We start from the raw sequence: 57671 nt of genomic DNA, 5'->3' as shown, positions 1-57671 counted from the left end.
GTTCTTATGGCTCTGTGGAAAATTCTTTACAGGACTACGTAGACTTCCTTGAGGGCAGCTACTATGTAGGGGTACACCGTTCCAAGACTAAGAATTATAAGGATGCCACAGCTGCCCTAACAGGGGTCTACGCTACGGATACAACTTATGGAGAAAAATTAAACAGCATCATTGAACAATACCAGTTAACCATTTATGACACTTATTAGAGCTAAAGGAGAGTAAAATGAATCAGAACCAAGTGAAACTCATTGCAATAGATATGGACGGGACGCTCTTAAATAGCCAAAAAGAGATTCCTGAAGAGAATATTAAGGCTATTCAAGAAGCAGCTGCGGCAGGCATTAAAATCGTACTTTGTACAGGACGCCCACGTTCAGGCATTCTTCCACATTTTGAGAAATTAGGATTGAGTGAAGAAGAGTATATTATCATGAACAATGGTTGTTCAACTTATGAGACAAAAAATTGGACCTTGCTGCAATCTGAAAGTTTATCTCGCCCTGAAATGGAAGAACTCTTGCAGGCTTGCGAAGACTTTCCAGAGGTGGCTCTAACCTTGACTGGAGAAAAGACTTATTATGTTGTGGGCGATGAGGTGCCTGAGTTAGTAGCTTATGATGCTGGCACTGTCTTCACAGAAGCGAAAGCTAGGAGTTTGGAAGAAATCTTTGCGGAAGGTCAAGTGATTTTCCAAGCCATGTATATGGCTGATTCTGAACCTTTGGACGCCTTCCAAAACGCCGTGCAAGATGGACTTAGTCAGAGCTATAGTACAGTTCGTAGTCAAGACTATATCTTTGAAATCATGCCACAAGGGGCAACAAAGGCTAGCGGGCTTAAACATTTAGCAGAAAAGCTTGACATTAACCCAGATCAAATCATGGCTCTAGGCGATGCTGCCAATGACCTTGAAATGCTTCAATTCGTCGGTCAAAGCGTTGCCATGGGTAATGCGAGTGACGACATTAAGGCTTTGTGTAAGTATGTGACTTTGACAAATGACGAGGCAGGTGTGGCACACGCCATTCGTACTTGGGCTCTATAAGAAAAAGACCTTTAGCTTTATTGTTTGCTAAAGGTTTTTCGATTTCTGATAATGGCAATGAGAGTAGTAAGTGTGATAGTGACATCAGTGATGGCAGCTGGGTAAGCCTGAATGGTCAAATCGTAAATTAGCCAAAGTAACATATTTTCAATAATGACCCAGCGAAGCCATTGAAGGTTTGGTGTGGTAGCAATAGCTAGGCTATAGGAAACTGAAGAGATGATAGGTAAATAACCAACAATCCCAAGTTGATTGAGATAGGTTCCGACGATGATTTGAATAATGATGAGGATGGTCAAGATAGTCTTGGTCATCTTCTTTTTGACCATCAGGCTATTACGTATGATGGAAATACTAATGGTTAAAGCACCGGTATAGCCTCCGAGAAGCAGGTTGGCAATAGCAGTAAAAATATAGTCGGTAATTTGCCAGACGAGCATGTTATTTTTTGATTTTGCAAAAGAGGATATAGCGACACATAGGGCACCTATGGCTGAGAATACTTGTGCTAGAAGATAGAATGTCATGGTATAACTTTCAATTTTTTGTCTCTATTATATCACAAGGATTCAAGATATTTTCATCTCTATTTTAGGATTTACAAGGCTAATATCTTAGCGTTTACATTAGAAAATGATATAATAAAAGTGTAGATAAGATTGTTCCCTTAAAAGTAGAGAGAACCCTGTGTTTCCTTGTGACATAGGTCCTATCTTTACTTTATGTGATAGACTAGAAATGAGGAAATGATTATGAAAAACAAATTTTCCCAAGCAATCGTGCTTTCAATGGTTACCCTTTCCTCAATGGCTTTGCTGACGGCCTGTTCCAGCCATAAGGAATCCAGTTCAGCAGATAAGACGCCTAATAGCAGCCAGGTGACCTCATCAAGTAAGGCTAAATCATCTAGTAAAGATAGCGGTAAGACTAGCAAGTCTAGTGCTAAGGTCAAGGAATCTTCGGGTTCAAAGACGGAATCTTCAAGCGCGCAAAGTAGTCAAAAGGCTTCTGTCCCAAGTTCGAGTAGTAGTCAGGCTCAGTCATCATCTTCAAAGAGTTCATCAGTTCCCTCAAGTAGCCAGTCCCAAGCACCTAAATCATCAAACGAGAGCCAATCTTCAGCCAGTCAATCTCAAGCGCCAAAGAGCTCAAGTGATAGCCAAGCTTCAAGTAGCCAATCTAGCAGTCAAGCTCAAGCTAAAACGGATACGCAAGTAACCACCGTGGATATGGATGTGAGTGCTGTAGCGCGTGGTCAGTTTGATAGTATTGCTGGAACTTGGAAGTCCAGTGATGGTAGTCGTCTGGTCTTTAACAATACTAGTCTAGTAGGAGATATCACTGCCCAAGGTCAAGCGACAGTTCACAATTATGTGCATCCGAAAGATAATTATCAAGAGGGCTCAGGTAAGTATGATGCTACCCTTTCAAGAGATAGGGGTGACACCTCTGGTATTGTTGGCGATATTAGTTTTGTTTCTAAAAAGGCAGCTATTTCTGGTCCTAGCTATGAACAAGATACCATTCAAGTAACCAGTACTGGTGGAACAAAGGTCTACTTTAAAGAATCAGACAATGTGACGCTACCTAAAGATGTGACAGTTACTGACAATCAACTTCCAATTGATGGTGGTATAGCAGAATCTGGCAGTTACACGCTTACCAAACGCACAGTTGTCAAAAATACTCCTAGTGATACAGCTCCAGTTGAATTTTACTTAGAAGCAGGCGATAAGATTAACTTTGATATGAAGGTTACTCAAGACGATCATAGTTGGATTTCTTACATCAGCTATAGTGGTGTTCGCCGTTATGTTCAAGTGGATTAAATAAGATATCTAGAAAGGTCAGAATTTCTTCTGATCTTTCTATTATTTTGTGGAAAAAGCCTTGTCTATTCCCTAATAAATCGATACAATAGAAAGGTCGGTTTAACCGAAAATTTTTAAATAATGAGGACAAAAATGTGTCAGTAAATTGGCAAGATATTGCGTTTTCTTTCCTCGGTGGTTTGGGGCTTTTCCTCTTTAGTATCAAGTATATGGGAGATGGTCTTCAACAAGCAGCCGGAGATAAGTTGCGCTTTTACATCGATAAGTATACCAGCAACCCGTTTTTAGGGGTTTTGATTGGTATTGTCATGACGGCCTTGATTCAATCGAGTTCAGGGGTTACCGTTATTGTCGTCGGTCTGGTTTCGGCAGGGCTTTTGAGTCTTCGTCAGGCTATTGGTATTGTCATGGGGGCAAACATCGGTACAACCGTAACTTCCTTCATGATTGGTTTCAAGCTTGGTGACTATGCCCTTCCAGTGATTTTCCTGGGGGCTGCGCTTCTCTTCTTTACAAGCAATAAGAAGCTCAATAATCTAGGACGTATCTTGTTTGGTGTTGGGGGGATTTTCTTTGCCCTTAACCTTATGGGAGATGCGGTAGAACCTTTGAAGTCAGTTACAGCCTTTAAGGACTACTTGGCAACCTTGGGTGATCGCCCAGTCATGGGGGTTATCATCGGTGCTGGCTTGACCATGTTGATTCAATCGTCAGCAGCGACCATCGGTATTCTTCAGAGCCTCTACTCAGGTGGTTTGCTTGATCTGCAAGGTGCCCTTCCAATCCTCTTTGGAGATAATATCGGGACGACTATCACAGCGGTTCTAGCTGCTCTTGGTTCAAACATTGCAGCTAAACGTGTGGCGGGGGCTCACGTCCTGTTCAACGTCATCGGGACGGTCTTGTGTTTGATTCTCTTGGTACCATTCACAGCCTTGATTCAATGGTTTAAGTCTGTGCTTGGTTTGACACCTGAGATGACTATCGCCTTTGCTCACGGTACTTTTAACATCGCAAATACTATTGTTCAATTCCCATTCATCGGACTCTTGGCTTACCTTGTGACTAAGATTATTCCTGGTGAAGATGAGATTAACAAGTACGAAGCACTCTACTTGGACCGTTTGCTTATCACACAAGCACCAGCTATCGCCCTTGGTAATGCTAAGAAAGAATTGGTGCACTTGGCATCGTACGCCATCCAGTCTTTGGAAGCTTCCTATGCTTTCTTTGCTAAGGGAGATGAAAAATACTTCGATAAGGTTGAGAAGTATGAAACAGCAGTTAATAGTATTGACGAAGAGTTGACAACTTATTTGATTGACATCTCTAACGAATCTCTAAGCGTTTCTGAAAATGAAGTGTTGGCAAGTGTGCTTGACTCTGTTCGTGACTTGGAGCGTATTGGTGACCTTGCAGTTGCAAGTGCAAACCTTTCACAACACATTCATAATAAGGGAATTGAATTTTCTGATACTGCCAAGGCTGAGCTTGCGGATGTTTACAACCGTACTCACCGTATCGCCCTTGATAGTATTCGTGTTGTTGTAGATGACGATAAGGTACTTGCAGGTCAAGTCATCCTTCGCCATGAAGAGTTGGAAAAACTTGAAAAACAATTGCGTAAAATACATACCAAACGTCTTAACAATGGTGAGTGTACTGCGCAAGCAGGTATCAACTATGTTGATTACCTCTCACATTACACACGTATCGCAGACCATGCGATTAACCTTGTTGAAAAGGTTACAGAAGGTGTGATTTAATAGAGAAAGTCGAGAAAATTTCTCGGCTTTTTTGTTATAATGAAAGCGTATTAAAAACATAGAAAAATGATGAGAGGTGGTCCTATGACCTATTATATTTCAGCCAAACGTTTTTATTTTGAACATAAAATCAAGGAAGGTGGCTACCTAGCGGTTGAGGATAGCCGTTTTGGTGACTGGACGGAAAATGTACCAGAAGGTGCAGAGGTGCTAGATTACAGTGATTATCAGATTTCTCCGGGTCTTGTAGATACTCACATTCATGGATTTGCGGGTTATGATGTCATGGATAATTCTGAGGAAAGTCTTATAGGCATGAGTCAAGCCTTGCTTTCAGCAGGTGTGACCTCCTTCTTACCGACAGCTTTAACAGCGCCATTTGAAGAGTTGAAGGCTATTTGCCAAACAACAGCTAATACGGTTGGTAAGGAGACTGGTGCCAAAATTCAAGGGCTCTTCTTTGAAGGACCTTATTTCACTGAGACCTACAAGGGAGCTCAAAATCCTAAGTATATGGGCAATCCAAGTGTGGAACAATTGAAGGAATGGCAGGAGGCGGCTCAAGGAAAACTGATTAAATTGGCTCTTGCCCCTGAACGTGAGGGAGTAGCTGAATTTATCCAAGAAGCAACCAAGCAAGGTGTGACAATCGCTCTAGGTCATTCCAATGCCACATATGAAGAAGCCATGGCAGCAGTGGAAGCCGGGGCGTCCGTTTGGGTTCACGTCTACAACGGGATGCGTGGCTTTACCCACCGTGAGCCAGGTATGGTTGGGGCAGCCTTCGATAGTCCAGAAACTATTGGTGAGCTGATTGCAGATGGTCATCACGTGGTCCCTGCAGCTTGTAAGGTTCTTATCAAGCAAAAGACACCTCAAGGAGTTGCCCTAATTACAGACTGTATGTCAGCGGGAGGCTGTCCGGACGGCGACTATATGTTAGGCGAACTTCCTGTTATTGTTGAAAATGGTACCGCCCGCCTCAAAGAAGGTGGTAATCTAGCTGGATCTATCTTACAACTTAAAGACGGTGTCAAACATGTGGTTGATTGGGGACTTGTGACAGTTGCTCAAGCCTTACAAATGGCAACTAGTGTTCCAGCTAAATCGGTTGGACTTGAAAATACTTGCGGAAGCCTAAAAGCAGGTTTACCAGCTGATTTTATTGTATTAGATGACTCCTTGGAATTACAAGCAACCTTTGTTGATGGACGAAAAGGTTGGGAAAAATAAGAGTATGAGTAGCACTTTCTTATGAAGGTGCTGTTTTTTATTGATTTTTACAAAGGTGTTAGTGTAAAATAGAAATACTTTGTATTTTACAGGAGGGAATATGTCAAAACGTATTTGGAGCATTGCCCTGGCCTATGTCGGTGTAATGATTGGTGCAGGGGTATCTTCAGGACAGGACCTCTTACAGTATTTTGTTAGTTTTGGAGCCTGGGGACTGATAGGTGTCATAGTTCTAGGAGTTTTGCATGACTCATGATTGCTCTGGGAAGTTATTACCGCTCAGACGATCACTCAGTAGTCCTGGCAGAAATCAGTCACCCTGTTATCTACCGTATTTTGGATATCGCTTTGATTATCACTTGTTTCCTGTTTGGCTTTGTTATGACAGCGGGGGCAGGGGCTAACCTAAACCAACAGTTCGGCTTTCCGATTTGGGTAGGTGCCTTCCTGTGTACAGCTCTGACAATCTTTGTGAGTTTCCTAGATTTCAAAAAAATCATTGGTGTTATTGGAGTTTTTACCCCTATGATTTTGGTTATGATTGCCATGATATTCGTGACCAATGTTTTAGGGCGTCACTGGGATTTTGCTGAGATGGATAAGGTGTCGCAAACCATTCAATCTCCCTTCCCAAGTATTTGGCTGTCTGTGGTTAATTATTTTGCCGTTTGTGTCATGTCAGCCATAGCCATGGCCTTTGTCATGGGTGGCTCTATTCTCAAAATCAATGAAGCTGAAAAGAGCGGAGCCTGGGGAGGATTTATGGTTGGTGTGATTTTCTTTGTCACAACCTTAATCCTCTTTGCTAACAGTGATGAAATTGCTAGCTCGGATGTTCCTATGTTGGCTATCGCTAAGGAAGTGAATCCTATCTTTGCAACGCTTTACGCTTTAGTAATTTTTGGCTTGATTTTTAATACCGTCTTTAGTCTCTACTATGCCCTTGGTAAACGCTTTTCAGCAGGTAGTGAGAAACGCTTCAAGTTCTTCGTGGCTGCATTTGCTCTTGCTGGTTTTGCTATTTCCTTCATAGGCTTCCGTCAACTGGTAGCGGTTATGTATCCTATTATCGGTTATTTGGGAATGCTGATGTTGGTAGTGCTAGTTGTGGCTAGCTACCGCAAAAAAGCTAAGATTCGTAAGGAAAAGGAAATTCGAAATCATCTCTTGTCTATCGTTGAGAAGGCTTATGATCCCAATCAAGACTTGACCCATCGGGACAAGAAAAAGGCTGAAGAACTTCGAGAAGCCTCAATTCTTGATAATGATATTCTCCATGAAGACTCCCATGTACATGTTCGTCAGGAAATGGGGATTAGTAAGAAGGATTAGAATTTTATTTTACAAGTTTCTCTATTTCTGCTATAATACTGACAAGAAAGAAGGGCTTATGGCGTTTTTCTAGCGAGCTTGGGACAGTGGAAGCCAAGTAGAGCAAAGTAGGCAAGTGGCGCTTTCTCTCAGCAAATAGCTGAAGACAAACAGATAAAATGAAGTAATAAATTAGGGTGGAACCGCGTTTCTGACGCCCCTAGGTCGTTTGACTTAGGAGCAGAGACACGGTTCTTTTTGTATTCTAAGTCACGGATTTAATATTAAATTAAGGAGTATCAATGCCTAAGAAATTAACCTTTCACTGCGTCAGTGGCAGATACCTCCTTATAGTCGGACTGCCCCACGCTCAGCACTAGGGTGCCTGAGCTAGACGCAGTACTAACTCGTCTTGCCTCGTACGATCGACGAGGTAGACTCGTGTCGCAAGAAATTATAGAAAAAGGAGTAAAACATGTCCAAAAAATTGACTTTCCAGGAAATTATCCTTACTTTGCAACAATACTGGAATGACCAGGGTTGTATGCTCATGCAGGCTTATGATAATGAAAAAGGTGCGGGAACAATGAGTCCATATACCTTCCTTCGTGCCATTGGTCCTGAGCCATGGAATGCGGCTTATGTAGAGCCATCACGTCGTCCGGCAGACGGTCGTTACGGGGAAAACCCAAACCGTCTTTACCAACACCACCAGTTCCAAGTGGTTATGAAACCATCACCATCAAACATCCAAGAACTCTACCTTGAGTCATTGGAAAAATTGGGGATCAATCCTTTGGAGCACGATATCCGCTTCGTTGAAGACAACTGGGAAAACCCATCAACTGGTTCAGCTGGTCTTGGTTGGGAAGTTTGGCTTGACGGTATGGAAATCACTCAGTTCACCTACTTCCAACAAGTTGGTGGATTGGCAACTGGCCCGGTAACTTCTGAGGTCACTTACGGATTGGAACGTTTGGCTTCTTATATCCAAGAAGTAGATTCAGTTTACGATATTGAGTGGGCTCCAGGCGTTAAATACGGAGAAATCTTCCTTCAACCAGAATATGAACACTCAAAATACAGTTTTGAAGTTTCTGATCAAGATATGCTTCTTGAAAACTTCGAAAAATTTGAAAAAGAAGCAGGACGTGCTTTGGAATTGGGCCTTGTTCACCCAGCCTATGACTACGTTTTGAAATGTTCACACACCTTCAACTTGCTTGACGCTCGTGGTGCTGTTTCTGTTACAGAACGTGCTGGCTACATTGCCCGTATCCGTAACTTGGCCCGTGTCGTAGCCAAAACCTTCGTCGCAGAACGTAAAAAACTTGGTTACCCACTTCTTGACGAAGCCACACGCGCAAAACTCCTAGCAGAAGAGGAAGAATAAAAAGAGTTACAAGAATGGAAAATGGGCAAACAAAGTGAGCCCACATGACTACCCAGAGGCAAGTCGAAGACTTGCTAAAGGGATAGGCACTGCCGTAATGGTATATGGGGATTTTTGAAACGTTAGGTTCAAAAATCAGTTGGCTAAATCCACTTTGATGAGACTGTTGGAAATCGATGTCAAGGAGACAGAAGATTTCCCTACAGCCTCACAAAGTTAGTTAGCGACGTCCCCAGTACCTAAGATGCCTATCAAAAAGAAGAATTTTGTAAAGGAAAAAACATGACAAAAAACTTATTAGTAGAACTAGGACTTGAAGAGTTGCCAGCCTACGTTGTCACACCAAGTGAAAAACAACTCGGTGAGAAAATGGCAGCCTTCTTGGATGACAACCGTCTTTCATACGAAAGCATTCAAACCTTCTCAACACCACGCCGTTTGGCCGTCCGTGTGATTGGTTTAGCTGACCAACAATCGGATTTGACTGAAGATTTTAAAGGACCTTCTAAGAAAATCGCCTTGGATGCAGATGGAAACTTCTCAAAAGCGGCGCAAGGGTTCGTTCGTGGAAAAGGCTTGACCGTTGATGATATCGAATTCCGTGAAGTCAAAGGCGAAGAGTACGTTTATGTCACTAAACACGAAGCTGGAAAACCAGCTAAAGAAGTCTTGGCTGGCGTTCCAGAAGTGCTTGCTTCATTGACCTTCCCTGTTAGCATGCACTGGGCTAACAACACATTTGAATACATTCGCCCTGTTCACACTTTGGTTGTCCTTTTGGGCGACGAAGCACTTGACCTTGATTTCTTGGATATCAAGTCAGGTCGTGTGAGCCGTGGACACCGTTTCCTTGGACATGAAGTGGAAATTACTAATGCGGATTCTTATGAAGAAGACCTTCGTACCGTTTACGTGATTGCGGATAGCAAAGAACGTGAAAACATGATTCGTGAGCAAATCAAAGCTATCGAAGCAGAACAAGGCGTTCAAGTCCAAATCGAAGAAGGACTTTTGAATGAAGTCTTGAACTTGGTCGAATACCCAACTGCCTTTATGGGAAGTTTTGATACTAAGTATTTGGATGTTCCAGAAGAAGTTTTGGTGACATCAATGGAAACGCACCAACGTTACTTTGTTGTACGTGACCTTGATGGTAAACTTAAACCAAACTTCATCTCAGTTCGTAATGGTAACGCTGAGCACTTGGAAAATGTCGTTCGAGGAAATGAAAAAGTCTTGGTGGCACGTCTTGAAGATGGTGAATTCTTCTGGCGTGAAGATCAAAAACTTAAGATTGAAGACCTCGTTGCTAAATTGGCTAACGTAACCTTCCACGAAAAAATTGGTTCTCTTTCAGAACACATGGCGCGCGCTGGTGTCATTGCAGCGTCACTAGCTGAGCAAGCTGGTTTGACTGCAGAAGAAACGGAAGCCGTAGCTCGTGCAGCTGAAATCTACAAATTTGACCTCTTGACTGGTATGGTCGGAGAGTTCGATGAATTGCAAGGAATCATGGGTGAAAAATACGCTCTCCTTGCTGGTGAAGATGCTGCGGTTGCGACAGCTATCCGTGAGCACTACCTTCCTGATTCAGCAGACGGAGCTCTTCCAGAGACTAAGGTTGGTGCTATCCTTGCGCTTGCAGATAAATTGGATACCCTCCTTTCCTTCTTCTCAGTTGGCTTGATTCCATCAGGTTCCAATGACCCATATGCGCTTCGTCGTGCAACACAAGGGATTGTTCGTATCTTGGATGCTTTTGGTTGGCATATCCCTATGGATGAGTTGATTGACAGCCTTTACGGACTTTCATTTGATAGTCTTTCATATGACAATCAAGCAGAAGTCATCAACTTCATCAAAGCGCGTGTGGACAAGATGATGGGACGCACTTCAAAAGATATCAAAGAAGCCGTTCTTGCTGGTTCAAACTTTGTCGTGGCTGATATGCTTGAAGCAGCTGACGCCCTCTCAGAAGCTGCTAAGACTGATGGTTACAAGGCAGCTGTTGAGTCACTTTCTCGTGCCTTCAACTTGGCAGAAAAAGCGGATGCTTCAGTGACAGTCGATGCTAGTCTCTTTGAAAACGACCAAGAAAAAGCCCTTGCTAAAGCGATTGAAGAGCTTGAATTGACAGGTTCAGCAAGTGACAAATTGGCACAGCTCTTCGCTCTTAGCCCAGTCATCGATGCCTTCTTTGACAACACTATGGTCATGGCAGAAGATGAAGCGGTTAAAAACAACCGTTTGGCCCTTCTTGCAGGTCTTGTAGCCAAAGCCAAAGCTGTTGCAGCTTTCAACCAATTGAACACAAAATAATGATCTGGTAACAGGTAGGAAGTAGGTTTTATTATGACACCTGAAAAAATCGCTCGTATCAATGAGCTTGCTAAAAAGAAAAAAACCGAAGGTTTGACTCCAGAAGAAGAAGTGGAGCAAGCAAAACTTCGTGAAGAATACATTGAAGGTTACCGTCGCTCAGTTCGTCACCATATCGAAGGAATTAAAGTGGTTGACGAAGAAGGTAACGATGTGACACCTGAAAAACTACGTCAAGTACAACGTGAAAAAGGTTTGCATGGCCGTAGCCTCGATGATCCTGAATCATAATAACGATGTACAAGGGTTTGGAATTTTTCCAAGCCCTTGTTTTGAAGTATAAAATTCTGAATATTCTGTATAAAATTGACCAATTATTTCAAAAATGGTAAAATATAAGTTATGTTAAAAAATGGCATGATTCAATGAGTCGTGCTCAATAGAATTGGAGTGAAAAAAATGTCGCAAAAGCAACATCATAAAGACGACGACAACCAGACTGAGAATGGGATGGTTCGTGGTCTTCAAAACCGTCACGTCCAGCTGATTGCCATCGCTGGTACAATCGGTACAGGTCTCTTCCTCGGGGCAGGGCGTTCTCTCTCCCTAACAGGACCTTCAATCATCTTAGTATATATACTAACTGGTATCTTCATGTATCTTATGATGCGAGCGATCGGTGAGATGCTCTATATGGATCCTGACCAGCACACCTTTATCAACTTTATTACCAAATACCTTGGTAAGGGCTGGGGATTCTTCTCGGGTTGGTCTTACTGGGTATCACTGATATTCCTCGGGATGGCAGAAATTACGGCAGTATCAACCTATGTGCAATATTGGTTCCCAAGTTGGCCTGCCTGGCAGATACAGATCATCTTCCTGATTATCTTGAGTTCGGTTAATCTGATTGCAGTTAAGATTTTCGGGGAAGTTGAGTTTTGGTTTGGGATGATCAAGATTATCACCATTCTTGCTCTTATCGCAACAGGTATCTTCATGGTAGCGACCAACTTTGAAACGCCTGCTGGACATGCTAGTCTTTCCAATATTACACAAGGCTTCCAGATGTTCCCTAAAGGTTGGGTAAGCTTTGTCATGACCTTCCAAATGGTCTTCTTTGCTTACCAAGCCATCGAATTTGTAGGGATTACAACTTCCGAGACAGCAAATCCACGTAAGGTCTTACCAAAGGCCATCAAGGAGATTCCGATTCGTATTGTCATCTTCTATGTGGGTGCCCTCATTGCCCTCATGGCTATCTTCCCATGGCAAAAACTTCCAGTTAATGAATCACCGTTCGTAACGGTCTTCCAAATGGCTGGTATCAAGTGGGCAGCAGCCTTCATTAACTTTGTTGTCTTGACAGCAGCGGCTTCATCATTGAACTCAACACTTTACTCTACAGGTCGTCACCTCTTCCAAATTGCTAAGGAAACACCAAATAGTAAAGTCATGAAAGCTTTGAAGCTAGATACTTTGTCACGTAATGGTATTCCTTCACGTGCCATCATTGTTTCAGCCATTGTGGTATGTGTTTCAGCCTTCATCAATGTCTTGCCTGGTGTATCTGATGCCTTTGCTTTGATTACCGCATCATCATCAGGGGTCTACATCGCTATCTATATCTTGACCATGCTTGCTCATCTCAAGTACCGTAAATCTCAAGAGTTTATGGCTGATGGTTTCCTTATGCCAGCCTACAAGATTCTTAATCCATTGACTATCCTTTTCTTTATCTTCGTCTTTGTTTGTCTCTTCTTGCAAAAGTCAACAGTTGTCGGAGCTATTGGAGCAGCCATCTGGATTGTCGTATTTAGTATCTATAGTAACTGGAAACACAGTAAATAAATCAATCTAGCTCACCTTTATGGTGAGTTTTTTGTTGCAAAAAAGGACACAAGGTGTCCCAATTATTATCTATGCAATACTTTCTTGGCTTCCATGGTGAAAGAAACCACTTAAGAGGCCCTTACTACGATGGAAAATAGCAGGCTTGTGATCGTTGTGCGAACGACCATTAACATCAAGTTTAGCCCATTCAAGAGCCTGGTGGGCATTTCGGTCTGAGACTGTAGATGTCCCAATATAGCTGTAGATGCCTGCCTGAGCGAGAATAAAACCTTGCAGTTGGCGAATATGTTCATCATTGAGTGTTTCGGAAAAATGAATCTTAACTGTCTTATAAGTTAAAGATTGGACAGACTCAACGATAGGTGAATCTGCTAAGAGGTGCAAAAGTTCTTGATGCTTAGTAAAGGACTTATCATAGTCCATTGGAAGAATTATAGTATGGGTAATCCAATCTTCTAAGTTGGCTTTAGCCTTTTTACTAAGACCTCTTGCTGTGATACTAAGGTTATCTATATTGAAAGGAAGTTGGTCGATGTGAGCAGTATTTGAACCATATACCTTTCTGAAAAGCGGTGTACTTGATAGAATATGTCCAGTAGGAGAAATAATAGCTAAGGCAGTTTCCTTGGTTTGGTAACCAAGTTCGTGGCATTCCATGCTAGCGTATGTATCTTTAAATTCAATAATTGCACTTGTTTTCATCGTGTAACTCTCTTTCTGTTAGTTTATAAACTAACAATAGTTTATCATGACTTATTATCTTGGTCAAGATTTTACCTCAAAAAACAAAAAATATTTTTGTAAGGGCTTGCAAAAATATTTGAACTCTGATATTATATAACCATAGCAAAAGGATTGTTACTGGTCAGCAGGCAAAACCTAGATAAATACGAAAAACTAATGGGAGTAGTGTATACTCACCCTAATTGGTTCTTGGTATTTATTTAGGTTTTTTTCGTTGAAAAAGCCTCGAAAGAACTAAAATCCTAGAAAAGAAAGGAGCCCTTATGGCTATATATACTGAATTAGCTGAAGACATTCTCAAACACGTTGGTGGTAAGCAAAATGTCAATAGCTTAAAACATTGTGTGACACGTTTGCGCTTTGATTTGAAAGATGAGTCTAAAGCAGATGATGACTACCTTAAGAACCGTGATGGTGTTGTTACTGTTGTTAAGGCAGGTGGTCAATATCAGGTGGTTATCGGTAACCATGTCCCTGATGTTTATGCGGAGGTTCTCCAAGTTGGCGGTCTTCCAGCAGGTGGTAGTCTTGATATTGATGAAGGTGATGCGCCTAAAGGGAATCTTTTTGACCGCTTTGTATCTTTGGTTTCAAGTATTTTCCAACCTTTCCTTGGACCTTTGGCTGCGGCAGGGATTATCAAAGGGATAGTTGCTATCATGGCAGCTTGTGGCTTGTCAGCCGCAACGAGTCCTATGTATGTCATCTTGAATGCAGCAGGAGATGGTTTCTTCCAGTTCTTGCCAATCTTAATTGCTTTGACATCTGCTCGTCGTTTCAAGGTTAATGAGTTTACAGCTATTGCGATTGCAGCGGCACTTGTTTATCCTGATATTGCTACGCTGGTGACTGCTCTTCAGAAAGCTGGTCAAGGTCATGTTCTAGGAGTTATTCCATTTGCACTTCCTGCAGGAGGTTACCTCTCAACAGTAATGCCTTCTATCTTGGCAATTTGGGTGGCTTCATACATTCAAAAATTCTTTACTAAGATTACTCCAGATGTCATTAAAGTCTTCGTAGTGCCTTTCTTTACATTACTCATTACTGTCCCATTAACATTCTTGGTGGTAGGACCAGTTGCCAATACTTTCTCTAATGGATTGACAAGCCTTTTCCAAGCAATCATGAACTTTAATCCGATTGTCTTTGGTTTTATACTTGGTATTTTGTGGCAAGTCTTGGTTATGTTCGGAATGCACTGGGCACTTGTTCCTCTTGCAATCTTAGATGTGGCAACAAACGGAAGTTCAAGTATTCTTTCAGCAGCACTTTTCCCATGTTTCACGCAAACAGGTGTATTGGGAGCTATCATGCTTAAGACAAAAGAAGAAAAAGTACGTACCATCTCTATGCCAGCATTTGTTTCATCTATTTTTGGGGTTACAGAACCGGCTATCTATGGTGTGACACTGCCAATGAAAACACCATTCTACATATCATGTGGTGTTTCAGGACTTATGGGGGCTGCCATGATGGCCCTAGATATTAAGATGTATTCAATAGGTGGTCTGGGTGTCTTTGTCTTCCCAAGCCTTATTGGGCCTGACGGTAATCTTTCTAAAGTTATCTTTGCCATTATCATTGCCATTGTGGGTGGTGTTCTTGCCTTCCTTATCCAACTCTTTGTACGAGTACCAAATTTATACGGTGGTGGAGCAGCTAAGGTTGAAGAAAAAGCTGAGGAAGCTGCACTTGCTCCTAAAGAAATTCAACAAGAAATCATCGCTAGCCCACTTATTGGGAATGTTGTACCACTTGACCAAGTTCCTGACCAAGTCTTTGCTTCAGGAGCTATGGGTAAAGGTATCGCTATTGATCCTACCGATGGTATTGTTGTTGCACCAACTAAGGCAACGGTTAATTTAGTCTTCCCTACCGGCCATGCTATTGGTTTGACAACTGAAAATGGTGCAGAGCTTCTCATCCATATTGGTATGGACACTGTTTCTCTTGCTGGAAAAGGGTTCAAGACCTATGTGGAAGCAGGGGATGTCGTAGAAGCGGGTCAAAAACTTATAGAATTTGACCTAGCAACTATCCGAGACGCTAAATTACCAGTTATCACACCAGTCATTGTAACCAATACAGCTGACTTTGATGATGTCTTAACAACTAAAGAAGCTCGTGTTAACACTGGTGATTATCTCCTCACCGCTGTTAAATAAAAAAGAAATCCGAGAATCAGCTTCTCGGATTTTTGCTTATTTGAATTTGTAGTCTTTAACGACTTCAACAGAATTGACCGTTACATTTTCTTTTGGTTTGCTGTTGTCATCGACTTCAAGATTGCCAATGGTATCAACGACATCCATGCCTTTGATGACTTGACCAAAGACGGTATATTTAGTATCGCCAGCTGGGTAACCACCTTTTTTGTAGGCGTCAATGATAGGTTTTGGATAGCCAGCATTTCCTAGCTGTTTGCTTTGATCATCCTTGTTTTGAACAATGTAGAATTGGCTGCCGTTTGACTCTTTAGCACCAGTATTAGCCATAGCAAGTGCGCCACGGATGTTGTATAGGAATGGTGTAGGCTCAACAGCGAAACCTTTCTTCCAGATAGATTCTCCGCCAGTACCGTCACCCTTAGGGTCACCACTTTGAATCATGAAGTCCTTGATTACACGGTGGAAGGTGAGCCCATCATAGTATTTGTCCTTGGCATGCTTCAAGAAGTTTTCAGAAGCCTTAGGAGCAAGTGTAGGGAAGAGTTTGACTGTGATATCACCCTTTGAAGTGTGGAGGATAACCTCAGCTTCGTCCTTGCCAACCTTGTCTGACAACTGTGGAAAGGCATCTTTTCCAGATTTTTGAGCCTTTTCTAATTGTTTAGTGAATATCTTGTTATCAACATAGGCATCTCCACGAACGGCGCGTGAGATGTTCTCACGAAAGGCAAAACCTAGGCCTGCGATAACAAGTACAATAATTAATGGAATGTACTTTTTAATGTTTTTCATATATAACTCCTTTGGTGCATTATACCTACTATTGTAGCAGAAAAAAACCTTTTGGGAAACGGTTAACAGAGGTCTTTAAATATGGTAGAATGGAACTATCAACAAGAAAATGAACACGGGACTAGATATAGGGAAAGGTTGCCTCAAGTTATAAAGTGAGGTCGGACTTTTTAAGGGACATATGCTACTTGCTCTTATCAGAGAGAGGTGTCTAGATCCTGACTATAGAAAACTTCGCCAAGTCGAAGGGATCTCTTGTTTAGATTTCTTGATAAAAGGAGATTTTTATGTCAACTAAAGCAGAATGGGCTGAACTCTTTGAGTTGGTACATGGGCGTAAGCCTAGCCCCCAAGAATTTTTGGATGCTAAAGCAGCTGACTTTGATACAAGTGCTTTGGCTGCTCAAGCAGCATCTGTAGAAGCACCAGCTAATGAACCTGTCGCTGAAGAAGTAGAGACAGAACCAGTTGCTACTGAAAAAGTCACAGAACAAGATGACATCGCAGATGTGGCTGAAACAGCTGAAGATGCTGTCGCAGAACAAGCAAGCAGTGAATCACCAGTTGGTGCAGAAGCTTTCTCAGAAGCACCTGTGCAACAACCAACCCCACAATTTGATTCAAGCATGTTTGAAAAGGCACCTATCTCTTCAGCTCAAGGATTTGGAACAGTTCCTAATCCAGCAGCAGCTGGCTCAGCAGATAAACCTCTCTTCAATCTTATCTTGCCAATCGTTGCGATTGCACTTTCAGTAATCTTTGCAATCTTGGCATGGTTTGTAGGTCCTGCTTGGCTCTTCATCATCTTGACAGTTCTCGCAGTTGCAGTGGCAGTTGTTTCACTTGTCTTTAGCCTTAAATCAAGCAAGAAATTGCTTTCAATCATCGCAACAGGTGTTGCTGGTCTCATGCTCTTTGTTTCTATTGGTGGTTTGATTTTCCAAATCTCTCAAAACTCTAGTGACAACACAAGCTCAAGCAAGACATCAAAAGTTGCTGATAAAGACGATGATGACGCTGACAAAAAAGATGATGACAGCGATTCAAAATCTGACTCTAAATCTGATTCTAAATCTGATTCAAAAGGTGATAGCACTGACGTCAACGATTACATTGACAAAAATGCTAAATTTGATTGGAATGAATCTAAGTTCAAGAAGTTGAAAGCAGGTAAGGATACCGTTAAGTCTATCATCAAGACTTATGGTAAGGCTTCTGATGCACAAATCTCTGGTGATGAGATGAAGTTGAATTACTCTGGTAAAGACTATGGTGAAAGTGTTTACCTAAACTTTAAGAAACAATATGACGGTACATTTATCTTGTCATATGCTTCAGGTAGATTCCCTCAAGATAAGGTAGAAGTTGATCGCTCTTACAAAGCTGACTGGACAAAAGAACAGTTTGATGCTCTCAATAAGGGTGATTACACTGATCCATCAAACGGTACGAAACTTGAAGATATCGTTAAGGATCACCCTAAAGCTTCAAGTGCAGAATACACAATCTCAACATCTCGTCAAGGTGAATTCAAAAAAGAAATGAGTATTTCTTATAGTGACTATGAGGCTGGAGATGGTAAACTCAAGAGTGTTTACTTGTCATTTGATACCAAAGAAGATGACGATACGTTCTACCTTACTTATAAATCAGGTCCAGATGGCGAGGATTAATTAAGGAACAGGAGGGGAGACCTTCCTGTTTTTTCTTGATAAAAGGAGAAAACTATTGAGATTTTTAAATTATACATTCGAGCAAAGTCAGTCTCTTGTCACTAAGGAGACCGTAGAAAAGCTCAATCAAAAAGGAAGCTGGAAACGATTTATTGGCTTGTTTATCACTTCAATTGTTATTTATTTCTTCTCTATTATCACACCACTGTCTTTAGATTCTAATGTACTGCCATTTCGCACTTTTAAGAGGTAATATTCTCCTCGTTGCATAATGAAATGGGGCGTTGCACCCTAGTTTTTAAAGGAGTTGCGCATATTTTACTATTCGTTGCGTGCTTTTACTCATGGGTCTTGATAAATTTAAAGTAACAAATTTGAGGAGGTATTCTTAATGTTACAATTTATTAAGAAAAACAAAGCTAATTTTATATGGGTGCTTATTTTTGGATTAATGGGACTGATACTGAGACCTTTAGTTAATTTATTGGTTAATTTATCAAACGAATATCCGTGGGTTACGAGAATTTTACTGTTTCTATTACTTATTGCCGCTTACTTTATTCATAAACATCCTCTCTATATACTATTAATAGTAATTTTGCTAGCAGAACCTTTTATAAAAGAATAAAAATAAGCCAGGGGTATTAAAATGGACATTGCTACGTTGATTAAAGAATATAGAACTAAAACAGGTATGACTCAGCAAGAACTTGCAGATAAAGTATTTGTTACTCGTCAGACCATTTCTAAATGGGAATTAGGAAAAAGTGAACCTGATAATGTTTCACTGGATTTATTATTTAAAGAGATGAATATTGAAAAAGAATCTCAAAAAGGCATTAAAGCTAATTTAATTAGCAGAAAAAATATTTTACTTACAATAATTGCCGTTTTATTCTCTCCATCGATACTTATTATTAGACTATTGGTAGTTAAAATAGGCAAGATAGAAAATAAAAGATTAGTCATTTTGATTAATACCTTTCTCTTTGTAATAATCGGCATTTATATGAAGAGTTTAAAGGATAATGTATACTTTGTTTTCTTGGGAATTATTGCAATATCTTATAGCCTTTATAGTTTTTATAAGCTTAGTTTGGAAATCAAAAAGGATTAGATACTTAGCTATACATATAAATATAAAAAACTACTCTTACTAATAATAAACTGTATATATGTGCAAGATTTATAAAGGATGGAGTTATGTCAGTAATCTACTCAAAAGTAAAAATGTCAAATAATATTTTTGAAGCTTGTAAATTGGTAAGAAGCTTTATTAGTCTACCAATTGGTGAAATAAAAAATAGGATTCAAAAGGGAGAAGTTTTATTAGAATGTAATTTTCTAGATTTAGAGGAATTAATAAAAATGAGGACCCTCCTAGAAAGTCTTGAAACATTAGGTGCACAAATATATTTATACGAAGGAAATCACGAAGTAAGTATGGAATTCCTAAGTAATACAATTGAGTCATATAAGGGTATTGCTGAAGATAGAGAAAAGATAGATGAATTGATGTTGTCTGATGAGTAATAAATAAACCATAATGTGAACTGCCCCAAAAGTGTGACATAGAAAATCAAACTTTAGGGTGCAGTTTTTTTCGACTTTCATCCATTTTCATGAGATGGCTTGACACTAAAGCACATCAGGCAGTCTCAAAAAATTCTCTCTTATATTCGACCTTATTTTCATAAGACCAGATTAAAGTATGATAAAATAAAGAAAAAGAGATAAAGGAGTCAGCTATGGCAACTAGAGAAGAATGGGTGCGTCACTTTGAGGACGTCAATGGTCGTAAACCAAGTCCTGAGGAGTTTATGGAGGCTAAGAAAGAGGGCTTTGTCATTGCTTCTGAGGAACCAAGTGCCCAAGTATCTGAGCAGGTTGAAACTCAGCAGGTGGATAGCTCTGAAACTACTGAAGAGGTGACAGCTGACTCAGTAGTAGATACGCAACCAGACGAGGCTCAGGTGGCATTAGAGGAGGAAGCTTTTAAGCAAATGCCTGAGTTGAATCTGGAGAAAGAACAAGAAAAAGAGGCTCCAAAGGCAAGTCAGATACCTTTGGAAAACCCTTATTACAAGCCAAAAGTAACCAAGAACAATGCTTTTGTTAATATTGCTTTGCCAATCATTATTCTAGTTTTGGGGATTCTATTTGTCATTTTGTCTTGGACACTTCCTATCGGTTTTGTCTTTACCTTCCTTGCTTTCTTCCTTATCATTTTGGCGATTGTGACTTTGGTTTTGAGTCTGAAATCGACACGCAAGGCACTATCTATTATTGCCTTAGTCATGTCAATTATCTTCTTCATGACTTCGCTTGCTGGAGCAGGTTATCAAGCGGTGAAATATGTCATGAACCATGCTGAACAGTTCCAAAGTGACGGTCACGATAGAGCTTATCTGTACATCGATGAGAATTATAAGTTTGACTGGACTGAGGATCAGTTTAAGGAGTTGAAGGTTGGTACTTTGACATTGGACGAGGTCTTGGATGCTCACGGTAAGGCGACTGATGCCGAGTATAGTGACGCTTACGAGGAAGATAAACCAGATTTGCTAGACCTCACCTATAGAAAAGAAAACACAGATGGAAACAACTATGTGCGTTTGACTTTTGAGCAAAAAGACGGTGTCTATGTTTTGAAATCTGCCTCAGCAACCTTCGACTATGATAAGGTCAAAGAAGTCGATGACTATCATAGCAACTGGACAAAAGATGACTATGAAAAGTTGTCTGTAGGTACACAAGCTGATTTGCTTAAGGGGACACGACTTTCTGAGGTAGTTGAAAAACACCCAGAGGCTAGCTTCACTTATCATGAAATGAGACAAACCGAACAGGGCGATCTCACTCAGTCAGTGAGTCTTAGCTACCGTGATTATAATCCAGAAAATGGTAAGGTAGATACTGTTCGTTTGACCTTCGACTATGACAAACGTGAAAACGAGTACTTCTTGACAGATAAATCAGATGAATAAGACTACTTTGTTAGTCATTCAAGCTCAGGGTTGCCTGGGCTTTTTAGTATCAACAAAAGAGGATAAAATCTGGTATAATAAAATTGATTGATTTTTCAAGAAAGAAGTGTCACAGATGAACATACAACAACTACGTTATGTCGTAGCCATTGCCAACAGCGGAACCTTCCGTGAGGCAGCCAGCAAGCTCTTTGTGAGCCAGCCTAGCCTATCAGTGGCTATCAAGGATTTGGAGCAGGAGTTGAATTTTCAAATTTTCACCCGTACAACGACGGGGGCTGTCTTGACCAGTCAGGGTATGACCTTTTATGAGCGTGCGCTTGAGGTGGTACGCAGTTTTGATAGTTTTGAAAATCGCTATCTCAATGCTTCTGAAAAGGGCAATCAGTTTTCAATTGCCAGTCAGCACTATGACTTTTTGCCACCTTTGATTACGACTTTTTCAGAGCGCTATCCTGATTATAAGGATTTCCGTATCTTTGAGTCTACGACTATTCAGATTTTGGATGAGGTAGCCAAGGGGCACAGTGAGATTGGGATTATCTATTTGAATCGTCAAAATAGCAAGGGAATCCATCAAAATATGGACAAGCTTGGGCTTGAGGCTATTGATTTGATTCCGTTTAAAACGCATATTTATCTCCGTAAGGGCCATCCTCTGGCTAAAAAAGAAAGTCTTGTCATGGAGGACTTGGCGGCCTTGCCTACGGTGCGTTTCACTCAGGAGAAGGACGAGTACCTTTACTATTCTGAGAACTTTGTGGATACGTCAGATTCGTCTCTTATGTTTAACGTGACAGACCGTGCGACTTTGAACGGTATCTTGGAACGTACGGATGCTTATGCGACGGGGTCTGGCTTCTTGGATGCACAAAGTGTGAATGGGATTACGGTGATTCCGCTTGAGGATAATTTGGATAACAAGATGGTTTATGTCCGTCGTAAGGGGATTAACTTGTCGTCTTGTGCTCTCAAGTTTGTCAATGTTATGTTTGACTACTTTGATACATACAAACCATAGGAGGATTTATGCGTAAGGTTGCGATTCCTTTGGCTATTCTAGCTCTGATTGGTTTGGATCAGTGGGTCAAGCATTGGGTTGTGGCAAATATTGCCCTTAACCAAGTTATCAAGGCTATTCCCGGACTTTTCAGCTTAACCTATCTACAGAACCGTGGTGCTGCCTTTTCGATTTTACAGGATCAGAAATATTTCTTTGTGATTTTGACGGTTCTAGTGATTGGTGCGGCTCTGGTTTATCTGGTTAAGAATTATCAGAAGAGTCTTTGGCTGGTGCTATCTTTGGTGTTGATTATCTCAGGTGGTATTGGTAACTTTATTGACCGTCTGCACTTGGGTTACGTGGTTGATATGGTTCAGCTTGATTTTATTGATTTTGCGATATTTAACGTGGCAGACTCCTATCTAACAGTGGGCGTGTTGCTCTTGATTTTAATCTTATGGAAAGAGGAAAATGGAAGTCATCATTAAAGAGGCGGGAAACCGTCTGGACAAGGCTTTGGCAGATTTGACAGAATTGTCACGTAGTCAGGCCAATGAAGCAATCAAGGCTGGGACAGTCTTGGTTAATGGTAAGTCGGCAAAGGCCAAGTATGCGGTTAAAGAGGGTGATGTCATCACCTATGAATTACCAGAAGAAGAGGTCTTGGAATACAAGGCTGAAGATATTCCTTTGGATATTATCTACGAAGATGCGGATGTGGCAGTGGTCAACAAACCTCAAGGAATGGTGGTCCATCCCTCAGCTGGTCACACGTCTGGTACCTTGGTCAATGCCCTGATGTATCATGTCAAGGACCTCTCGTCTATCAATGGTGTGGTTCGTCCAGGAATTGTCCACCGTATCGACAAGGACACGTCTGGTCTTCTTATGATTGCTAAGAATGATAAGGCTCACAATGCTTTGGCGGCGGAGCTTAAGGATAAGAAGTCCCTTCGTAAGTATGTGGCTATCGTGCATGGCAATCTGCCTAACGATCGAGGCGTGATTGAGGCTCCGATTGGGCGCTCAGACAAGGACCGCAAGAAGCAGGCGGTTACAGCTAAAGGAAAACCTGCAGTTACACGATTTACCGTTCTTGAACGTTTTGGCAACTATACGTTGGTAGAGTTGCAACTGGAAACAGGTCGCACGCACCAGATTCGTGTGCACATGGCTTATATCGGTCACCCGGTGGCGGGAGATCCTCTTTATGGGCCACGTAAGACACTCAAGGGCCATGGCCAATTTCTACATGCCAAGACCCTTGGTTTCACGCATCCTACGACTGGAGAATTGGTCGAATTTACAGCGGAAGAACCTGCTATTTTCAAGGAAACCTTGGAGAAGTTGAGAGAAGCTTAACAGTTATTAAACGGATAGTCTTTCTTGGGAGAGGCGTCCGTTTTTTTCTTGTAAAAGAGTCTGAAATTTGCTATAATTTACCTAATTAAATAAGTCCTTTAATCACTGTCCAGAGAGGCAGGCAAGGAGCCATGAGAAGTGTACGGGTGAACTGTACTCATATTTTTGTGTATCTCCTTGTTTTCGAGGGGATTTTTTTGTATTTAGAAAGGTTCTTTTTATGAAGAAAAAAGAGATCGTCGATGACGTAACCATGAAACGTGCCATTACACGTATCACTTATGAGATTATTGAGCGTAACAAAAATCTCGACAAGATTGTCTTGGCTGGTATTAAGACACGTGGTGTTTATATTGCTCAGCGTATCCAAGAGCGCTTGAAACAGTTGGAAAACCTTGATGTGCCATTGATTGAGCTTGATACTAAGGCTTTCCGTGATGATGTTAAGGCTGAACAAGACACATCTGTTTTCCCTATTGAAATTGATGGAACGGATGTTATCCTTGTGGATGATGTGCTTTACACAGGTCGTACTATCCGTGCAGCTATTGACAATATCGTTAGCCATGGGCGTCCGGCGCGTGTTGGTTTGGCTGTCTTGGTTGACCGTGGTCACCGTGAATTGCCAATCCGTGCGGACTATGTTGGTAAAAATATCCCAACAAGTGAGTCAGAAGAAATCGAAGTTTTGGTGACAGAAGTTGATGGCAAAGATAGCGTCAACATTATTGATCCAAGCTAAGTTGGCTGACAGATAGGGTGAAACGCCCTTTGTATCTTGTTAATTGAACACGGGCTAAGAGCTGTGTAAAATAGATAAATCTTCCTAGAAGCTAAAGCTTCGGCGTCAGATTTCCTAATTTTACTTTGCTCTTTATACGCCCTTTGTATCTTGTTAATTGAACACGCCCTAAGCCTTGTGCAAAAAAAGATAAATACTCTTAGGAGCTGGTGCTCCGTCATCGTATTTCCTATTTTTGCTTTAGGCTATAGACGGGCTTTGTATCTTATTAATTGAACACGGGACTCATTTCTTAGGAAAAAGATAAGTCTCCTAGCACTCTTTGGAGTGCCTTGTCGACTTCCTATTTTTCTACAGAAATGTTTGGCTTAGCCAAAACGTCCCTTTGTATCTTATTTAACTGAACACGGGCTAAGAGCTGTGTAAAATAGATAAATCTTCCTAGAAGCTAAAGCTTCGGCGTCAGATTTCCTAATTTTACTTTGCTCTTTATACGCCCTTAGTATCTTATTTTAAGGAGTCCTTTGATATCGTGAATAACGTAAAATATGATGTGAATGATATGCCAAAACCTGGTTTATTGGTTGGTTTGTCATTCCAGCACTTGTTTGCCATGTTTGGTGCGACGGTGCTTGTGCCGATTTTGGTTGGGATTGATCCCGCTATTGCTCTTTTCTCATCTGGTTTGGGAACTTTAGCTCACTTGACGGTGACCAAGTACAAAATTCCAGCTTACATGGGCTCTAGTTTTGCCTATATTGCGGCTATGCAGACACTTATGAAGACTGATGGCATTGCGGCAGTGGCTCAAGGTGCCATGGCAGGTGGTTTGGTTTACTTGCTTGTGGCTCTGATTGTTAAGTATGCGGGTAAAGACTGGATTGATAAGGTCCTTCCACCAATTGTGGTTGGCCCTATTATCATGGTGATTGGTTTGAACCTTGCGGCTAATGCAGTCAATGATGCAACAACTTTAAATAAAAGCTATAGTATCTATGCTCTCTTGATTTCGATGGTGACCCTCTTTGCGGTTATCCTCTTTAACATGTATGGCAAGAAGATTATCGGTGTTATCCCAATTTTACTTGGTTTAATTGTGGGCTATATTTTCTCAGCGGTTCTTGGTTTGCTGACAGGACATAGCTTTATCAATTTCTCAGAGGTAGCAGCGGCACATTGGATTCAGGTTCCAAACTTTGACATTCCATTTGTGGATTATAGCTTCAAGCTCTATCCAAGTGCGATTTTGACCATGGCTCCGATTGCCTTTGTGACGATGACTGAACACTTTGGTCACGTCATGGTTCTAAACAGTTTGACTGAGCGTGATTACTTTAAAGATCCAGGTCTTGACCGTACCCTTACTGGTGATGGTTTGGCACAGATTATCGCTGGCTTCTTTGGAGCTCCTCCGGTAACTTCTTATGGTGAAAATATTGGGGTTATGGCCCTCAGTAAGGTCTACTCAGTTTACGTTATTGCGGGCGCAGCAGTGATTGCGGTCTTGATGAGCTTTATTGGTAAGTTATCAGCACTCTTGCATTCTATTCCAACTCCTGTATTAGGGGGATTATCTATTGCCCTCTTTGGGGTTATCGCTGCTAGCGGTTTGAAAATTTTAGTTGAACATAAGATTGATTTTGATAATAAAAAGAATCTCTTGATTGCTAGTGTTATCTTGGTATCTGGTATCGGTGGTTTGATGATTGACCTTGGTGGTCTTCAAATCACGGGTGTGGCAAGCTCAACCATTCTTGGTATCTTGCTTTATCAAATTTTGCCAGATCCTAAAAAAGGTAGCAAAGATTAGTCAATCAATTTAAAAGGAAAAACTATGGCGATTGCAGATGGAAAAGTGTCACTGAAGCATTTGGTGACCATGGAAACCCTCACGAATGAAGAGGTCTTGGGCCTGATTCGTCGAGGTGGAGATTTTAAAAATGGCAGAGCTGATTTCCAGCTGGATCGACAGTATTTCGCTGCCAATCTCTTTTTTGAAAATTCAACACGAACACACAAGTCCTTCGAAGTGGCTGAGAAAAAACTTGGCTTGGATGTGATTGAGTTCGATGCTGGAACTAGCTCGGTAAATAAGGGTGAGACCCTCTATGATACCATTTTGACCATGTCTGCCTTGGGCGTTGACATCTGTGTGGTTCGCCACTCGGAAGTCGATTACTACAAGCAGTTGATTGATAGTAGGACTATTCAGACCTCTATTGTCAATGGTGGTGATGGTTCAGGGCAACACCCAAGTCAGTGTTTGCTTGACTTGATGACCATTTACGAAGAGTTCGGAACCTTTGAAAATCTTAAGATTTGTATTGCAGGTGACATTACGCATTCGCGTGTCGCTAAGTCCAATATGCAGATTCTCAAGCGTTTGGGTGCTCAGCTTTATTTTGCTGGTCCTGCAGAGTGGTACTCGAATGCGTTCGATGTCTATGGTCAGCATGTGGCTATTGACGACGTCATTGAGGACTTGGATGTGCTCATGTTGCTTCGTGTTCAGCACGAACGTCATGGGGACGATAAAGGATTTTCAAAAGAAGACTACCATGCTCTCTATGGTTTGACTGAAGAACGTTATGCCAAGTTAGCTGATCAGGCGATTATCATGCATCCTGCTCCGGTTAATCGTGATGTGGAGATTGCTGATAGTCTGGTTGAGGCGCCTAAGGCTCGTATCGTTGCTCAGATGCAAAACGGGGTCTTTGTCCGTATGGCAATTATTGAAGCTATTTTAAATGGCAAAGCGTAAACTACGTTAACCGATTCCTGAGAGAATCAGACGAAAAAGAACATGGGCTAAATCTTTGAAAAGAGACAAATCTTCCTAGAGGCTAGAGCTTCTTTGTTAGGTTTGATTTTCATTCAGATGTTTAACGCCCTTTGTATCTTAGTGAAAGGAACAATTTACTATAATGGCAAAACGTTTACTTATTTTGGAAGACGGCACTATTTTTGAAGGTCAGGCCTTCGGTGCTGATGTGGATGTGACGGGTGAAATCGTCTTTAATACTGGTATGACAGGTTATCAAGAATCTATCACAGACCAGTCTTACAATGGTCAAATTTTGACTTTTACTTATCCACTTGTTGGTAACTACGGTGTTAACCGTGACGACTATGAGTCAATTAAGCCAACGACCAAGGGTGTTGTTGTGTCAGAGGCTAGCCGTCGTGCCAGCAACTGGCGTAACCAAATGACCTTGGATGAGTTTTTGAAAGCAAAAAACATCCCTGGTATCTCTGGTATTGATACACGTGCCTTGACTAAGATTATCCGTCAACACGGTACCATGAAAGCGACTTTGGCTAATCCTGGTGACAGTATCGAGCACTTGCAAGATCAATTGCGTGCGACTGTTTTGCCAACCAACAATATTGAGCAGGTATCAACTAAGACAGCCTACCCAGCACCAGGTGTTGGTAAAAATATCGTTTTGGTTGACTTTGGTCTCAAGCACTCTATCTTGCGTGAGTTTTCAAAACGTGACTGTAACGTGACTGTTGTGCCACATGATATCACTGCTGAAGAAATTCTCCATCTTAATCCAGATGGTGTGATGTTGTCAAATGGTCCAGGTAACCCTGAAGATGTACCGTATGCACTTGATATGATTCGTGGCATTCAAGGCAAAATTCCAATTTTTGGTATCTGTATGGGTCATCAGTTGTTTAGTTTGGCGAATGGTGCCAAGGCCTACAAGATGAAGTTTGGTCACCGTGGATTTAACCATGCGGTTCGTGAAATTGCGACTGGTCGTGTTGACTTCACCAGCCAAAACCATGGTTATGCCATTGACCGTGAGACACTTCCAGATTGCCTCATGGTAACACACGAAGAAATTAACGATAAGTCAGTTGAAGGTGTTCGTCACCGTGACTTCCCTGCATTCTCAGTGCAATTCCACCCAGATGCAGCACCTGGTCCACACGATGCGAGCTATCTCTTCGATGAGTTCTTGGAATTGATTGATGCTTTCCAAGCTGAAAAAGCACGTCGTTAATTGCAACTGTCTAGTGACTATAGTGGGGTGTGACTCTTGTTCGCCCCAGTCTACTACCTTATTTAATGACAACCAGAGAGTTGTCAAATAGAAAGGAGAAGATACAGGTTCACGGAAGTGAACACGCCCTAAGGACTGTGTGAAAAAGATAAACGGTGACTAGATGCTTAGGCGTCGTCGTCACGTTTCCTATTTTCACTGGGTCCTTAACGGGCTTTGTATCATAAATTATGCCTAAACGTTCTGATATTAAAAAAATTATGGTTATCGGGTCTGGTCCTATCATCATTGGTCAGGCTGCTGAGTTCGACTACGCTGGTACGCAAGCCTGCTTGGCCTTGAAAGAAGAAGGCTACAGTGTTGTTCTTGTTAACTCTAACCCTGCGACTATCATGACTGATAAAGAAATCGCAGACAAGGTTTACATTGAACCAATTACGCTTGAGTTTGTCACACGTATTCTTCGTAAAGAGCGTCCGGATGCTCTCTTGCCAACTCTTGGTGGACAGACTGGTTTGAATATGGCAATGGAATTGTCAAAAGCTGGCATTCTTGATGAGCTTGGAGTAGAGCTTTTGGGAACAAAATTGTCTGCCATTGACCAAGCCGAAGACCGTGACCTCTTCAAACAATTGATGGAAGATTTGGAACAACCAATTCCAGAATCAGAGATTGTAAATACGGTTGAAGAAGCAGTTGCCTTTGCGTCAGAGATTGGCTACCCAGTTATCGTTCGTCCAGCCTTTACCCTTGGTGGTACTGGTGGAGGTATGTGTGCCAATGAAGAAGAACTTCGTGAAATCGCTGAAAATGGATTGAAATTGTCACCAGTAACCCAATGTTTGATTGAACGTTCTATCGCTGGTTTCAAAGAAATCGAATACGAAGTTATGCGTGATGCCGCAGACAATGCTCTTGTGGTATGTAACATGGAAAACTTTGACCCAGTTGGTATCCACACAGGGGACTCAATTGTATTTGCTCCAACGCAAACCTTGTCAGATATTGAAAACCAAATGCTTCGTGATGCCAGCTTGAAGATTATTCGTGCCCTTAAAATTGAGGGTGGTTGTAACGTACAGTTGGCTCTTGACCCTAATAGCTTCAAGTACTATGTTATCGAAGTGAACCCACGTGTGTCTCGTTCATCAGCCCTTGCCTCAAAAGCAACTGGTTACCCAATCGCCAAATTGGCAGCCAAGATTGCTGTTGGTTTGACACTTGATGAAATGATTAACCCAGTCACTGGTACAACTTATGCCATGTTTGAACCAGCTCTTGACTATGTGGTTGCTAAGATTCCGCGTTTCCCATTTGATAAATTTGAACACGGGGAACGTCGTCTTGGTACTCAAATGAAAGCAACTGGTGAAGTTATGGCTATCGGTCGTAACATCGAAGAGTCACTTCTTAAAGCCTGCCGTTCACTTGAAATTGGTGTTTACCACAATGAAATGCCTGAGCTTGCGGACGTCACAGACGACGCCTTGGTTGAAAAGATTGTCAAAGCTCAAGACGACCGTCTCTTCTACCTCTCTGAAGCCATCCGTCGTGGATATACTATTGAAGAATTGTCAGAGTTGACTAAGATTGATATCTTCTTCCTTGACAAATTGCTCCATATCTTTGAATTGGAACAAGAACTGGCTACTCACGTAGGCGATGTTGAAGTTTTGAAAGAAGCTAAACGTAACGGTTTCTCTGACCGTAAGATTGCTGATCTTTGGAATCAAACAGCCGACCAAGTTCGTACGACACGTTTGGAAAATAACATTGTTCCTGTCTACAAGATGGTCGATACCTGTGCGGCTGAGTTCGAGTCATCAACACCATATTTCTACTCAACTTACGAGTGGGAAAATGAATCAATCAAATCTGATAAAGAATCTGTCATCGTTCTTGGTTCAGGTCCTATCCGTATCGGACAAGGGGTTGAGTTCGACTATGCGACAGTTCACTCTGTAAAAGCTATCCAGGCTGCAGGTTACGAAGCTATCATCATGAACTCTAACCCTGAGACAGTTTCAACAGACTTCTCAGTTTCAGATAAACTTTACTTTGAACCATTGACTTTTGAAGACGTGATGAACGTTATCGAATTGGAACAACCTAAGGGTGTCGTGGTTCAGTTTGGTGGACAGACAGCCATCAACTTGGCAGAGCCATTGTCTAAAGCTGGTGTGAAAATCTTGGGTACACAGGTTGCTGACCTTGACCGTGCCGAAGACCGTGACCTCTTTGAACAAGCCCTTAAAGATTTGGACATTCCACAACCACCAGGACAAACAGCGACAAACGAAGAAGAAGCGGTTGAAGCAGCTCGTAAGATTGGCTTCCCAGTTCTTGTTCGTCCATCATACGTTTTGGGTGGACGTGCCATGGAAATTGTTGAAAATGAAGAAGACCTTCGTTCTTACATGCGTACAGCCGTTAAGGCAAGTCCAGACCACCCAGTCCTTGTTGATAGCTATATCATCGGACGTGAGTGTGAAGTGGATGCCATCTCTGATGGTAAGGATGTCTTGATTCCAGGTATTATGGAACACATCGAGCGTGCAGGGGTTCACTCAGGGGACTCAATGGCAGTTTACCCACCACAAACCCTTTCTAAGAAAATCCAAGAGACTATCGCTGACTACACTAAACGCTTGGCTATTGGTCTTAACTGTATCGGTATGATGAACATCCAGTTCGTTATTAAGGATGAAACAGTCTATGTTATCGAGGTTAACCCACGTGCCAGTCGTACCGTACCATTCTTGTCTAAGGTGACTGATATCCCAATGGCTCAAGTTGCTACAAACTTGATTCTTGGTAAATCATTGGCTGAGCAAGGTTACAAAGATGGTCTTTACCCAGAAAGCAACCATGTCCATGTCAAAGCACCAGTCTTCTCATTCACAAAATTGGCTAAGGTAGATAGCCTCCTTGGACCTGAAATGAAATCAACTGGTGAAGTTATGGGTACAGATGCGACTCTTGAAAAAGCGCTCTACAAAGCCTTTGAAGCATCTTACCTCCACTTGCCAACCTTTGGTAATGTTATCTTTACTATTCATGATGATACTAAAGAAGAAGCCCTTGACTTGGCTCGTCGTTTCGACGCTATCGGTTATGGTATCTACGCCACTGAAGGAACAGCCAAGTTCTTGAATGAACACGGGGTTCACGCAACGCTTGTTAACAAATTGGGTGAAAATGACGATAACGACATTCCAGCCCTCGTTCGTACAGGTAAAGCGCAAGCTATTATCAATACGGTTGGTAACAAACGTACTTATGACGAAGACGGAGCAGCTATCCGTAGCTCAGCTATTGAAGCTGGAATTCCACTCTTCACAGCGCTTGACACAGCAGATGCTATGGTGCGTGTGCTTGAAAGCCGTAGCTTTACAACAGAAGCTATCTAATCACGAAATAGAGTCTCAGCTTTGCTGGGGCTTTTTTTTTGAAGACAAAGTTTTCTTTTGAGACTTTTCTTAAGTGATGACGGTCGTCAGCGACCTTCTGCGAAGTTCCATGACTCAGTTTTGAGCCGGAAGTCTCAAAACTTCCGAACGCCTGAAACTAATCGTTTCAGACGTTTTTATCACTACGAAAAGTCTCGGTATAAGCTTACTAGGTTCGCAAAATCTATTTCATATTTAAAAATAGTTTAATTATGTTCTGAGTCTCAGCCTTACTGGGGGCTTTTTTCTTACACAAATGTAAGCTATCAAATTAAAATGAAAGCTAAGACTATGGTTTTGTTTCCTAAGATTCTGCTATACTAGAAACATGATTATTACCACATCTTTACGTGAAAATGAGGCCTTGATTGCGCGTGCCCAAGAATTGGCCCACGAACTGGGAGCTGACTACCAGCCTCGTCGCAAGTTATCCTTGGCGAAATGTTTAGAGCGATTTGACCCCTTTTATCTTCTATATAAAGACAGATTGTCTTTTGTCAATGAGGATGGCAGTGAGCTGTCCTTTCATCCAGATACGGCAGTTCTTCGGATTAAGGCACCACACGATGCTCTAGTCAATCTTTTGGGTTCGTCTAGCAAGTCTATTCTCGACACGACCATGGGGCTGGCTTCCGATAGTCTAGTTATGGCGGCAGCGGGAAATAAGGTGACTGCCCTTGAGAGTCAAGAAGTGATTTTTCAGGTAGTTTCTCGTGGTCTGGCCACTTATCAGACAGATGACAAGCAACTTGAAAAAGCGATGCGGTCTATTAAGACCATTAAGAGCGATAGCTTATCCTTTTTGAAGTCTCAGGCTGATCACTCTTTTGATATCATTTATGCTGATCCTATGTTTTCAGAGACTATCAAGGAATCGGAAAATCTACAAGCTATCAAACCTTTGGCCAATGGCAGCCGTCTGACAGAAGAATGGTTAAATGAGGCTAAGCGTGTCGCACGAGAAAAAATTATCATCAAGGCGCATTTTCGAGATACCGTTTTTGAGGAACTTGGGTTTGAACGTCAGATTCGCCCCAATCAAAAGCTGCACTATGGTGTCATGGATTTAAGCGAAGGCCATTGACACAGAAAGTTAAAAGTATTACAATTGTTTTATTTATACGATACAAAAGAAAAGAGAGACTTATGCGAAAGAAAATCAGTCCAAAGTTATTTAAAAATAAAAAAAGAGTTTGGATCATTGGAGGAATTGGCTTCCTTGTCCTTTTGGTCCTAGGATTTAACCTTTTTGCAGGTGGTGGCAAAGATGATAAGGCTTCCGAGTCCCCTACAGCAAGTAAGGTAACCAAGGGGCAGTTGGCCTCGTCTACCCTTCTGACTGGCATGGTGAAGGCTCAGTCGGAACAGTACGTTTATTTTGACAATACCATTGGACGCAATGCCACTGTGACAGTCTCTGTTGGTGAGGAAGTTAGCGTTGGTCAGCAACTGGTCCAATACGACAGTACCTCTGCCCAAGCAGCTTATGATACGGCTAGTCGTGCCTATAATAAGGCAGTTCGTGACCGTAATTATTTCCAACAGTATGGGACAGCTCCTGCGGCTTCGGCACAAACAAGTAGTGATTCGGATGAGGATGATTCGACGACTACCGTTAGCCCTCAACAGCGTCAGCAAACCGAGGCAAGTAATTACCAAACCTTGCAAGATTATAATGATGCTGTTGCTAACGCAGCATCAGAGCTAGAAAAGGCACAAGATGTCCTCAACCAAACAGTCATTGTTTCAGATGCTAATGGAACAGTCGTAGAAGTTGCGGACTCTGTGGATCCTGCTTCAAAAGAGAGCCAGACTCTAGTTCATGTGACCAGTGAAGGCCAATTTGAGATTCAAGGAACCTTAACGGAATATGACATTCCAAATATTTCAGTAGGTCAAAAGGTCAAGATTACTTCCAAAGTATACCCAGATCAAACTTGGACAGGGAAAGTTAGCTACGTTTCCAATTATCCTAAGCAAAATGCCAGTCAGTCAGCGGGGACATCTAGCAATTCAGGACAGACAGGCTCCCAGTATGAATATAAGGTTCAACTGACTAGTCCAATCGGTAAGCTCAAGCAAGGTTTCAATGTATCTCTTGAAGTAACCAAAGATGATGATGCTTTACTAGTTCCAGTAACTGCTGTGACCAAGAAAGGCTCTGACAACTACGTCTGGGTTTACGATGACGAGAGTCAAAAAATCAAGCAAGTCAAGGTCAAACTTGGTAATGCAGATGCTAAGCAGCAAGAAATTGCATCAGGGCTTAAAGAAGGTCAAAAGGTTATTACTAAGGCTGAAAAATCCTTCAAGGATGGTGAGACACTAAAGGATGTGACGGATGCCGATAGCAAAAAATCAAAAGAGACTAGTGGAGAAGAGGTGAAGTCTAGTGACTAAGCCAGCTCTTATGGTCTTAAAAGGCATCACCAAGTCTTTCAAAAATGGTCAGGAGTCCTTGCAGGTCCTTAAGGGAATTGACTTATCAGTTGAAGAAGGTGACTTCGTGGCAATCATGGGTCCTTCTGGTTCAGGGAAATCAACCCTCATGAATATTATTGGACTTCTTGATCAACCGACTACAGGTTCCTATCAACTCGAGGGCGAGGATGTGGCTAATCTCTCTGAAAACCGCCTGGCCAAGGTAAGAAATGACCAGATTGGCTTTATCTTTCAGCAGTTTTTTCTCTTGCCAAAGTTAAGTGCCCAAAAGAACGTAGAGCTTCCCTTGATTTATGCGGGGAAATCTCCACGTGAACGTAAGCAAAGGGCACAACAATTCTTGGAAAAAGTTGGCTTGTCAGACCGTAGCCATCATTTGCCATCAGAGCTATCTGGTGGTCAGAAGCAGAGGGTGGCTATTGCGCGTGCACTGTCTAACGATCCGGCAATCATTTTGGCGGATGAACCTACGGGTGCGCTTGATACCAAGACAGGAACCCAGATTATGGATCTCTTAACCCAGCTAAACCGAGAAGGGAAGACCATTGTCATGGTTACCCATGAACCTGAGATTGCGGATTATGCCCGACGTAAGATTGTTATCCGTGATGGGGAAATCACCCAAGACACAACGGACAGCGTTCGGATTGACTAGGAGGTAAGAATGGAAAATTGGAAATTTGCTCTTAGTTCTATTCGTTCACACAAGATGCGGTCCTTCCTGACCATGTTGGGGATTATCATTGGTGTTGCTGCGGTAGTACTTATCATGGGTCTAGGAAATGGGATGCGTCAGAGTGTTACCGATAGTGTGACCGGTGATAAGGATACCGTTCAAGTCTACTATGAAGCCAAGGGTGAGGAGCTAGATCCAGCCTATGCGGACCTGTCACATCCGACCAAACCGGTTAAAGAAGTTTGGTTGGAGCAAGTGGCTAGGCAGACGCCTGGTATCGATAGTTATTTTGTGACCAACAGCCTAACTTCCTCTATCTCCCTCCAGAAAAAGACTGTGAAGAATGTTAATATCACAGGTGCCAGCCAGGGCTACTTTAAAGCTAAAAAGTTAGAGATGTTGACAGGACGTTCCTTGCAAGACAATGATTATAAAAACTTTTCACGAGTCATTGTCATTGATCAGATGGTGGCTAAAAAACTCTTTGAGTCGAATGAGGATGCCCTTAACCAAGTGGTTACTATTGGGAACAATGATTATCGTGTGATTGGTGTTTATAAGAATAAAGACACAGCAATCGGTGCCTATGGTGAAATTGGAACAGCTCTTGTGGCCAATACCCAGTTAGCAGCTGAAAATAACACCGATGCTATTGGTCAGATTTTTTTCCATGTGACCGATGTGAAAAATAGTAGTAGCGTTGCTAAGGATGCTGCCAAACGCTTGACCCAGTTGGCCCAAGATGACAATGGAGAATATAAGGCAGCAGATATGAGTTCGGCCCTAGAACAGGTGAATACGATTTTTGGAACCATTACCACCGTTGTCGGAGCTATTGCTGGCATTTCACTCTTAGTTGGCGGAATCGGTGTTATGAACATCATGTTGGTTTCGGTAACTGAGCGGACACGAGAGATTGGTCTTCGTAAGGCTTTAGGTGCCACACGTCGTAAAATCTTGACTCAGTTTCTGATTGAGTCCATGGTTTTGACCATCCTGGGAGGTTTGATCGGGCTAGGCTTTGCGGCCCTAGTCGTTGGACCAATTGGGAATGCCATGGAGCTTAAAGCGACAGTCTCTCTTGGCGTAGCCATGGGAAGCATCGCTTTCTCAGCAGCTGTGGGAATTATCTTTGGTCTCCTACCAGCTAATAAAGCTTCGAAACTCGATCCTATCGAAGCTCTTAGATATGATTAGACATCACCTCTTGAAATCTTTGGATTTTGAGAGGTTTTATGCTTTTAAAAAAAGATAGAGAAAAAAATAAAAAAATTTGCATTTTTTTCTTGACGTCTGATTTAGGTCATGATATTATAAATGAGGTTTGAAAAAACTGACCTAAGACAGTTGGGGAGTTAAACTCATAAACATCCAACCGAGGCACAAAACGTAACTATTTTTTTGTAACGTATTGTACTTTCGTGTCTAGGTTTAGGTACGATTTTTTTGTGCCTAGCCCAAAAATAAAAACGGAGGTAAAACTACTAATGAGTGAAGCTATTATTGCTAAGAAAGCTGAACAGGTTGCGATTGTCGCTGAGAAAATGAAAGCTGCAGCATCTATCGTTGTTGTTGACTCTCGTGGACTTACAGTTGACCAAGATACAGTTCTTCGTCGTAATCTTCGTGAATCAGGCGTTGAATTTAAAGTTATCAAAAACTCAATCTTGACTCGTGCAGCTGAAGAAGCAGGTCTTGAAGACCTTAAAGGACTCTTCGTTGGTCCATCTGCAGTAGCATTCTCAAACGAAGATGTTATCGCACCAGCGAAAGTTATTAGCGAATTTGCTAAAGACGCAGAAGCTCTTGAAATCAAAGGTGGTGTTGTTGACGGCGCGTTCACTTCAGTCGAAGAAATCAACGCTCTTGCATCACTTCCAAACAAAGAAGGTATGCTTTCTATGCTCCTTTCTGTACTTCAAGCGCCAGTGCGCAACGTTGCATACGCTGTCAAAGCGGTTGCAGAAAGCAAAGAAGACGGTGCTGCGTAAGCCCATCTTCACAACTCGTAGCCTAAGCTACGTTTAAAAAATTATATTAAAAAACACATTTGGAGGAAATCACAATGGCATTGAACATTGAAAACATTATTGCTGAAATTAAAGAAGCTTCAATCCTTGAATTGAACGACCTTGTAAAAGCTATCGAAGAAGAGTTTGGCGTAACTGCTGCTGCTCCTGTAGCTGCTGCTGCAGCTGGTGCTGCTGACGCTGGTGCTGCTAAAGATTCATTCGACGTTGAATTGACATCTGCAGGCGACAAAAAAGTTGGCGTTATCAAAGTTGTACGTGAAATCACAGGCGAAGGTCTTAAAGAAGCTAAAGCTATCGTTGACGGTGCACCATCAGTTCTTAAAGAAGGTGTTGCTGCAGCTGAAGCTGAAGAAATCAAAGCTAAACTTGAAGAAGCTGGAGCTTCAGTTACTCTTAAATAATAAGGTAACGACTCAAGTCGCTTAATAAAGAAAACCAGGGCAAAAGCTCTGGTTTTTTATTGCAATAAACGATTATGAGAAACTGTTTGAATTAATAGGTTCCCTACCAAAAAACTGCCAAATTTATTTTTGGCAGTTTTTTTGTTTTTCTATTTTAAACTGGTTTTGTTCATTTTCAATATGTGCTGTAATTATCACATATTGGTTTTTACTAATATAAAATATTTTTGGATCATATCTAAATGTTAAGTAAGTATGTCTTAGTCCAGCGCCATTTCGAATAAATAATTTTAGGTAAGAGTAATCCTCATTATGTTCTATATTTATGATTTTTCCTCTTGCAATAACTGTATTCCTTCTTCTATTTTTTATCTGGGAATTGACATGATTCATCATTTATTATCTCCTTATTTTCAATAGTCAATTCTTCACAATGAAAATCTGATTCATTATCTGTTTTAGCATCATACCCAAATAGCAGAGTAGGGGGTGAATCACGTCTTCCGCCCTCTAAGTAATCTCGTTCGTGTTGTGTAAGTTTTTCATTTAATTCTGTATCATGACGAATAATATTATCAAGACCATCATTTTAAATAGACGCTAAAAATAGAAGATGTTGTCCTTTTATGACGAAAAAACTACAGTTTATGACTTCAATGAAACTTTAGTTGTCTTTATATTATACTAATCTTGTAAATCATAAGAAAAGGAACGTCAATCATGAAAACAACAACTAAACTCATTGGTATCCTATCAACTCTTATTGTAGTTATCCTCGCTATCTTCTTAGTGACTAAGTTTAATAGTCATGAGTCAGCACGTGTTAGCACAAGTAGTAGCCCAGTCAAGACGGTCAAGAAATCATCTTCAAGCTCAAGTAAAGCTGTTAAGAAGGATAAGAAAGCAGCTCAATCATCATCTTCAGCAGTTTCAAATGAAGAAAATAACAATCAGGCTTCAGCAGTAGCACCTAAATCTTCTTCTCAAGAACAAGCTCAAGCAGGCACTACAGATGCTGGGCAAGTGGCTGAAGCAACAACACCAGCTTCTCAAGTTGGAGGAGTTGAAGGTGGTCGAGGTGCTTGGACAGCAACTTCTGGAACATTGACACTTGATGAGGAAACACCTGTATATACTGCGCCAGATAAAGATAGCGGAGCAGTTTCTACACTTCCTGCAGGTGATGTTGATTGGGATAAATATGAAATTTTACCCGATGGAAACTGGTATAGTTTTGTTAAAGATGGGCAACGTTATTATATTTCATATTCAGATGTAGGGCATTGATAAAGTATTAAGAAGTCTTTATAAACCACTTTTCAAGTCTATCAAGGCTTTAAGATAAACATGAAATAAAAAAGACAGTAACTATTCTGAAGTTACTGTCTTTTTGGGTCCTACGAAAACTACTAGCACAGCTAGTGGTCCCAAAAATTATTAAGCTATGTAGCAAAAAATACTAGAAACAGACTATTCAAATGCAAAACCGAAGTCGATTAAAGAGGTTAAAGTTTAAAGTCGACACTTATTTACAAAATCTGATAGTTTGAGAAAAGAGATGATTTGCACTACGAGTGGTAATTGTAGATTTAGGGTATTTTTCTAATATGCTATTTACATTATGTAACCCAAGACCTCTTCCTTCCCCTTTACTAGAGTACCCCCTAGCAAAAATACGACTAACATCCACTTTTTCTGTTTTTATACTATTTTCGACGATAAGTACCAACGAATCATCATTATTCATGAAAGCAACAGTCATTCTTGGATTTATAGCTTCAATCGTAGCTTCGATAGCATTATCACAAAGGACAGAAAGAACAGTTATGAAATCTAGTAATTCTATCCTAAAATTACTAACAGGTTCTTCAATCTCAACAGAAATTGAAATACCTCTATTTTGTGCCTCAAGTAATTTAGCGGAAAGAATACTTTTGATAGCATCATTCTTAATATTACTAAGTTTAGCAATATCAAACTTACTATCATAGAATTGGTTTGCACTATCTCTAAGTACGCCATTGTAAACAGTTTTAATAGCTTCAATATCTTGATTATCAATTCCTAATTTTAGACTGGTCAAAATATTAATGTAGTCATGACGGAAACTCCTAATTTCCTCATAAAGTGATTCAACATGATGGCTATAGATAGATAGTTCATTTAGTTGAGTATCTTTTTGATCAATAATTTCCTTCTCTAGTTTTTCTTTTGAAATTGCATTGAGATAGAGTAGCATTACAAAAAACAGAACAATATAAAAGTTATTAATATGTCCTCTCCAGTTATCTGCATCAGCTAATTTGTCTCTATAAATAACAAGTATAGAAACTAAGAGCATATATACAAACATAGAGATGTTGATCAGTAATAATAAATACTTGAAATAGTAACGCTTGAAACCTTCTTTTATTTCGTCAAAATCTAACCTAAGAGATTTTACTATGAGTAAATGAAGAGGGAAAACCAGTAATTCAATTAAGATATCATACCAACTTAGTTTGACTTCATTGAAGACAGAGACTCCTAGTAGAGGGAAAACGTAGAATGCTAACATTCTACCTAGCAAGCTTTGAACGATAATGGGGTACAAGCCATAAAAAATATCAAGTGTTTTACTACCATACTTATTTTGATATATGTTATAAGCAATAAAGATAAAAAAGAAAGCAAAGTACCCAACAGGAGGACATATGATGAGGAGTAGGACATACAAAAATGGACCAATAATATTCCACAAAGGTTTGATTGGTTGGTTACTCACCTGTTGAAACATTAACAATACTACTAATGTCTTAGAATAGAACAGCAATAAATTTATAACTATATCCATAGAAACACCTTAGATTTTCAAAGATTTAACTTTTTCTAGGAGACCCTTATATTTCGTACGGGAAATGGGACATTCATTATTATTTTCAAACATTACCATTTTCTCTTCTTTATTGATCTTAACGATATTTTCAGGATTAACGATAAATGAACGATGGCATCGATATAGGCGGTCGTCAGCTCGTTCAACTTCTGAAATACTGGCGTAGAACTCCATTCGTTCTTCTTTAGTATGCAAAATAACTTTATGTATTGTTGGAGACGTTTCAAAAAATAAGATATTGTTAAAAGGCACTTGAACATGGGCCGTAGCTGTTTCAAAAGTAAAAGAATCTTGGGCAATAGTGGCACCCATTTTATCCATGGTATATTCAATTGCTAAATGAACACGTTCATAAAAATCTTCATCATCTAAAGCTTTATCAATAAAATCTAGTGCAGCAACTCTATATTTAAAAGTGACTGGCATAAATTCTGAATGTGTTGTTACAAAAACAATTGTTGCATTAGGATCTTTTTTTCGAATTTCTTTCGCAATGTCTAGCCCCTTTTTTTCTTCTCCTTTAATTTCAATATCTAAAAAGAAAAGTTGGTGAGAACCTCTTTCCGTAATTGCGTCAAGTAACTGGCTAGGTTTTCCAAAAATCTCAGGTCCTTTACATTTTAGAGATTTTTTTGCAATAACATTTTTTATAACATTCTCTATTCGTGATTGTTGTAAAAATTCGTCTTCTAAAATAAAAATATTTAACAATTAGTGTACTCTCCATTCGATAAAATATTTAGTACTGCAGTAAAAGACATTGAAGTCTTTTTCCAGTATGAAAATATATTTGTTTTGTTTTTTTAGGACGTCTAAATAAAAATCCATGTTTCTTTGCAAATACAGATAATTTTCCCTAACATGCAGTACACATATAAGTATGGAAACTTTTAAGTAATGATAGTAGTCATAAAACCGGTATATCGTAACAGTTCTAGAAACTATTATATCGGTATACTTTTACTGTAAATGACAAAAAATGAACCGTTTATGATATATGACAAATTAAATGGTATAACCAAGCTATAATAAAAATAGGAATTGGAGGTGAAGTATGTTCAATATTGTGAGGCACTTTTGGTTGTTGATAACTGTTAAAAAGTATATTAAAAAATATAAGTTAAAAGTTAAAGTTAACAATCATTTTAATTCTATAAGGATTACTACAGCAACTAACACTCTTTATTTTATCACATTTACAAAGAATTGTAATTATGGAAAAAAGTTAAAAAAATTAGGAGGAGTAACGTTTATGCACAAATTATTTTATTGACAGCGAATATTGATTATAACAAAATATTTAATGAACATCTCGAACTATTAGGTGTCATTGATATCAAAAAGTCATTAGCGAATACCTCTAATGAAATTTGTGATTATCTAGATTATTTTTTTAATATCGAAAAGGTGCACTAACCTCCATGTACATGTAAACTGTACTTGAGGTTATTTTTTTATCATCAGATTAAATAGTTTTTCGATGTTTTATTGTAATAAACGTTTTGTTTAGGTATTGCAACTCTACTGTAACGAATTTATTCCTTTTTGTGTTTACACAACTTATATTCTACTACCATCAGGAATTGTTTATAAATTTATTTTTTCTGAAAAAAATCTGAATAATCTTTGTTACTATTTTAATAGTCAAGCAGTCTGGACTATTAAATATTGACTTAGAAAGGAAAGTATATGAGTTATACGAAGCCAGTTATAGAAAAAATTTCTACTTTTAAAAGTGGTACTGCAGGATTAGTCGCAGGTAGCTTCAGAGATATATTTGGTGGCAGGGCTTTATTTTTAATTAGAATATAATCCATTACCCGAATATATTCATTAAGTTAATATAGTAATTATTATGGAAAACAAGTAATCCACATAGTGGAGGTGAAAAAAATCTGAAATTTGTTCAATCTTAATCTATTTTCTGATATTTTTCCGAAATTCATATTATAGAATTTAAAAGAACAATTTTTAGCATAGGAGTATCGTATTATGACAAATAAGATTGAAATAAGAGATGTTACAAAAACTCTTAAAGAAGGAGATATATTAAAGAACGTATCCTTTACAGCTGAGGAGGGGGAAGTCACTGCCTTTTTGGGACCGAATGGTGCCGGAAAAAGTTCGACACTACGAATACTTTTGGGTCTGGATAGGGCATCTTCAGGAACTGCTTTAATAGGAGGTAAGAAATATTGTGATATTGAACGTCCTCTTTTAACTGTAGGAGCTTCTTTTGATGGTGTGGGGGCTCCTAGTGATCGAACAGTTTTTCAACATTTGAAAATTGCTGCCGCTAGTAATGGAATAGATTATTCCAGAATATCAGAGGTGTTATCCATTACTGATATTGAACATAAAAGAAATTCAAAAATAGGCAACCTTTCCTTGGGAGAGGGTCAGAGATTAGGTATTGCAACAGCGCTGTTGGGAAACCCCCAGTACCTGATTTTAGATGAACCTACAAATGGTCTAGATCCTAGTGGAATTAGATGGTTTAGAAATTTTATTAGGGAACAAGCAAACACTGGTAAGACAGTATTGTTATCTTCACATATACTTTCAGAAGTAGAAGCGGTAACTGATAGGGTTGTTTTTATTGACAAAGGAAGTATCATAGCTTCGGGTACACTTCGTAATATATTGAACGGATTTGATAATCTAGAAGATGTTTTCTTTCATTTAACAGGAGGTGGCTATGATGAGTAGTATAAAAATCAATAATACTTTATCAGAGCTATATAAAATTTTTTATAGTAGATCAACCCGAATAGTTTTACCAATTGTTTTTATTTTTCAGCCGTTATTGTCTTATATCAGTTCTAAACAAATTTTAGCAGTTGGATTGAATGCAACCCCTGAAACAAATAGCAGCTTAGTAGAACCAATACCTCCAATTGAGTATATTGGTTTTGAAGCTATACTATTGGGCTTGTTTGCTATGATTATTTTAGGAGCAATTCTTGGAAGTATGGAATATAAAAATAGTTCTTTACGTACCAGCTTGTTATTATGTTCAAATAAGGCAGTATTCTTTGTAATAAAATTTTTTGTTACAAGTGTATTTATTTTTGTTGTGTCATTTGTTTCAATCTATTTATCTATTGCAAGTGCACAGTTTGGTTTAGAAAGAGAAGGATTGAGCCCTCTGATACTGAGTAATAATGTTTGGTACTTTATATTGTTAGGATCATTGTCGTGGTCGCTACTAGCGGTGTTATCCTATTCAATTGCTTTTTATTTTAAATCTTCACTTGGATCATTATTATTCTTATTACCACAAGTCTATAATTTAGGTAGTTTTCTTGCTGACAGAATTCAGCTTGCTAAGTATTTACCAGTATCTTTAGGGCAAGATTTAATTGCAACATCTCCTTTAAAAATCACAACACCAGGACGCAGTGTTTTATTTTTGAGTACTTGGGTGCTAGTAATTAGTAGCTTTGCATATTACAAATTTTTGAAAGAAGATGTAGGTAATGTTAGATGAATTCTTTTAGAAGTGAGTATTTAAAGTTTATTTATAATAAATGGTTATTATTGACTGTCCTAGCAACTATAATTTTAGTACCTTTATTTGTTATTTTTTTACATGAAACTCCAAGTTATATAACCGAGGATTATGTTTTAACGCAAATCTTAGAAAGCTTCTATCTCGGACAAGCTGGGATTATTATTATTACAATACTATTTATAGGTCAAGAATTTAACGGTTCAACTTTAAGAAGCAGTTTATTAGCTAACCCAACACGGTGGAAATTCTTTTTTATAAAATTAATAGTAATATTATCAATATCTATATTAGTTTGGAGTCTGGTTGCTTTCTGTACTATTTGCGTAGTATATACTTTTTATGGTCTATTAATTCCCTTACATATTTATACCTTAGCATTAAGAATAATATTGGTATCAATTGGTTTAATATTAATATGTTTTAGTTTAGTTCTTATAACAAGGAGTATAGTTGTTCCAATGGGAATGTCCTTGTCTTTCTTGTTGGGGTTAGGTCAAATGCTTCTGCAATTCAGCGATGCTTTTCTCTACTTCCCGATTATCTCCACTATGAATTCATTTTTTATGATTGAGAATCAATCTTATATACCTTATACAATAGGTATTGCAATTCAATTTTTATGGGGGATTTTGCTGTTATCTTTCTCTATTTTGCTGTTTAGGAAGAGGAGTGTACGATAAAAATTTTGTATTTTGTGATAATATTTAGTTATGAAAGAAAAAAAGTATATCGAATATTAGCAATTGATGATGATGAAAGCATTCTTCGTTTGATAAAGAATTCTTTAGAACGCTCAGAGTTTGAAGTTACGACGAGGAGAGAAGTAGGTAACATAGATATTTGTTCATTTATTGGCTTTGATTTAATTTTATTAGATATCATGATGCCGATTGATGGTTTAGAAATTTGTAAATCCATTCGAGAACAAATCGATGTACCGATAATTTTTGTAACAGCCAAGCAATTGGATAGTGATTTGGCTAGCGGGGTAAAGGCTGGTGCGGATGATTATATAAAAAAACCATTTAGTATTACAGAATTAGTTGCTCGTGTTAGGATGCATATCCAAAGGGAGGAAAGAACTCGTAAAAATAATAAAGAAATATGTACAAAGAATTTGATAATTAATGTCAGCAATCAAGAAATCTTAATTGAAGAAGAGACTATATCATTGACAAAGCGAGAATTTACAATTTTATATACTTTAGCAAGCAACCCGAAGAGAGTATATTCCGTTGAGGAGCTCTATGAGAGAATATATCCGTCGGAATCAGATGCACAATTTCGTTCTATTGCTGAGTATATTTATCAAATTCGTTCAAAATTAAAACCCTTTTCAATTAATCCGATCAAGACACAGTGGGGAGGCGGATATAGTTGGAACGAAAATTAGATTTTAAGGCTTTAGTAAAAAAGACGCAGTGGACAATTGTTAAACAATTTTGTTTGAATGTAATTGTAGCCTATATTTTTCCTATATCAACTATTTCTATCAATATCCATTCAGAAAATCAGTCAATCGCTAGTGGCTTGTTAGGGCTATTATTTAATGTTTTTTCATGGGTTTATATTTGTATATCTTTGATTATTATAGTTTCTATTAATATTAAAGCTTTGTTAACAAGAGTAAAGCAAGAAATGGAGATTGTTTATCATGGTAGCATGTGGCTAACATCTGTAAACAATTCATCGAATTTAACAATTCTTGAATTCATAGAAACAAATAAACACATTGAATTAATGCAACAAAGAATTAAAAATATGATTCAGGTAGAGAAAGACCAAAAGGAGGATATTCTCTTTAAAGTTTCAGCGATGGCGCATGACTTGAAGACACCTTTGACTGTAATTAAAGGAAACTCGGAATTGTTGCAATTGGCACCTTTATCAGGTGTTGATGTTCAATGTCTTAAAGACATTGAAAGAGCAAGCAACCAATTAGATAGCTATTTTAATCAGTTAATCAACTACTCTAAAACTTTTTACTCTTATCAGATTTCTTTCCATCAGTATCGTATTAGTAATTTATCCAAAATACTGGAACAAGAGTGTGAATACCTTATTGGAGATAACATTGACTACAAGTATAATTCGAAGATAGACCGAGACTGTAATATTGAATTGGATTTAGATTTAATAATCCGTTCGGTGGCAAATATTGTTAATAATGCAATGGCTTATGCAGACGATTCTAAAAAGAGAATCAGAGTTATCTTTGAGTTAGAAGATGGTAGTATTGCCTTAAGTATTTGGAATAATGGTTCTAAATTTTCTGAAGATGTTTTAAAAAATTTTGGAAAATTATTTTATCGAGAAGACACTAGTAGAAATTCACAGTTTGAACATTTTGGAATAGGTTTGGCATTTGTAAAACAAGTAATGAGCATTCATTCTGGTGATATACAACTGCAAAATAAGGAAAAAGGGGCTATGGTTAAATTAATTATTCCTATAAAAAATAGTGATAACACCTAGGCTTGAATATCGTAATCTTGAATTCTATGAAGTTCATAAAGTAAGCATATTGATAATAATTATTTCAAAATCTTTGCAATTAGCACTCATAACTGATTTATTCGGTTCTTTTCCACCATTTGTCAAGTCTATCATGGCTTTAAGTAAAGATAAATAATAAGGTAACGACTCAAGTCGCTTAATAAAGAAAACCAGAGCATTAGCTCTGGTTTTTTCTATTGCTTTTAATATTTTCATTTGTTAGAATGTAGGTAATGTGCGTGCTTGTCACGCCCTTTTTCTGTGCCTTTTTCGGCTTTAGTGGTTGTCAATAACTATAAAAATCCTAAAGGCATGGTAAATGCAAAAAAGAAAAGGAGAAATTTATGGCTTATATTTGGTCTTATCTCAGGCGTTATCCTAAGTGGCTAGCAATGAATTTTACGGCGGCTATTTTATTTGTTATTGCTAACTTAGGTCTGCCGACGGTTCTTGCCAGAATGATTGATGAGGGGATTAACCGTGGAGATGCTGACAAGCTTTATACCTATGCTTGGGTCATGTTCGGTGTGGTCTTGACTGGGATTGTTGGTCGTGTGCTCTTGTCCTATGCGGTTAGTAAGTTGACGACCACAATGGTGCAGGTCATGCGTAATGACATTTACGCTAAGCTTCAGGAGTATTCCCACCATGAGTACGAGCAGATTGGGGTATCCTCTTTGGTAACTCGTATTACATCTGATGCTTTTGTTCTCATGCAGTTTGCAGAACAGATTCTAAAGATGGGTGTCATTACTCCTCTGATGATGGTTTCCAGTGTCTTCTTAATTTTGACGACAAGTCCATCTTTGGCTTGGATTGTGGCAATTTCCTTGCCTTTCCTAGCCGTAGTAGTCTGGTATGTGGCGGTAAAAACGCGTCCGCTTTCTGAGAAACAACAGGCAACTCTCGACAAGATTAACCAGTACGCTCGTGAGAATCTGACTGGACTTCGTGTCATCCGAGCTTTCGCTAGAGAAGATTTTCAAGAGAAGAAGTTTGCTTCTGAAAATGCTGTCTATGCGGATAATTCAAACAAGCTCTTTAAATTAACTGGTTTGACTGAGCCACTTTTTGTGCAAATCATCATCGCCATGATTGTAGCTATTGTTTGGTTTGCTCTTGAGCCATTAGGTTCTGGAACGTTGGCAATCGGGGATTTGGTTGCCTTTATTGAGTACAGTTTCCATGCGCTATTGTCTTTCCTTTTCCTAGCTAACCTCTTTACCATGTATCCTCGTACGGCGGTATCTAGTGAACGTCTGCAGGAGATTATGGATATGCCTATTTCTATCAATCCAAATGAAGATGGAGTGACAGAGACTGAGACTAAGGGATATTTGGAGTTTGACAATGTGACTTTTGCCTATCCTGGTGAAACTGAGAGTCCTGTCCTACACAATATTTCTTTCAAGGCTAAACCCGGTGAAACCATTGCCTTTATTGGATCTACGGGTTCAGGAAAATCATCACTTGTACAGTTGATTCCACGCTTTTATGATGTGACCTTGGGGCGCATTCTTGTGGATGGTGTGGATGTTCGTGACTACAATCTTAAGGCTCTTCGTCGTAAGATTGGCTTTATTCCACAAAAAGCCCTGCTCTTTACAGGGACCATCGGTGAAAATATCCGTTATGGTAAAGAAAATGCCAGTCATGAAGAATTGAATCAAGCTACGGATGTCGCTCAAGCTAAGGAATTCATCGACAGCAAGGAAGAACGCTACGATTCTCACTTGGCTGAGGGTGGTAGCAACCTTTCTGGGGGACAGAAGCAGCGTTTGTCAATTGCACGTGCAGTGGTTAAACGTCCTGACCTCTACATCTTTGATGATTCCTTCTCTGCCTTGGACTACAAGACAGATGCGACCTTGCGTCGCCGTCTGAAAGAAGTTACCCAGGATGCGACAGTCTTGATCGTGGCTCAACGTGTGGGAACTATCATGGATGCTGACCAGATTATCGTTCTGGATAAGGGTGAAATCGTTGGTCGTGGCCGTCACGAAGAACTCATGGAAAGCAATGAGATTTATCGTGAAATTGCTAATTCTCAATTGAATCAAAAGAGTCTTACAGAAGACTAGAAGGAGGTCGAAATGAAGAATAATAAAAAGAAAACAAGTCATTCCTCAAGTTTTGGCCGCCTTTGGTCCTACTTGCAGGCTTATCGTTTCCCACTTTACCTAGCCATTTTCCTGAAAATTGTTAGTGTTATCATGAGTGTCCTTGAACCCGTAGTTATTGGTTTAGCTATTACAGAGCTGACCAAAAATACGCTGGCCATCATGAAGGGTGTCGAAGGCGCTCATATCAACGTTTCCTATGTTGGTTTGGTTTTGGTTGTTTATCTCTTGCGTGGTCTTATTTATGAGTTGGCCGCCTACTATTCCAACTATTTCATGACCAATGCTGTGCAGGCAACGGTTCAGGATATGCGTAATGAGATGACTGAGAAAATCAATCGTATCTCAGTGTCATACTTTGACAAGCATCAATTTGGGGACCTCTTGGGACGCTTTACCAGTGACGTCGAGACAGTTTCGAATGCCTTGCAGCAGTCCTTTTTACAGGTAGTTAATGCGGTCTTTACTTTGGCCTTGGTTATCGGGACAGTGCTTTACCTTAATCTTCAATTGGGAGCTATAGTTGTCATCACTATTCCCATTACTTTCTTTGGTGCTCGCTTTATCATGAGTAAGTCTCAGCCCTATTTTAAGCAGCAGGCTGATGCCCTAGGTGCCCTTAACGGTTTTGTTCAGGAAAATCTAACTGGTTTCAACGTTCTTAAGCTATTTGGCCGTGAGGACAGGTCTTTGGACGACTTTAAAGAAATCACGGAAGACCTTCAGAAGGTAGGTTTTAAGGCCAATTTCATTTCAGGACTCATGATGCCTGTCCTTAATGGTTTGTCTGATCTGACCTATCTGATTGTCGCTGTTCTTGGTGGTTTGCAAGTTTTGGCTGGTCGTCTGACGATTGGTAATATGCAGGCCTTTGTTCAGTATGTTTGGCAGATTAACCAACCCATTCAGAACTTGACTCAGTTGGCTGGACAATTGCAGAGTGCTAAATCTTCTTTGGACCGTATTTTCCAACTCATGGATGAACCAGACGAGGCTAATGATGCTACTGAAGTGCTAGAGGGAGATTTGACTGGCCAAGTTAGCTTTAAGCATGTGGACTTCCAGTATGTGGCTGATAAACCTTTGATTCGTGACTTTAATCTTGAGGTTAATCCTGGCGAAATGGTAGCCATTGTCGGTCCTACCGGTGCTGGAAAATCAACCATTATCAACCTCCTCATGCGTTTCTATGATGTGACTGCCGGGTCTATCTCGGTTGACGGTCACGATATCCGTAACCTGTCACGTCAGGATTATCGTAAACAGTTTGGTATGGTGCTTCAGGATGCTTGGCTCTTTGAAGGAACTATCAAGGAAAATCTTCGCTTTGGTAATCTTGAGGCGACTGACGAGGAGATTGTTGAAGCCGCTAAGGCTGCCAATGTGGACCACTTTATCCGTACACTACCTGGTGGTTACAACATGGAAATGAACCAGGAATCAAGTAACATTTCACTAGGACAAAAGCAACTTTTGACCATTGCGCGTGCGCTTTTGGCTGATCCTAAAATCTTGATTTTGGACGAGGCAACCTCATCGGTTGATACCCGTCTGGAACTCTTGATTCAAAAAGCCATGAAGACCCTTATGCAAGGTCGAACAAGTTTTGTCATTGCCCACCGTCTGTCGACTATTCAAGAAGCAGACAAAATTTTGGTCCTTAAAGATGGTCAAATCATCGAACAAGGGAACCATGAATCCCTCCTTGCAGATAAAGGCTTCTATTACGACTTGTATAATAGCCAGTTTGCGGAGAAATAAACAAAAAAATCCATCAGTTCATAACTGGTGGATTTTTTCTGAATTTGACGAGCAATAAAAGAGACTTCCCCGGAAAGAGAAGTCTCAAAATCAATATTATTTTTCAGCACGTCGTGTGACGAACATGGCATCTCCGAAACTGAAGAAGCGGTAGTGTTCTTGGACGGCGTGTTTATAGGCATCAAGGACGAATTCACGGCCAGCAAAGGCTGAAACCAACATCACCAAGGTTGATTTTGGAAGGTGGAAGTTGGTTGAAAAGGCATCTACGACTGTGAATTGGTAGCCTGGTTTGATAAAGATATTGGTCCAGCCTGAGTCGGCTTGGAGTTGACCATCGTATTTATTGCCGATTGTTTCTAGTGTTCGAATAGAGGTTGTTCCCACTGCAATGATGCGTCCTCCAGCGGCTTTGACACTATTGAGTGTATCGGCAGCGTCTTGGCTGAGGGTGTAAAATTCTGAGTGCATCTCATGTTCGTCGACATTATCGACAGAAACAGGTCGGAAGGTTCCCAGTCCAACGTGAAGGGTGAGGTAGACCAATTTTACACCTTTAGCTTCAATCTTTTGAAGTAATTCAGGAGTGAAATGGAGGCCAGCTGTAGGAGCAGCGGCAGAGCCATTTTCCTTGGCATAGACCGTTTGGTAACGGTCACGGTCTTCTAATTTTTCATGGATATAAGGTGGCAGTGGCATCTCGCCCAAACTTTCCAAGACCTCAAGGAAGATACCGTCGTAGCTAAATTCTACGATTCGACCACCGTGATCTAGTTCCTCAGTGACAGTGGCAGTCAAGCGGCCATCGCCAAAACTGACTTTAGCACCTACTTTAAGGCGTTTGGCTGGTTTGGCCAATACTTCCCATTTATCCCCTTGGGTATTTTTCAAAAGTAGGAATTCCACATGGCCGTGGGTATCAGGCTTTTCACCATATAGGCGGGCTGGAAGCACACGTGTATTGTTCATGACCAAGGCATCGCCAGGGTTAAGCTGGTCGATGATGTGGTCAAAGTGGGTATCAGTCATTTCCTTAGTTACAGGATCAATGACCAAGAGTTTAGAGGCATCACGTTGTTCCAATGGGGTTTGAGCAATCAGTTCCTCTGGCAGTTCAAAATCAAAATCGTTTGTATTCATTTCTTTCCTCGTTTAAAAATGTTCAGCCTTTTTATTATAGCACGATATAGGGCGACCGTCATTAAAGGAGTTGAGTGAAAGCGCTTGACAAAAAGGTTAAAAAAAGAGATAATAAAGAAAATGGTATATACCAATATTGAGGTGAATAGAATGAAAAAGATTTTAGTTAAGAATCAAGTTGAGGGAGGCCAAGTTGCCTTTGATCTTCTTAAAGAGAGCCTTGTAGCAGGTGCTCAAACATTGGGCTTGGCGACAGGTAGTTCCCCTATCGCCCTTTACCAAGAGATGGTTGAAAGTGACGTGGATTTTTCGAAACTTTACAGCGTCAATTTGGATGAGTACGTCGGACTAGCACCAGACCATGAGCAGAGCTATCATGCCTTTATGAAGGCTCAACTCTTTGATGCCAAACCATTTAAGGAGAGCTTCTTGCCTGACGGTATGGCTGAGGATTTGGAGCAGGCGGCTAAGGATTACGATGACGTCTTGGCACAACATGCCATTGACCTGCAAATCCTAGGCATCGGAAGTAATGGGCACATTGGTTTTAATGAGCCAGGTACGCCTTTTGATAGTCAAACTCATGTGGTCGACTTGACTGACAGCACCATTGAAGCCAATAGCCGTTTCTTTGCCAGTCGTGACCAAGTCCCTACAAAGGCTATTTCAATGGGAATTGCTTCTATTATGGCTGCCAAGAAGATTATCTTGTTTGCCTATGGTGACAAGAAGGCAGATGCCATTTTCAAGATGGTCAAGGGTCCGGTGACAGAGGAAGTCCCAGCTAGTGTTTTGCAAAATCATCCAGATGTGACTCTCATCTTAGATGAGGCAGCTGCTGCGAAATTGTAATACTATCTTTTGAAAAACAATCTTACGAAACTCAGGTTGAGGCATTTGACCTCAGCCTTTTTCTTTTGTGAAAATGTGCTTCCAAACAAATCAATTGCCTAGCCCTCTTTGATAGCGCTATAATAGTTAAGTTGACTTTGACTATCAAACAACAGATATAGATATTTCATAAAGAAAGAGGACATACAATGGCAAAACCTATTCGAGTATTGCTTTATTATAAATACCTTCCCATCGAAAATGCTGAGCAATTTGCGGCTGACCACTTGGCTTTCTGTAAGTCAATCGGTCTGAAAGGACGTATCTTGGTCGCTGACGAGGGAATCAATGGAACGGTTTCTGGTGACTATGAAACCACTCAAAAATACATGGACTACGTTCACAGCCTTCCAGGGATGGAGGACCTCTGGTTCAAGATTGATGAGGAAGAAGAGCAAGCCTTCAAGAAGATGTTTGTGCGTTACAAGAAGGAAATCGTTCACCTTGGTTTAGAGGATGATAACTTTGACAGCGACATCAATCCGCTTGAAACAACAGGTGCCTACTTGTCACCAAAAGAGTTTAAATCCGCCCTTCTAGATGAGGACACTGTTGTCCTTGACACACGTAATGACTATGAGTATGACCTTGGTCACTTCCGTGGAGCCATTCGTCCAGACATTCGTAACTTCCGTGAATTGCCACAATGGGTTCGCGACCATAAAGAAGAGTTCATGGACAAGCGCGTGGTTGTGTACTGTACTGGTGGTGTCCGCTGTGAGAAATTCTCAGGTTGGATGGTCCGTGAAGGCTACAAAGATGTTGGCCAGTTGCACGGTGGTATTGCAACTTACGGAAAAGATCCAGAGGTTCAAGGGGAGCTTTGGGATGGTAAGATGTATGTCTTTGACGAGCGTATTGCCGTTGATATCAACCATGTAGACCCTGTCGTTGTCGGTAAGGATTGGTTCGATGGTACGCCTTGCGAACGCTATGTCAACTGCGGTAACCCATTCTGTAACCGTCGTATCCTTGCTTCAGAGGAAAATGAAGACAAGTACCTTCGTGGCTGCTCACATGAATGCCGTGTTCACCCACGCAACCGTTATGTCTCTGAAAATGGTTTGAACCAAGAAGAAGTTGTCGAACGTCTTGCGGCAATTGGTGAAAGCTTGGATGTAACACCTGCCTAAGTTTAAATAGTGAAGAAGCTGAGAAGAATCTCGGCTTTTTATTTTGTAATTTATTTCTAAAATTATGACACATATATATTGCAATTAGAAATATATAGTGTATAATTAAGGTGAAAACAGATGGTGAATCTAATTGATGTCGACGATAATATCAGATATGATGTAAAGGAGGGGCATGTGGCAAAGAATTTACGTTTAAAAGCAGCTCGAGTAGAGCATGATATGACCCAGGGTGACTTGGCAGAAGCTGTAGGTGCAACAAGACAAACCATAGGTTTGATTGAAGCTGGAAAGTACAATCCCAGCCTAGCCTTATGCATTGCTATTTGTAAAACACTAGACAGGACGTTGGATCAACTGTTTTGGGAGATTTAGAAAGGAAGTAAAGATGATGAAATTTAAGCTGATTGATAATAAGGTTACAGACGAACGCGAAAAAGCTCTAAATAATAAAGTTGGTGCCGAATGCTATTGCATAATGATTGCAGGGATGTTTGTATACTTAGTTTATGGCTCCCTCTTTAACAATGGTGTCATCCCTGCTGATTACTTACTTTATCCATTATTGATAGCATGGATTTGGTCTGGTTATAGAGCTGAACGTCTTGCTGTAAATGCTTTTGGAGGTTCGAGGATGACAGTCTTAGGTTGTTTACTGGCGACTGGGCTTATCACTCTTATAATTATGATGACTAACTATCGGTACAACCACAATGTTTATCATAATAATCCCTTGGATCCTAGATATCTCATGACTTGGGCAGGTACTTATATGTTGTATGCTCCCTTTGTCTTTTTTATGAATTGGGCTCTCGCTGCACTTGGAAGATATGCGAGAAAGCATCTTGAAAAACAACTAGACGATTTGGAAAATGAAGAATAAATAGTGTTAGAATCAGACCGTTCTTTTTGGTCTGATTTTTTTGTGTTATAATGGGTCCTAAAACTAAGGAGGTCACGTATGCTACTAACTGAATTTGATGCGAATAGACAAGCGATTATCAATCCCGAGGACTTGAATGAGCCTCTTGAGGGGTTTCCTAAAATAGCTGTATCCTGTTTTTCTCGTTCGACCTTTCAACGAATGCTTGAGATGTTTCCTCATGAACTTATCTATGAAACGTCCATGGCGAATGTGGCTATTCCGATATATAAGCTTGTTATTGATGAGCAGGAGTTGGCTCTTTTTAATGCACCTGTAGGTGCCTCTGCCTGTGTGGCTATTTTAGAGGATATTTTTGCTTTGGGAACTGATAAACTGGTGCTCTTTGGGACTTGTGGGGTGCTTGATGAAGATATTAAAGAGACTTCTATTATTATCCCTAGTCATGCTCTTAGAGATGAAGGAACGAGTTTTCACTATGTGGAAGCTAGCAATGAGATTGCGGTAAATGTGGGTGTTTTAGCTTGTTTTCGTTCCTATCTCAATGAGCGTCAGATTCCTCATAAGGAAGGCAAGGTCTGGACAACTGATGGTATTTACCGTGAGACGAGTGCTAAACTCAAAGCTCGAAAGGCAGCAAGGGCCATTTGTGTGGATATGGAGTGCTCTGCAGTTGCAGCTTTAGCAAAGTTTAGAGGTGTTGAGGTCTGCCACTTCTTCTATGCTGCGGATCACCTTTCTGAAGGTAATTGGGACGCTCGTAACCTGATGAATCATATGGACTTGGATGAAAAGGACAAGGTGGCTTTATTAGCTTTGGAGTTTGCGTGTGACTGGAGTAAACCTTAAAAATTCTACTTTTCAAACTTCTTATTTGTAATCATTCTAAATAACTGCTATAATACTTTTTAGAATCATTCTAAATAAGGAGTAAGAGAATTGGAAGATAAGAATTTTGCAGAACGCTTAAATATTTTGAGAGCAGGTGTATTAGGTGCCAATGATGGAATCATTTCCATTGCGGGAGTGGTCATCGGTGTGGCTAGTGCGACATCAAACATTTGGTTCATCTTGATTTCTGCCTTGTCAGCCATTTTTGCTGGTGCCTTTTCGATGGCCGGTGGCGAATATGTCAGTGTCTCAACGCAAAAAGATACCGAAGAAGCTGCCATCGCTAAGGAACAAGCTCTCCTGGATCGCTCACCTGAAGCAGCTAGAGAGAGTTTGTACCAAACCTTCCTCAGTCAGGGGGATTGCGAAACAGCAGCCGAAGTCAAGGTCAATCAAGCCTTTAGTAAAAATCCTATCAAGGTCTTAGTTGAGGAAAAATATGGAGTGGACTTGGATGAAATTACCAATCCATGGCATGCTGCCGTATCTAGTTTCTTTGCTTTTTCAGTTGGTTCCTTGCCACCAGCACTAGCTATCATGCTTTTCCCAGAGCCTTACCGTATTCCTGTAACAGTGGTCGTGGTTGCACTGACTTTGCTTTTGACTGGCTATATTAGTGCCAAGCTCGGAAAAGCACCTATTAAACAAGCGATGTTGCGTAATTTGACAGTAGGACTCTTGACCATGCTTGTGACCTTCTTGGTTGGGCATATCTTCCATGTGAATGTGTAATTGTTAGTAATATGAGTCTGCTTTCTTAGGTAGGCTTTTTTAGTCTACTAGACCAGGCTTATCCATGGTACAATAGGGCTATGCGTTTAGATAAATTATTAGGACAGGCGGGCTATGGTTCTCGCAATCAAGTCAAGAAGCTTATTCGTAGCCGTCAGGTATCTGTGGATGGCATCTTGGCTGAACAAGATAATCTTAATGTGGATGCTAGTCTTCAAACCATCACGGTTTCTGGTAAGGAACTGGAGCATGCCCCAGAAGTCTACTACCTTATGAATAAGCCAGCAGGTGTAGTGTCAGCTCGAAGGGACAAGGAACACCAAACAGTCATTGATTTGATTAAGCCTGAAGATCAGCGAGAGGGGCTTTATCCTGTTGGGCGATTGGATAGAGATACGGAAGGTTTGGTGCTGATTACTAACAATGGTCCCTTGGGATTTGCCATGCTTCACCCACGCTATCATGTGGCTAAGACTTATTATGTCGAGGTCAATGATGTTCTTGGGCCTGATGCACCTGCATTTTTTTGAGTCAGGTGTTGTCTTTGAGGATGGTACTGTTTGTAAATCAGCTCAGTTAGAAATTCTAAGTTCTGCGAGTGACAAGAGTTGTGCTAGAATCACGATTTCGGAAGGGAAATTTCATCAGGTGAAAAAGATGTTCTTGGCTTATGGCGTCAAGGTGACCTATCTTAAGCGTATTTCTTTTGGAGAGTTTAAGCTTGATGAAGGGATGGCAGTAGGATCCTACCGAGCATTAACTGAAGCGGAAAAAGCAATCCTACGTACTTATCTTGGCTAGCAGCCCTATGTGACTTAAAGTGCGATAGGAATTTTCAATCTCATGATAGGTTCCCTCTATCATGAGCCTTAATACTGTAAGGCTCATAACGGCGGTCTTTTCTAGGGGTATAAGTAAAACTTATGACATTCCATAAGTTTTTTTAATTTCTCAAGCCTTGTTTCTGGTGGTATGATGGTATCAATTCGATTGAGAACTGAAGTAAGTCAGGAGCAATGACCAAGTCTAATCAGAGAGGGAGGTTCATTATGACAGAAGCATTTTATGATCATTTAGCAAAAACACGTCATCAGATACACCAACATCCAGAGGTTTCTGAAGAGGAGCATGAGACGACAGTCTTTTTGAAAGGTTATTTGAAAAATCTAGGTATTGAGCCTTTAAATTATCCTTTGAAGACGGGACTCATCGCTGAGATTGGGTCAGGTCATCCGATTATTGCTTTGCGTGCTGATATTGATGCCCTACCGATTAAGGAAAAGACAGGACTTCCTTATGCCAGCGACAATGGGGCTATGCATGCTTGTGGTCATGACTTTCACCAAACCTCTCTACTTGGAGCCGCTCAGCTTTTAAAAGAAAGAGAAGCAGAGCTTAAGGGGACCGTTCGATTGATTTTCCAACCAGCCGAGGAAAATTTCCAAGGGGCCTATCAGGTCATTGAAGCGGGTGGTCTTGATGGTGTGTCAGCTATCATCGGTTACCACAATAATCCTCACTTGAAACCTGGTCAGATTGGACTTCGTTCAGGTGCTATCATGGCTGGTGTGGAGCAGTTTAGGGTTGATGTTAAGGGTGTTTCTTCCCATGCGGCCCGTCCTGATTTGGGTGTCGATACAGTCTTGGTTACTACGACTATCATCAACAATTTACAGCAGATTGTGGCTCGTACAGTATCGCCCTTTGAATCAGCAGTATTGTCAGTTACTCATATCGAAGTTGGAAATACTTGGAATGTTCTTCCAGCAGCAGGCTTTTTCGAAGGAACGATTCGTACCTTTGAGCCTACGGTTCGTGAAGATGTCATTGCTCGTTTTGAAAAGGTCGTTCAGGCGACAGCAGACCAGTTTGGTGCTCAAGTTGGCATCACTTGGGGCAATTCGCCCTACGTGACCTACAATGACCAGACGCTCACACCTCTCATCTTTGAAAATTCTAAGGCCTTCGCAGAAGTGATTGAAACCTTGCCATCA

General features: G+C 40.4%; 53 protein-coding genes, 2 pseudogenes and 1 other annotated feature (2 of these 56 running past the window's edge). Of the genes and pseudogenes, 47 read left to right on the top strand and 8 right to left on the bottom strand.

Annotated elements, in window-relative coordinates; translation table 11 throughout:
* Together H7T93_RS02090 and H7T93_RS02085 are read left to right on the top strand one after the other, a co-directional pair.
* Positions 1–209 carry the final stretch of a glucosaminidase domain-containing protein gene (locus tag H7T93_RS02090; protein ID WP_021144572.1) on the top strand. The gene continues 448 nt to the left of window position 1, outside the view, so only the last 209 of its 657 coding nucleotides appear in the window; its start codon lies beyond the left edge, outside the window; it ends in the stop codon at positions 207–209.
* A gap of 17 nt (positions 210–226) precedes the next feature.
* The gene (locus H7T93_RS02085; RefSeq protein WP_060972511.1) at positions 227–1048 is read left to right on the top strand and encodes a Cof-type HAD-IIB family hydrolase; all 822 of its coding nucleotides are present in this window, start codon (positions 227–229) and stop codon (positions 1046–1048) included.
* A gap of 17 nt (positions 1049–1065) precedes the next feature.
* On the opposite strand, the gene H7T93_RS02080 is transcribed toward H7T93_RS02085, so the two are convergent.
* Positions 1066–1575: a YgjV family protein gene (locus H7T93_RS02080; protein ID WP_175057441.1), complete on the bottom strand. Its 510-nt coding sequence runs from the start codon at positions 1573–1575 to the stop codon at positions 1066–1068.
* Positions 1576–1800: 225 nt separating this feature from the next.
* On the opposite strand from H7T93_RS02080, the gene H7T93_RS02075 reads away from it, so the two are divergent.
* The 8 genes and pseudogenes from H7T93_RS02075 (at position 1801) to H7T93_RS02040 (ending at position 12753) form a co-directional block, all read left to right on the top strand.
* Positions 1801–2877 (top strand): SH3 domain-containing protein, encoded by a 1077-nt coding sequence (locus H7T93_RS02075; RefSeq protein ID WP_175057442.1) that lies wholly within the window; start codon positions 1801–1803, stop codon positions 2875–2877.
* Between the two features lie 137 nt (positions 2878–3014).
* Complete coding sequence (locus H7T93_RS02070; protein WP_002890237.1) at positions 3015–4646, top strand: Na/Pi cotransporter family protein; 1632 nt, start codon at positions 3015–3017, stop codon at positions 4644–4646.
* A gap of 84 nt (positions 4647–4730) precedes the next feature.
* Positions 4731–5879 carry an N-acetylglucosamine-6-phosphate deacetylase gene (gene nagA / locus H7T93_RS02065; protein WP_175057443.1) on the top strand — a complete coding sequence of 383 codons (1149 nt, stop codon included), beginning with the start codon at positions 4731–4733 and terminating at the stop codon, positions 5877–5879.
* Positions 5880–5979: 100 nt separating this feature from the next.
* Positions 5980–7211: pseudogene (locus tag H7T93_RS02060) on the top strand (hypothetical protein).
* 454 nt (positions 7212–7665) lie between these two features.
* A complete protein-coding gene (gene glyQ, locus H7T93_RS02055) occupies positions 7666–8583 on the top strand; it encodes a glycine--tRNA ligase subunit alpha (RefSeq protein ID WP_002886077.1) in 918 nt (305 codons plus the stop codon).
* Between the two features lie 282 nt (positions 8584–8865).
* Positions 8866–10902, top strand: a complete 2037-nt coding sequence (gene glyS, locus H7T93_RS02050) for a glycine--tRNA ligase subunit beta (protein WP_021144565.1) — start codon at positions 8866–8868, stop codon at positions 10900–10902.
* Positions 10903–10935: 33 nt separating this feature from the next.
* Positions 10936–11193 carry a DUF896 family protein gene (locus tag H7T93_RS02045; RefSeq protein ID WP_002886085.1) on the top strand — a complete coding sequence of 86 codons (258 nt, stop codon included), beginning with the start codon at positions 10936–10938 and terminating at the stop codon, positions 11191–11193.
* A 168-nt stretch (positions 11194–11361) separates the two neighbouring features.
* Complete coding sequence (locus H7T93_RS02040) at positions 11362–12753, top strand: amino acid permease (RefSeq protein ID WP_021144564.1); 1392 nt, start codon at positions 11362–11364, stop codon at positions 12751–12753.
* A 69-nt stretch (positions 12754–12822) separates the two neighbouring features.
* Here H7T93_RS02040 and H7T93_RS02035 read toward each other — a convergent pair whose 3' ends face one another.
* Entirely contained in the window at positions 12823–13458 is a 636-nt protein-coding gene (locus H7T93_RS02035; RefSeq protein ID WP_021144563.1) for a hypothetical protein, read from the bottom strand.
* A 305-nt stretch (positions 13459–13763) separates the two neighbouring features.
* Here H7T93_RS02035 and H7T93_RS02030 point away from each other — a divergent pair, with 305 nt between their 5' ends.
* Positions 13764–15665, top strand: coding sequence for a beta-glucoside-specific PTS transporter subunit IIABC (locus H7T93_RS02030; protein ID WP_021144562.1), 1902 nt, complete (start codon positions 13764–13766; stop codon positions 15663–15665).
* 36 nt (positions 15666–15701) lie between these two features.
* Here the strand turns inward: H7T93_RS02030 and H7T93_RS02025 are convergent, their stop codons facing one another.
* Positions 15702–16460, bottom strand: coding sequence for a peptidylprolyl isomerase (locus tag H7T93_RS02025; RefSeq protein ID WP_021144561.1), 759 nt, complete (start codon positions 16458–16460; stop codon positions 15702–15704).
* 287 nt (positions 16461–16747) lie between these two features.
* On the opposite strand from H7T93_RS02025, the gene H7T93_RS02020 reads away from it, so the two are divergent.
* The 19 genes from H7T93_RS02020 to rplL all read left to right on the top strand — a co-directional run bounded on the left by H7T93_RS02020 (position 16748) and on the right by rplL (position 37241).
* Positions 16748–18133, top strand: coding sequence for a hypothetical protein (locus H7T93_RS02020; RefSeq protein ID WP_059749094.1), 1386 nt, complete (start codon positions 16748–16750; stop codon positions 18131–18133).
* Between the two features lie 391 nt (positions 18134–18524).
* Positions 18525–18761, top strand: coding sequence for a hypothetical protein (locus H7T93_RS02015; protein WP_037620418.1), 237 nt, complete (start codon positions 18525–18527; stop codon positions 18759–18761).
* A 21-nt stretch (positions 18762–18782) separates the two neighbouring features.
* Complete coding sequence (locus H7T93_RS02010; protein WP_037620416.1) at positions 18783–19250, top strand: helix-turn-helix transcriptional regulator; 468 nt, start codon at positions 18783–18785, stop codon at positions 19248–19250.
* 86 nt (positions 19251–19336) lie between these two features.
* Positions 19337–19666 carry a hypothetical protein gene (locus tag H7T93_RS02005; RefSeq protein ID WP_059749096.1) on the top strand — a complete coding sequence of 110 codons (330 nt, stop codon included), beginning with the start codon at positions 19337–19339 and terminating at the stop codon, positions 19664–19666.
* A gap of 215 nt (positions 19667–19881) precedes the next feature.
* Positions 19882–21120, top strand: coding sequence for a CD20-like domain-containing protein (locus tag H7T93_RS02000; RefSeq protein ID WP_195968920.1), 1239 nt, complete (start codon positions 19882–19884; stop codon positions 21118–21120).
* A 115-nt stretch (positions 21121–21235) separates the two neighbouring features.
* A complete protein-coding gene (locus tag H7T93_RS01995; protein WP_002886225.1) occupies positions 21236–22141 on the top strand; it encodes a LysR family transcriptional regulator in 906 nt (301 codons plus the stop codon).
* A gap of 8 nt (positions 22142–22149) precedes the next feature.
* Positions 22150–22611 carry a signal peptidase II gene (lspA, locus tag H7T93_RS01990; RefSeq protein ID WP_037602007.1) on the top strand — a complete coding sequence of 154 codons (462 nt, stop codon included), beginning with the start codon at positions 22150–22152 and terminating at the stop codon, positions 22609–22611.
* A complete protein-coding gene (locus H7T93_RS01985; protein WP_002886027.1) occupies positions 22595–23485 on the top strand; it encodes an RluA family pseudouridine synthase in 891 nt (296 codons plus the stop codon). Before lspA ends, H7T93_RS01985 begins: the two co-directional genes overlap by 17 nt.
* A gap of 220 nt (positions 23486–23705) precedes the next feature.
* Positions 23706–24227: a bifunctional pyr operon transcriptional regulator/uracil phosphoribosyltransferase PyrR gene (gene pyrR / locus H7T93_RS01980; RefSeq protein WP_002890254.1), complete on the top strand. Its 522-nt coding sequence runs from the start codon at positions 23706–23708 to the stop codon at positions 24225–24227.
* A gap of 532 nt (positions 24228–24759) precedes the next feature.
* Entirely contained in the window at positions 24760–26037 is a 1278-nt protein-coding gene (locus H7T93_RS01975) for a uracil-xanthine permease family protein (RefSeq protein ID WP_048676126.1), read from the top strand.
* 24 nt (positions 26038–26061) lie between these two features.
* A complete protein-coding gene (locus tag H7T93_RS01970) occupies positions 26062–26988 on the top strand; it encodes an aspartate carbamoyltransferase catalytic subunit (protein WP_175057447.1) in 927 nt (308 codons plus the stop codon).
* Positions 26989–27151: 163 nt separating this feature from the next.
* Positions 27152–28240 (top strand): carbamoyl phosphate synthase small subunit, encoded by a 1089-nt coding sequence (locus tag H7T93_RS01965; protein WP_002890257.1) that lies wholly within the window; start codon positions 27152–27154, stop codon positions 28238–28240.
* A 230-nt stretch (positions 28241–28470) separates the two neighbouring features.
* The gene (gene carB, locus H7T93_RS01960) at positions 28471–31650 is read left to right on the top strand and encodes a carbamoyl-phosphate synthase large subunit (protein WP_201041611.1); all 3180 of its coding nucleotides are present in this window, start codon (positions 28471–28473) and stop codon (positions 31648–31650) included.
* A 367-nt stretch (positions 31651–32017) separates the two neighbouring features.
* Positions 32018–32773 carry a class I SAM-dependent methyltransferase gene (locus H7T93_RS01955; RefSeq protein WP_201041610.1) on the top strand — a complete coding sequence of 252 codons (756 nt, stop codon included), beginning with the start codon at positions 32018–32020 and terminating at the stop codon, positions 32771–32773.
* 62 nt (positions 32774–32835) lie between these two features.
* A complete protein-coding gene (locus H7T93_RS01950; RefSeq protein WP_004183010.1) occupies positions 32836–34089 on the top strand; it encodes an efflux RND transporter periplasmic adaptor subunit in 1254 nt (417 codons plus the stop codon).
* A gap of 10 nt (positions 34090–34099) precedes the next feature.
* Complete coding sequence (locus H7T93_RS01945) at positions 34100–34786, top strand: ABC transporter ATP-binding protein (RefSeq protein ID WP_207185601.1); 687 nt, start codon at positions 34100–34102, stop codon at positions 34784–34786.
* A 9-nt stretch (positions 34787–34795) separates the two neighbouring features.
* Positions 34796–36004: an ABC transporter permease gene (locus tag H7T93_RS01940; protein WP_201041609.1), complete on the top strand. Its 1209-nt coding sequence runs from the start codon at positions 34796–34798 to the stop codon at positions 36002–36004.
* Positions 36005–36126: 122 nt separating this feature from the next.
* Positions 36127–36263: a sequence feature (ribosomal protein L10 leader region), on the top strand.
* Between the two features lie 31 nt (positions 36264–36294).
* Positions 36295–36798, top strand: a complete 504-nt coding sequence (rplJ, locus tag H7T93_RS01935) for a 50S ribosomal protein L10 (RefSeq protein ID WP_004183007.1) — start codon at positions 36295–36297, stop codon at positions 36796–36798.
* A gap of 74 nt (positions 36799–36872) precedes the next feature.
* The gene (gene rplL / locus H7T93_RS01930; RefSeq protein ID WP_002886110.1) at positions 36873–37241 is read left to right on the top strand and encodes a 50S ribosomal protein L7/L12; all 369 of its coding nucleotides are present in this window, start codon (positions 36873–36875) and stop codon (positions 37239–37241) included.
* Between the two features lie 123 nt (positions 37242–37364).
* On the opposite strand, the gene H7T93_RS01925 is transcribed toward rplL, so the two are convergent.
* Positions 37365–37637 (bottom strand): hypothetical protein, encoded by a 273-nt coding sequence (locus tag H7T93_RS01925; RefSeq protein WP_201041608.1) that lies wholly within the window; start codon positions 37635–37637, stop codon positions 37365–37367.
* 324 nt (positions 37638–37961) lie between these two features.
* On the opposite strand from H7T93_RS01925, the gene H7T93_RS01920 reads away from it, so the two are divergent.
* On the top strand, positions 37962–38528 hold the full coding sequence (locus tag H7T93_RS01920) for a transcriptional regulator (RefSeq protein WP_201041607.1): 567 nt from the start codon (positions 37962–37964) through the stop codon (positions 38526–38528).
* A gap of 238 nt (positions 38529–38766) precedes the next feature.
* On the opposite strand, the gene H7T93_RS01915 is transcribed toward H7T93_RS01920, so the two are convergent.
* Both H7T93_RS01915 and H7T93_RS01910 read right to left on the bottom strand, forming a co-directional pair.
* Positions 38767–40074 (bottom strand): sensor histidine kinase, encoded by a 1308-nt coding sequence (locus H7T93_RS01915; protein WP_201041606.1) that lies wholly within the window; start codon positions 40072–40074, stop codon positions 38767–38769.
* Between the two features lie 9 nt (positions 40075–40083).
* The gene (locus H7T93_RS01910) at positions 40084–40827 is read right to left on the bottom strand and encodes a response regulator transcription factor (RefSeq protein ID WP_060972017.1); all 744 of its coding nucleotides are present in this window, start codon (positions 40825–40827) and stop codon (positions 40084–40086) included.
* A gap of 978 nt (positions 40828–41805) precedes the next feature.
* Between H7T93_RS01910 and H7T93_RS01905 the strand changes: the two genes are divergently transcribed.
* From H7T93_RS01905 to H7T93_RS01880, 6 genes are all read left to right on the top strand, one after another.
* Positions 41806–41928, top strand: a complete 123-nt coding sequence (locus tag H7T93_RS01905) for a putative RiPP precursor (protein WP_151404978.1) — start codon at positions 41806–41808, stop codon at positions 41926–41928.
* Positions 41929–42108: 180 nt separating this feature from the next.
* Complete coding sequence (locus H7T93_RS01900; RefSeq protein WP_037601752.1) at positions 42109–42825, top strand: ABC transporter ATP-binding protein; 717 nt, start codon at positions 42109–42111, stop codon at positions 42823–42825.
* Complete coding sequence (locus tag H7T93_RS01895) at positions 42815–43606, top strand: membrane protein (protein WP_037601755.1); 792 nt, start codon at positions 42815–42817, stop codon at positions 43604–43606. The genes H7T93_RS01900 and H7T93_RS01895 overlap by 11 nt, the downstream gene beginning before the upstream one ends.
* Positions 43603–44310: a hypothetical protein gene (locus tag H7T93_RS01890; RefSeq protein WP_070654837.1), complete on the top strand. Its 708-nt coding sequence runs from the start codon at positions 43603–43605 to the stop codon at positions 44308–44310. The genes H7T93_RS01895 and H7T93_RS01890 overlap by 4 nt, the downstream gene beginning before the upstream one ends.
* Positions 44311–44315: 5 nt before the next feature.
* On the top strand, positions 44316–45023 hold the full coding sequence (locus tag H7T93_RS01885) for a response regulator transcription factor (protein ID WP_201041605.1): 708 nt from the start codon (positions 44316–44318) through the stop codon (positions 45021–45023).
* Positions 45008–46105 (top strand): sensor histidine kinase, encoded by a 1098-nt coding sequence (locus tag H7T93_RS01880; protein ID WP_201041604.1) that lies wholly within the window; start codon positions 45008–45010, stop codon positions 46103–46105. Before H7T93_RS01885 ends, H7T93_RS01880 begins: the two co-directional genes overlap by 16 nt.
* A gap of 33 nt (positions 46106–46138) precedes the next feature.
* On the opposite strand, the gene H7T93_RS01875 is transcribed toward H7T93_RS01880, so the two are convergent.
* A complete protein-coding gene (locus tag H7T93_RS01875; protein WP_201041603.1) occupies positions 46139–46342 on the bottom strand; it encodes a hypothetical protein in 204 nt (67 codons plus the stop codon).
* A gap of 128 nt (positions 46343–46470) precedes the next feature.
* Here H7T93_RS01875 and H7T93_RS01870 point away from each other — a divergent pair, with 128 nt between their 5' ends.
* Together H7T93_RS01870 and H7T93_RS01865 are read left to right on the top strand one after the other, a co-directional pair.
* A complete protein-coding gene (locus H7T93_RS01870) occupies positions 46471–48207 on the top strand; it encodes an ABC transporter ATP-binding protein (protein WP_002885969.1) in 1737 nt (578 codons plus the stop codon).
* A 12-nt stretch (positions 48208–48219) separates the two neighbouring features.
* The gene (locus tag H7T93_RS01865; protein ID WP_201041602.1) at positions 48220–50007 is read left to right on the top strand and encodes an ABC transporter ATP-binding protein; all 1788 of its coding nucleotides are present in this window, start codon (positions 48220–48222) and stop codon (positions 50005–50007) included.
* A 96-nt stretch (positions 50008–50103) separates the two neighbouring features.
* On the opposite strand, the gene queA is transcribed toward H7T93_RS01865, so the two are convergent.
* Positions 50104–51147 (bottom strand): tRNA preQ1(34) S-adenosylmethionine ribosyltransferase-isomerase QueA, encoded by a 1044-nt coding sequence (gene queA, locus H7T93_RS01860; RefSeq protein WP_201041601.1) that lies wholly within the window; start codon positions 51145–51147, stop codon positions 50104–50106.
* Positions 51148–51297: 150 nt separating this feature from the next.
* Between queA and H7T93_RS01855 the strand changes: the two genes are divergently transcribed.
* The 8 genes and pseudogenes from H7T93_RS01855 to H7T93_RS01820 all read left to right on the top strand — a co-directional run.
* Positions 51298–51999, top strand: a complete 702-nt coding sequence (locus H7T93_RS01855) for a glucosamine-6-phosphate deaminase (protein WP_022496435.1) — start codon at positions 51298–51300, stop codon at positions 51997–51999.
* Between the two features lie 188 nt (positions 52000–52187).
* A complete protein-coding gene (locus tag H7T93_RS01850) occupies positions 52188–53171 on the top strand; it encodes a rhodanese-related sulfurtransferase (RefSeq protein ID WP_195917893.1) in 984 nt (327 codons plus the stop codon).
* Positions 53172–53348: 177 nt separating this feature from the next.
* Positions 53349–53546 (top strand): helix-turn-helix transcriptional regulator, encoded by a 198-nt coding sequence (locus H7T93_RS01845; protein WP_175061682.1) that lies wholly within the window; start codon positions 53349–53351, stop codon positions 53544–53546.
* A 13-nt stretch (positions 53547–53559) separates the two neighbouring features.
* A complete protein-coding gene (locus H7T93_RS01840) occupies positions 53560–54054 on the top strand; it encodes a DUF6773 family protein (RefSeq protein ID WP_175061683.1) in 495 nt (164 codons plus the stop codon).
* A gap of 78 nt (positions 54055–54132) precedes the next feature.
* Entirely contained in the window at positions 54133–54903 is a 771-nt protein-coding gene (locus H7T93_RS01835) for a nucleoside phosphorylase (protein WP_175061684.1), read from the top strand.
* A 90-nt stretch (positions 54904–54993) separates the two neighbouring features.
* Positions 54994–55677 (top strand): VIT family protein, encoded by a 684-nt coding sequence (locus H7T93_RS01830; RefSeq protein WP_070439145.1) that lies wholly within the window; start codon positions 54994–54996, stop codon positions 55675–55677.
* An 80-nt stretch (positions 55678–55757) separates the two neighbouring features.
* A pseudogene (locus H7T93_RS01825) lies at positions 55758–56478 on the top strand (16S rRNA pseudouridine(516) synthase).
* A 248-nt stretch (positions 56479–56726) separates the two neighbouring features.
* On the top strand, positions 56727–57671 hold the 5' portion of the coding sequence (locus H7T93_RS01820) for an amidohydrolase (protein ID WP_175057456.1). 201 nt of this gene lie beyond the right edge of the window; the window shows 945 of its 1146 coding nt (coding positions 1–945); its start codon is at positions 56727–56729; the stop codon falls past the right edge of the window.

The sequence above is a fragment of the Streptococcus sp. 9.1 genome (assembly GCF_016648815.1).
GTDB lineage: Bacteria > Bacillota > Bacilli > Lactobacillales > Streptococcaceae > Streptococcus > Streptococcus salivarius_E.
The sequence above is the reverse complement of the archived record's forward strand: the minus strand, read 5'-3'. Positions and strand labels throughout refer to the sequence as shown.

Coding starts and splice junctions, on each gene's coding strand:
- H7T93_RS02085 (WP_060972511.1), top strand. CDS start 227: ATGAATCAGAACCAAGTGAAACTCATTGCAATAGATATGGACGGGACG.
- H7T93_RS02080 (WP_175057441.1), bottom strand. CDS start 1,575: ATGACATTCTATCTTCTAGCACAAGTATTCTCAGCCATAGGTGCCCTA.
- H7T93_RS02075 (WP_175057442.1), top strand. CDS start 1,801: ATGAAAAACAAATTTTCCCAAGCAATCGTGCTTTCAATGGTTACCCTT.
- nagA (WP_175057443.1), top strand. CDS start 4,731: ATGACCTATTATATTTCAGCCAAACGTTTTTATTTTGAACATAAAATC.
- glyQ (WP_002886077.1), top strand. CDS start 7,666: ATGTCCAAAAAATTGACTTTCCAGGAAATTATCCTTACTTTGCAACAA.
- glyS (WP_021144565.1), top strand. CDS start 8,866: ATGACAAAAAACTTATTAGTAGAACTAGGACTTGAAGAGTTGCCAGCC.
- H7T93_RS02045 (WP_002886085.1), top strand. CDS start 10,936: ATGACACCTGAAAAAATCGCTCGTATCAATGAGCTTGCTAAAAAGAAA.
- H7T93_RS02040 (WP_021144564.1), top strand. CDS start 11,362: ATGTCGCAAAAGCAACATCATAAAGACGACGACAACCAGACTGAGAAT.
- H7T93_RS02035 (WP_021144563.1), bottom strand. CDS start 13,458: ATGAAAACAAGTGCAATTATTGAATTTAAAGATACATACGCTAGCATG.
- H7T93_RS02030 (WP_021144562.1), top strand. CDS start 13,764: ATGGCTATATATACTGAATTAGCTGAAGACATTCTCAAACACGTTGGT.
- H7T93_RS02025 (WP_021144561.1), bottom strand. CDS start 16,460: ATGAAAAACATTAAAAAGTACATTCCATTAATTATTGTACTTGTTATC.
- H7T93_RS02020 (WP_059749094.1), top strand. CDS start 16,748: ATGTCAACTAAAGCAGAATGGGCTGAACTCTTTGAGTTGGTACATGGG.
- H7T93_RS02015 (WP_037620418.1), top strand. CDS start 18,525: ATGTTACAATTTATTAAGAAAAACAAAGCTAATTTTATATGGGTGCTT.
- H7T93_RS02010 (WP_037620416.1), top strand. CDS start 18,783: ATGGACATTGCTACGTTGATTAAAGAATATAGAACTAAAACAGGTATG.
- H7T93_RS02005 (WP_059749096.1), top strand. CDS start 19,337: ATGTCAGTAATCTACTCAAAAGTAAAAATGTCAAATAATATTTTTGAA.
- H7T93_RS02000 (WP_195968920.1), top strand. CDS start 19,882: ATGGCAACTAGAGAAGAATGGGTGCGTCACTTTGAGGACGTCAATGGT.
- H7T93_RS01995 (WP_002886225.1), top strand. CDS start 21,236: ATGAACATACAACAACTACGTTATGTCGTAGCCATTGCCAACAGCGGA.
- lspA (WP_037602007.1), top strand. CDS start 22,150: ATGCGTAAGGTTGCGATTCCTTTGGCTATTCTAGCTCTGATTGGTTTG.
- H7T93_RS01985 (WP_002886027.1), top strand. CDS start 22,595: ATGGAAGTCATCATTAAAGAGGCGGGAAACCGTCTGGACAAGGCTTTG.
- pyrR (WP_002890254.1), top strand. CDS start 23,706: ATGAAGAAAAAAGAGATCGTCGATGACGTAACCATGAAACGTGCCATT.
- H7T93_RS01970 (WP_175057447.1), top strand. CDS start 26,062: ATGGCGATTGCAGATGGAAAAGTGTCACTGAAGCATTTGGTGACCATG.
- H7T93_RS01965 (WP_002890257.1), top strand. CDS start 27,152: ATGGCAAAACGTTTACTTATTTTGGAAGACGGCACTATTTTTGAAGGT.
- carB (WP_201041611.1), top strand. CDS start 28,471: ATGCCTAAACGTTCTGATATTAAAAAAATTATGGTTATCGGGTCTGGT.
- H7T93_RS01955 (WP_201041610.1), top strand. CDS start 32,018: ATGATTATTACCACATCTTTACGTGAAAATGAGGCCTTGATTGCGCGT.
- H7T93_RS01950 (WP_004183010.1), top strand. CDS start 32,836: ATGCGAAAGAAAATCAGTCCAAAGTTATTTAAAAATAAAAAAAGAGTT.
- H7T93_RS01945 (WP_207185601.1), top strand. CDS start 34,100: ATGGTCTTAAAAGGCATCACCAAGTCTTTCAAAAATGGTCAGGAGTCC.
- H7T93_RS01940 (WP_201041609.1), top strand. CDS start 34,796: ATGGAAAATTGGAAATTTGCTCTTAGTTCTATTCGTTCACACAAGATG.
- rplJ (WP_004183007.1), top strand. CDS start 36,295: ATGAGTGAAGCTATTATTGCTAAGAAAGCTGAACAGGTTGCGATTGTC.
- rplL (WP_002886110.1), top strand. CDS start 36,873: ATGGCATTGAACATTGAAAACATTATTGCTGAAATTAAAGAAGCTTCA.
- H7T93_RS01925 (WP_201041608.1), bottom strand. CDS start 37,637: ATGATGAATCATGTCAATTCCCAGATAAAAAATAGAAGAAGGAATACA.
- H7T93_RS01920 (WP_201041607.1), top strand. CDS start 37,962: ATGAAAACAACAACTAAACTCATTGGTATCCTATCAACTCTTATTGTA.
- H7T93_RS01915 (WP_201041606.1), bottom strand. CDS start 40,074: ATGGATATAGTTATAAATTTATTGCTGTTCTATTCTAAGACATTAGTA.
- H7T93_RS01905 (WP_151404978.1), top strand. CDS start 41,806: ATGAGTTATACGAAGCCAGTTATAGAAAAAATTTCTACTTTTAAAAGT.
- H7T93_RS01900 (WP_037601752.1), top strand. CDS start 42,109: ATGACAAATAAGATTGAAATAAGAGATGTTACAAAAACTCTTAAAGAA.
- H7T93_RS01895 (WP_037601755.1), top strand. CDS start 42,815: ATGATGAGTAGTATAAAAATCAATAATACTTTATCAGAGCTATATAAA.
- H7T93_RS01890 (WP_070654837.1), top strand. CDS start 43,603: ATGAATTCTTTTAGAAGTGAGTATTTAAAGTTTATTTATAATAAATGG.
- H7T93_RS01875 (WP_201041603.1), bottom strand. CDS start 46,342: ATGAAAATATTAAAAGCAATAGAAAAAACCAGAGCTAATGCTCTGGTT.
- H7T93_RS01870 (WP_002885969.1), top strand. CDS start 46,471: ATGGCTTATATTTGGTCTTATCTCAGGCGTTATCCTAAGTGGCTAGCA.
- H7T93_RS01865 (WP_201041602.1), top strand. CDS start 48,220: ATGAAGAATAATAAAAAGAAAACAAGTCATTCCTCAAGTTTTGGCCGC.
- queA (WP_201041601.1), bottom strand. CDS start 51,147: ATGAATACAAACGATTTTGATTTTGAACTGCCAGAGGAACTGATTGCT.
- H7T93_RS01855 (WP_022496435.1), top strand. CDS start 51,298: ATGAAAAAGATTTTAGTTAAGAATCAAGTTGAGGGAGGCCAAGTTGCC.
- H7T93_RS01850 (WP_195917893.1), top strand. CDS start 52,188: ATGGCAAAACCTATTCGAGTATTGCTTTATTATAAATACCTTCCCATC.
- H7T93_RS01840 (WP_175061683.1), top strand. CDS start 53,560: ATGATGAAATTTAAGCTGATTGATAATAAGGTTACAGACGAACGCGAA.
- H7T93_RS01835 (WP_175061684.1), top strand. CDS start 54,133: ATGCTACTAACTGAATTTGATGCGAATAGACAAGCGATTATCAATCCC.